This is a genomic window from Gracilibacillus orientalis, from assembly GCF_900114645.1.
Taxonomy (GTDB): domain Bacteria; phylum Bacillota; class Bacilli; order Bacillales; family Amphibacillaceae; genus Gracilibacillus; species Gracilibacillus orientalis.
Genome location: NZ_FOTR01000002.1, coordinates 173,014 through 230,684 on the forward strand (window position 1 = coordinate 173,014; position 57,671 = coordinate 230,684).

The 57,671-nt window shown below is 37.6% G+C and carries 58 protein-coding genes and 1 tRNA gene (2 of these 59 only partly in view); 13 read left to right on the plus strand and 46 right to left on the minus strand.

The genetic code is table 11. From position 1 onward, the window contains the following. The 3 genes from BM121_RS04295 to BM121_RS04305 form a co-directional block, all read right to left on the minus strand. Window positions 1-739 carry the 5' portion of a sugar phosphate isomerase/epimerase family protein gene (locus BM121_RS04295; protein ID WP_091481631.1) on the minus strand. 230 nt of this gene lie to the left of the window's left edge, so the window shows 739 of its 969 coding nt (coding positions 1-739); it begins with the start codon at window positions 737-739; its stop codon lies beyond the left edge, outside the window. Between the two features lie 80 nt (window positions 740-819). After that, window positions 820-1,845: a Gfo/Idh/MocA family protein gene (locus tag BM121_RS04300; RefSeq protein WP_091481634.1), complete on the minus strand. Its 1,026-nt coding sequence runs from the start codon at window positions 1,843-1,845 to the stop codon at window positions 820-822. A 72-nt stretch (window positions 1,846-1,917) separates the two neighbouring features. Next, window positions 1,918-2,631, minus strand: coding sequence for a ThuA domain-containing protein (locus BM121_RS04305; protein ID WP_425432206.1), 714 nt, complete (start codon window positions 2,629-2,631; stop codon window positions 1,918-1,920). A 286-nt stretch (window positions 2,632-2,917) separates the two neighbouring features. On the opposite strand from BM121_RS04305, the gene BM121_RS04310 reads away from it, so the two are divergent. Next, the gene (locus BM121_RS04310; RefSeq protein WP_091481640.1) at window positions 2,918-3,682 is read left to right on the plus strand and encodes a helix-turn-helix domain-containing protein; all 765 of its coding nucleotides are present in this window, start codon (window positions 2,918-2,920) and stop codon (window positions 3,680-3,682) included. A 5-nt stretch (window positions 3,683-3,687) separates the two neighbouring features. On the opposite strand, the gene BM121_RS04315 is transcribed toward BM121_RS04310, so the two are convergent. From BM121_RS04315 to BM121_RS04335, 5 genes are all read right to left on the minus strand, one after another. Further along, window positions 3,688-4,365: a response regulator gene (locus BM121_RS04315; protein ID WP_091481643.1), complete on the minus strand. Its 678-nt coding sequence runs from the start codon at window positions 4,363-4,365 to the stop codon at window positions 3,688-3,690. 191 nt (window positions 4,366-4,556) lie between these two features. Further along, on the minus strand, window positions 4,557-5,564 hold the full coding sequence (locus tag BM121_RS04320) for a glycosyltransferase (protein WP_091481645.1): 1,008 nt from the start codon (window positions 5,562-5,564) through the stop codon (window positions 4,557-4,559). 124 nt (window positions 5,565-5,688) lie between these two features. Then, a complete protein-coding gene (locus BM121_RS04325; protein ID WP_091481648.1) occupies window positions 5,689-6,027 on the minus strand; it encodes a helix-turn-helix domain-containing protein in 339 nt (112 codons plus the stop codon). A 48-nt stretch (window positions 6,028-6,075) separates the two neighbouring features. Continuing rightward, entirely contained in the window at window positions 6,076-7,194 is a 1,119-nt protein-coding gene (locus BM121_RS04330) for a glycosyltransferase (RefSeq protein WP_091481651.1), read from the minus strand. Window positions 7,195-7,467: 273 nt separating this feature from the next. Then, complete coding sequence (locus BM121_RS04335) at window positions 7,468-7,911, minus strand: DUF5392 family protein (protein WP_091481653.1); 444 nt, start codon at window positions 7,909-7,911, stop codon at window positions 7,468-7,470. 216 nt (window positions 7,912-8,127) lie between these two features. Here BM121_RS04335 and BM121_RS04340 point away from each other — a divergent pair, with 216 nt between their 5' ends. Continuing rightward, window positions 8,128-8,847 carry a metallophosphoesterase family protein gene (locus BM121_RS04340; RefSeq protein ID WP_091481656.1) on the plus strand — a complete coding sequence of 240 codons (720 nt, stop codon included), beginning with the start codon at window positions 8,128-8,130 and terminating at the stop codon, window positions 8,845-8,847. 109 nt (window positions 8,848-8,956) lie between these two features. Here the strand turns inward: BM121_RS04340 and BM121_RS04345 are convergent, their stop codons facing one another. The 6 genes from BM121_RS04345 to BM121_RS04370 form a co-directional block, all read right to left on the minus strand. Next, window positions 8,957-11,032: a heavy metal translocating P-type ATPase gene (locus BM121_RS04345; RefSeq protein WP_091481659.1), complete on the minus strand. Its 2,076-nt coding sequence runs from the start codon at window positions 11,030-11,032 to the stop codon at window positions 8,957-8,959. Continuing rightward, window positions 11,004-11,354 carry an ArsR/SmtB family transcription factor gene (locus BM121_RS04350; protein ID WP_091481661.1) on the minus strand — a complete coding sequence of 117 codons (351 nt, stop codon included), beginning with the start codon at window positions 11,352-11,354 and terminating at the stop codon, window positions 11,004-11,006. The genes BM121_RS04345 and BM121_RS04350 overlap by 29 nt, the downstream gene beginning before the upstream one ends. Window positions 11,355-11,632: 278 nt before the next feature. Then, a complete protein-coding gene (locus tag BM121_RS04355; protein WP_091481664.1) occupies window positions 11,633-12,226 on the minus strand; it encodes a histidine phosphatase family protein in 594 nt (197 codons plus the stop codon). Between the two features lie 13 nt (window positions 12,227-12,239). Next, window positions 12,240-12,896 carry an HD domain-containing protein gene (locus BM121_RS04360; RefSeq protein WP_091481667.1) on the minus strand — a complete coding sequence of 219 codons (657 nt, stop codon included), beginning with the start codon at window positions 12,894-12,896 and terminating at the stop codon, window positions 12,240-12,242. A gap of 53 nt (window positions 12,897-12,949) precedes the next feature. Next, window positions 12,950-13,423 carry a tRNA (uridine(34)/cytosine(34)/5-carboxymethylaminomethyluridine(34)-2'-O)-methyltransferase TrmL gene (gene trmL / locus BM121_RS04365; RefSeq protein WP_091481669.1) on the minus strand — a complete coding sequence of 158 codons (474 nt, stop codon included), beginning with the start codon at window positions 13,421-13,423 and terminating at the stop codon, window positions 12,950-12,952. 51 nt (window positions 13,424-13,474) lie between these two features. Then, complete coding sequence (locus tag BM121_RS04370; RefSeq protein ID WP_091481672.1) at window positions 13,475-14,326, minus strand: amidase domain-containing protein; 852 nt, start codon at window positions 14,324-14,326, stop codon at window positions 13,475-13,477. 112 nt (window positions 14,327-14,438) lie between these two features. Here BM121_RS04370 and BM121_RS04375 point away from each other — a divergent pair, with 112 nt between their 5' ends. The 4 genes from BM121_RS04375 to BM121_RS21970 all read left to right on the plus strand — a co-directional run bounded on the left by BM121_RS04375 (window position 14,439) and on the right by BM121_RS21970 (window position 15,820). Next, window positions 14,439-14,639 carry a helix-turn-helix transcriptional regulator gene (locus BM121_RS04375; protein WP_091481674.1) on the plus strand — a complete coding sequence of 67 codons (201 nt, stop codon included), beginning with the start codon at window positions 14,439-14,441 and terminating at the stop codon, window positions 14,637-14,639. Then, window positions 14,636-15,094, plus strand: a complete 459-nt coding sequence (locus BM121_RS04380) for a hypothetical protein (RefSeq protein WP_091481677.1) — start codon at window positions 14,636-14,638, stop codon at window positions 15,092-15,094. Before BM121_RS04375 ends, BM121_RS04380 begins: the two co-directional genes overlap by 4 nt. 152 nt (window positions 15,095-15,246) lie before the next feature. Then, entirely contained in the window at window positions 15,247-15,531 is a 285-nt protein-coding gene (locus tag BM121_RS04385; protein ID WP_091481678.1) for a hypothetical protein, read from the plus strand. A 145-nt stretch (window positions 15,532-15,676) separates the two neighbouring features. Beyond that, a complete protein-coding gene (locus BM121_RS21970; protein ID WP_175495321.1) occupies window positions 15,677-15,820 on the plus strand; it encodes a hypothetical protein in 144 nt (47 codons plus the stop codon). A 21-nt stretch (window positions 15,821-15,841) separates the two neighbouring features. Here the strand turns inward: BM121_RS21970 and BM121_RS04390 are convergent, their stop codons facing one another. The 4 genes from BM121_RS04390 to BM121_RS04405 all read right to left on the minus strand — a co-directional run bounded on the left by BM121_RS04390 (window position 15,842) and on the right by BM121_RS04405 (window position 19,797). Then, window positions 15,842-16,354: a methylated-DNA--[protein]-cysteine S-methyltransferase gene (locus tag BM121_RS04390; protein WP_091481681.1), complete on the minus strand. Its 513-nt coding sequence runs from the start codon at window positions 16,352-16,354 to the stop codon at window positions 15,842-15,844. A 44-nt stretch (window positions 16,355-16,398) separates the two neighbouring features. Next, window positions 16,399-17,538, minus strand: coding sequence for a tRNA epoxyqueuosine(34) reductase QueG (gene queG / locus BM121_RS04395; protein ID WP_091481684.1), 1,140 nt, complete (start codon window positions 17,536-17,538; stop codon window positions 16,399-16,401). Window positions 17,539-17,554: 16 nt separating this feature from the next. Then, window positions 17,555-19,255, minus strand: coding sequence for an ABC-ATPase domain-containing protein (locus BM121_RS04400; RefSeq protein ID WP_091481686.1), 1,701 nt, complete (start codon window positions 19,253-19,255; stop codon window positions 17,555-17,557). A gap of 468 nt (window positions 19,256-19,723) precedes the next feature. Continuing rightward, window positions 19,724-19,797: transfer RNA gene (locus BM121_RS04405), tRNA-Gly, on the minus strand. A gap of 183 nt (window positions 19,798-19,980) precedes the next feature. Between BM121_RS04405 and BM121_RS21740 the strand changes: the two genes are divergently transcribed. Further along, a complete protein-coding gene (locus BM121_RS21740; RefSeq protein WP_139220247.1) occupies window positions 19,981-20,115 on the plus strand; it encodes a lmo0937 family membrane protein in 135 nt (44 codons plus the stop codon). Between the two features lie 189 nt (window positions 20,116-20,304). Here the strand turns inward: BM121_RS21740 and BM121_RS04410 are convergent, their stop codons facing one another. The 23 genes from BM121_RS04410 to BM121_RS04520 form a co-directional block, all read right to left on the minus strand. Next, window positions 20,305-20,802, minus strand: coding sequence for a kinase (locus BM121_RS04410; RefSeq protein WP_091481689.1), 498 nt, complete (start codon window positions 20,800-20,802; stop codon window positions 20,305-20,307). 224 nt (window positions 20,803-21,026) lie between these two features. Next, entirely contained in the window at window positions 21,027-21,839 is an 813-nt protein-coding gene (locus BM121_RS04415) for a DUF899 domain-containing protein (protein ID WP_091481691.1), read from the minus strand. Window positions 21,840-22,205: 366 nt separating this feature from the next. After that, window positions 22,206-23,000, minus strand: a complete 795-nt coding sequence (locus tag BM121_RS04420; RefSeq protein WP_091481694.1) for an SDR family NAD(P)-dependent oxidoreductase — start codon at window positions 22,998-23,000, stop codon at window positions 22,206-22,208. A 38-nt stretch (window positions 23,001-23,038) separates the two neighbouring features. After that, complete coding sequence (locus BM121_RS04425; RefSeq protein ID WP_091481697.1) at window positions 23,039-24,052, minus strand: AraC family transcriptional regulator; 1,014 nt, start codon at window positions 24,050-24,052, stop codon at window positions 23,039-23,041. A 338-nt stretch (window positions 24,053-24,390) separates the two neighbouring features. Then, entirely contained in the window at window positions 24,391-25,197 is an 807-nt protein-coding gene (gene zupT, locus BM121_RS04430) for a zinc transporter ZupT (protein WP_091481700.1), read from the minus strand. 578 nt (window positions 25,198-25,775) lie between these two features. Continuing rightward, entirely contained in the window at window positions 25,776-26,474 is a 699-nt protein-coding gene (locus tag BM121_RS04435; protein WP_091481702.1) for a class D sortase, read from the minus strand. Further along, window positions 26,437-28,194 carry an amidase gene (locus tag BM121_RS04440; RefSeq protein ID WP_245780732.1) on the minus strand — a complete coding sequence of 586 codons (1,758 nt, stop codon included), beginning with the start codon at window positions 28,192-28,194 and terminating at the stop codon, window positions 26,437-26,439. Before BM121_RS04440 ends, BM121_RS04435 begins: the two co-directional genes overlap by 38 nt. A gap of 439 nt (window positions 28,195-28,633) precedes the next feature. Then, window positions 28,634-30,103 (minus strand): PH domain-containing protein, encoded by a 1,470-nt coding sequence (locus BM121_RS04445; protein ID WP_245780733.1) that lies wholly within the window; start codon window positions 30,101-30,103, stop codon window positions 28,634-28,636. Next, the gene (locus BM121_RS04450) at window positions 30,096-30,578 is read right to left on the minus strand and encodes a PH domain-containing protein (protein ID WP_091481708.1); all 483 of its coding nucleotides are present in this window, start codon (window positions 30,576-30,578) and stop codon (window positions 30,096-30,098) included. The genes BM121_RS04445 and BM121_RS04450 overlap by 8 nt, the downstream gene beginning before the upstream one ends. Beyond that, window positions 30,575-31,216 carry an ABC transporter ATP-binding protein gene (locus BM121_RS04455; protein WP_091481710.1) on the minus strand — a complete coding sequence of 214 codons (642 nt, stop codon included), beginning with the start codon at window positions 31,214-31,216 and terminating at the stop codon, window positions 30,575-30,577. The genes BM121_RS04450 and BM121_RS04455 overlap by 4 nt, the downstream gene beginning before the upstream one ends. Before the next feature lie 166 nt (window positions 31,217-31,382). Beyond that, the gene (locus tag BM121_RS04460) at window positions 31,383-32,144 is read right to left on the minus strand and encodes an ATP-binding cassette domain-containing protein (RefSeq protein WP_091481713.1); all 762 of its coding nucleotides are present in this window, start codon (window positions 32,142-32,144) and stop codon (window positions 31,383-31,385) included. Beyond that, window positions 32,122-32,928, minus strand: coding sequence for an ABC transporter permease (locus BM121_RS04465; RefSeq protein ID WP_091481715.1), 807 nt, complete (start codon window positions 32,926-32,928; stop codon window positions 32,122-32,124). The genes BM121_RS04460 and BM121_RS04465 overlap by 23 nt, the downstream gene beginning before the upstream one ends. Next, entirely contained in the window at window positions 32,925-33,905 is a 981-nt protein-coding gene (locus BM121_RS04470) for an ABC transporter permease (protein ID WP_091481718.1), read from the minus strand. The genes BM121_RS04465 and BM121_RS04470 overlap by 4 nt, the downstream gene beginning before the upstream one ends. A 22-nt stretch (window positions 33,906-33,927) precedes the next feature. Further along, complete coding sequence (locus BM121_RS04475) at window positions 33,928-35,517, minus strand: ABC transporter substrate-binding protein (RefSeq protein ID WP_091481721.1); 1,590 nt, start codon at window positions 35,515-35,517, stop codon at window positions 33,928-33,930. Window positions 35,518-35,728: 211 nt separating this feature from the next. Next, the gene (gene larB, locus BM121_RS04480) at window positions 35,729-36,475 is read right to left on the minus strand and encodes a nickel pincer cofactor biosynthesis protein LarB (RefSeq protein WP_091481723.1); all 747 of its coding nucleotides are present in this window, start codon (window positions 36,473-36,475) and stop codon (window positions 35,729-35,731) included. Window positions 36,476-36,924: 449 nt separating this feature from the next. After that, window positions 36,925-38,388, minus strand: a complete 1,464-nt coding sequence (locus BM121_RS04485) for a gluconokinase (protein ID WP_091481726.1) — start codon at window positions 38,386-38,388, stop codon at window positions 36,925-36,927. 66 nt (window positions 38,389-38,454) lie between these two features. Then, window positions 38,455-39,255, minus strand: a complete 801-nt coding sequence (gene larE, locus BM121_RS04490; RefSeq protein WP_091481729.1) for an ATP-dependent sacrificial sulfur transferase LarE — start codon at window positions 39,253-39,255, stop codon at window positions 38,455-38,457. Window positions 39,256-39,293: 38 nt separating this feature from the next. Beyond that, window positions 39,294-40,064, minus strand: a complete 771-nt coding sequence (locus BM121_RS04495; protein WP_091481733.1) for a glucose 1-dehydrogenase — start codon at window positions 40,062-40,064, stop codon at window positions 39,294-39,296. Between the two features lie 22 nt (window positions 40,065-40,086). After that, a complete protein-coding gene (locus BM121_RS04500; RefSeq protein WP_091481735.1) occupies window positions 40,087-41,355 on the minus strand; it encodes a nickel pincer cofactor-dependent isomerase, group 22 in 1,269 nt (422 codons plus the stop codon). Window positions 41,356-41,487: 132 nt separating this feature from the next. Continuing rightward, complete coding sequence (locus tag BM121_RS04505; RefSeq protein WP_091481738.1) at window positions 41,488-42,411, minus strand: AEC family transporter; 924 nt, start codon at window positions 42,409-42,411, stop codon at window positions 41,488-41,490. A 325-nt stretch (window positions 42,412-42,736) separates the two neighbouring features. Beyond that, entirely contained in the window at window positions 42,737-43,813 is a 1,077-nt protein-coding gene (locus BM121_RS04510) for a Gfo/Idh/MocA family protein (protein ID WP_091481740.1), read from the minus strand. A 160-nt stretch (window positions 43,814-43,973) separates the two neighbouring features. Beyond that, window positions 43,974-44,993 (minus strand): Gfo/Idh/MocA family protein, encoded by a 1,020-nt coding sequence (locus tag BM121_RS04515; protein WP_091481743.1) that lies wholly within the window; start codon window positions 44,991-44,993, stop codon window positions 43,974-43,976. A gap of 34 nt (window positions 44,994-45,027) precedes the next feature. Next, entirely contained in the window at window positions 45,028-46,188 is a 1,161-nt protein-coding gene (locus BM121_RS04520) for a Gfo/Idh/MocA family protein (RefSeq protein WP_091481746.1), read from the minus strand. 1,004 nt (window positions 46,189-47,192) lie between these two features. Here BM121_RS04520 and BM121_RS04525 point away from each other — a divergent pair. Continuing rightward, window positions 47,193-48,371: an ROK family transcriptional regulator gene (locus BM121_RS04525; protein ID WP_091481748.1), complete on the plus strand. Its 1,179-nt coding sequence runs from the start codon at window positions 47,193-47,195 to the stop codon at window positions 48,369-48,371. A gap of 324 nt (window positions 48,372-48,695) precedes the next feature. On the opposite strand, the gene BM121_RS04530 is transcribed toward BM121_RS04525, so the two are convergent. After that, window positions 48,696-49,556 (minus strand): alpha/beta fold hydrolase, encoded by an 861-nt coding sequence (locus tag BM121_RS04530; RefSeq protein WP_091481751.1) that lies wholly within the window; start codon window positions 49,554-49,556, stop codon window positions 48,696-48,698. A 227-nt stretch (window positions 49,557-49,783) separates the two neighbouring features. Between BM121_RS04530 and BM121_RS04535 the strand changes: the two genes are divergently transcribed. From BM121_RS04535 to BM121_RS04545, 3 genes are all read left to right on the plus strand, one after another. Beyond that, entirely contained in the window at window positions 49,784-50,368 is a 585-nt protein-coding gene (locus BM121_RS04535) for a CGNR zinc finger domain-containing protein (RefSeq protein WP_091481754.1), read from the plus strand. Between the two features lie 549 nt (window positions 50,369-50,917). Beyond that, window positions 50,918-51,517 carry a TetR/AcrR family transcriptional regulator gene (locus BM121_RS04540; protein ID WP_091481756.1) on the plus strand — a complete coding sequence of 200 codons (600 nt, stop codon included), beginning with the start codon at window positions 50,918-50,920 and terminating at the stop codon, window positions 51,515-51,517. A 52-nt stretch (window positions 51,518-51,569) separates the two neighbouring features. Continuing rightward, window positions 51,570-51,857: a DUF3817 domain-containing protein gene (locus tag BM121_RS04545; RefSeq protein WP_091481759.1), complete on the plus strand. Its 288-nt coding sequence runs from the start codon at window positions 51,570-51,572 to the stop codon at window positions 51,855-51,857. Between the two features lie 21 nt (window positions 51,858-51,878). On the opposite strand, the gene BM121_RS04550 is transcribed toward BM121_RS04545, so the two are convergent. Beyond that, entirely contained in the window at window positions 51,879-52,451 is a 573-nt protein-coding gene (locus BM121_RS04550; RefSeq protein WP_091481761.1) for a TetR/AcrR family transcriptional regulator, read from the minus strand. Between the two features lie 198 nt (window positions 52,452-52,649). Here BM121_RS04550 and BM121_RS04555 point away from each other — a divergent pair, with 198 nt between their 5' ends. Beyond that, window positions 52,650-53,411, plus strand: coding sequence for an SDR family oxidoreductase (locus BM121_RS04555; RefSeq protein WP_091481764.1), 762 nt, complete (start codon window positions 52,650-52,652; stop codon window positions 53,409-53,411). A gap of 499 nt (window positions 53,412-53,910) precedes the next feature. Here BM121_RS04555 and BM121_RS04560 read toward each other — a convergent pair whose 3' ends face one another. The 3 genes from BM121_RS04560 to BM121_RS04570 all read right to left on the minus strand — a co-directional run bounded on the left by BM121_RS04560 (window position 53,911) and on the right by BM121_RS04570 (window position 56,702). Further along, on the minus strand, window positions 53,911-54,315 hold the full coding sequence (locus BM121_RS04560; protein WP_091481767.1) for a VOC family protein: 405 nt from the start codon (window positions 54,313-54,315) through the stop codon (window positions 53,911-53,913). 268 nt (window positions 54,316-54,583) lie between these two features. Further along, a complete protein-coding gene (locus tag BM121_RS04565) occupies window positions 54,584-55,531 on the minus strand; it encodes a helix-turn-helix transcriptional regulator (RefSeq protein WP_091481770.1) in 948 nt (315 codons plus the stop codon). Window positions 55,532-56,126: 595 nt separating this feature from the next. Next, window positions 56,127-56,702, minus strand: a complete 576-nt coding sequence (locus BM121_RS04570; RefSeq protein WP_091481773.1) for a dihydrofolate reductase family protein — start codon at window positions 56,700-56,702, stop codon at window positions 56,127-56,129. 307 nt (window positions 56,703-57,009) lie between these two features. Here BM121_RS04570 and BM121_RS04575 point away from each other — a divergent pair, with 307 nt between their 5' ends. Further along, window positions 57,010-57,671, plus strand: partial view of a M14 family metallopeptidase gene (locus BM121_RS04575; RefSeq protein ID WP_091481775.1) — the 5' portion only. 529 nt of this gene lie beyond the right edge of the window; 662 of the gene's 1,191 nt are visible here — the first part of the coding sequence; the start codon lies at window positions 57,010-57,012; the stop codon falls past the right edge of the window.

The window sequence follows — 57,671 nt, forward strand, 5'->3', positions numbered from 1 at the left end:
AAGGCTGCATATCCGTAAGACCATACATATTCACATTATCTTGATCAATGTAAGTATCTTTTGCATGAAAATGATGCAGCGCGTCTTCTTTACCTAAAATTTTAATGGCTGCAACTGGGTCTATTCCTTGCCACCACAAATGGCTGGGATCAAGATTTGCTCCAATCGCTGGGCTTGTTTTCTCACGAAGCTTAAGCATGGTGTATGGTGTGTGTACTAAAAATCCGGCATGTAATTCGATTCCAATCTTAACGTTATGTTTTTCTGCAAGTTCACCGATTTCTTTCCAGTACGGCACGAGCTTTTCTTCCCATTGCCATTCTAAAACATCTGCATATTCCGATGGCCATGGTGCAACAGGCCAGTTCGGTGCTTTTGCGTCTTCCTGATCACCGGGAGTTCCCGAAAAACAGTTAACGACTGGTACTCCGGTAAGCTCTGCAAGTTCTATTGTTTTACGAAGAATTTGATCACTTTCTTCAGCAAATTGCTTATCAGGTGTTAATGGATTTCCATGACAGCTAAACGCACTAATGGTTAAGTTTCTTGTCTTTACCGCTTGCATATATTGATCACGTTTCGCTGAATCCTCTAGTAATTCATCAATTTTACAATGAGCATCACCTGGATACCCACCAGTTCCGATTTCCACTGCATCTAAACCACTTGCTTTAACGTGATCTAACATTTCTTCAAAGTTTTTATCCGAAAAAAGAACAGTAAACACGCCGAGTTTCATGAATTTCTCTCCTTCTATTTTTTTATCACGTTGAACAATCAGTGGGAATGAAAAAAATTCCTACTGATTGAACTCTCTCTTTATAACGATATATTTTTCTTTGTTTCGTTTGCTTCTAAAGCTGCAAGTATAATTTGTAGCGATTTATAGCCTTCTTCTCCATCAATCAACGGTTTTGTATCATTTCGTACACTATCGACAAAATGATCGACTACACCTGAAGAAGATTGACCGCCACTGTCATTTGTTTGGATTTGACCAAGTTCATAGTTTACTTTTGATCCATCTGTATAGGTTGCTATTAAGCCGTAAGCAGGATCATCCTCAAGACGGAGCATACCTTTCTCACCATAAATGACGGTTGAATTATCCTCACCGGCTCCATATGCCCAGCTTGCTGTTAACGTACCGATAATCCCTTTCTCACTACGTAATATGGTTACAGCTTGATCATCGACATCACTGTTTTCTTTCGCGGAAGCCTCGACCATTGCAGCTACTTCGGTAAATTCTGTACCTAATATATAACGAATCACATCTGCCTTATGTACGCCAAGGTCACCTAACGCACCAATGAATGCTTCTTCTTTACGGAAGAACCAGCTTTCTTTACCATCGATGCTCCATCCTTCTGGTCCACCGTGGCCAAACGTCGTACGGAAGCTGTACACTTTTCCTATCTCACCATTTGTAATTAACTGTTTCGCTTTCTCATGACTTGGTACAAAGCGTTGATTATGTGCAATCATTAATTTTTTACCTGCGTTATTGCTGGCTTCGATCATTTGTTGTGCTTCTTCTTCAGAGGTTGCCATTGGCTTTTCGCATAGGACATGTTTTCCTTGTTCTGCTGCAAAAACCGAAACAGGGGCATGTAAGTAGTTCGGTAAACAAACACTGACAAGATCTGCCTTAGAGTCTGTTATCGCTTGCTTATAATCAGTATAAGCTTGTGCGTTATATTCAGATGCTCTTAACTGAGCACGGTCTTCCTTAAGATCACAAACGGCAACAATCTCAACAAACGGATTAGCCTGATACTCTGGTAAATGACGATGAATCGCAATACTTCCACAGCCAATCACTGCAACTTTTAATTTTTCCATAGTTTATTTCTCCTTTTATGATTTGATTTTATCACGGCGCTAACCGTCCGTAAGACCCCACTGATGAAAGTCTCACTTTATCTCTTCTAATGGTTGAGCATTACCGTAGCTGGAGAATTCCCTCGTTGTCGGTTTAGCCCATCTCACTGCGTTTTGAATCACTTTTTGGACATCTTTATGGTAATACGTAGGATATCCTTCATGACCTGGACGGAAATAAAATACCTTTCCGTGCCCTCTACGATATGTACAACCGGAACGGAACACTTCCCCGCCTTCAAACCAGCTGACAAGAACTAATTCGTCTGGTGCAGGTATATCAAAATGTTCACCATACATTTCTTCTTTTTCTATTTCAATATATTCTCCAATGCCTTCCACAATCGGATGTGATGGATTGACTACCCACATTCTTTCCTTTTCATCAGCTTCACGCCATTTCAAATCGCAACCTGTTCCCATTAATTTCTGGAAAATTTTTGAGAAATGACCGGAATGGAGTACAATTAAACCCATCCCTTCCAGAACACGCTGGTGCACTTTATTGACTATTTCATCCGCTACTTCATGGTGAGCTAAATGTCCCCACCACAGCATGACATCTGTCTTCGCCAATTTTTCATCAGTAATTCCGTGATCTGTTTCGTCTAGTGTTGCTGTTTCGACATGGATATCATCTGTTTGTAAAAATTCTTTTATCGCTTCATGAATCCCTTTTGGATAAATTTTTGCTACTTCTTCATCTTGTTGTTCATGTCTGTATTCGTTCCATATTAAAACGTTCATTATGCTCCTCCTTCACATTTCGTATTTGCGTAAAGAATAGGGATTAACAACCATTATTAGGATCAAGGAAAATAATCTAATCTGAATTTGTTACCCTTTTCATTTGCAATATAGGTTATCTATTATAATAAATGATGATATACAACTTGAACATAAATGATATAATCAAAACATGAACTATTTTGCTATTAATCAAATAGTTGGAATATATCCCTTAGGAGTCTTACTTATTCCAACATAAACATTTTATATAATAACAGATCTTTTAAATATGGGGGATTTTCTTATGAACATTGATTTTTGTGGTTATTCTTATCATAATTATCGTTATCACACGTCACATCAATCGCGTTATACGTCTTACTTATTTCGGCTTCAAACTGAGGGACGATCACAGGTGAAGGTAAATGATGCTACACTTGTAGCAGAAAAAGGTGATCTGCTGATTATTAAACCGGGTGAAAATTATGAGTTGTATGTCGAAGAAGGGCAACAAAGTGGCGACTTTCATTTATACTGTGAGGGTGAATGGATAGACGTACGCTTCAAGGATGCACCAACTTTTGCAAAAATCACTCTTGATGAAGCAGTATTGGATTTCTGGCATCACCTTATTATTGAGGAAAGGCGACCAAAAAAAGAAAGAAACAGCGAACTTACCTACTACTTGGTCAGTGCACTGTGTGTTTCTTTACAAAGAGCTATGGATAAAAGATCACATGAAATATACCGCCCATATGTTGTGACAAAGATGATGCGCTTTATTGAGGAAAACGCGACAAAACAAGGCTTTAAGGTAGAAGATATTGCCAATCATTGCAATCTCAGTGTTTCAAGATGTGTGCATTTATTTAAAGAACATGTGAACCAAACTTTAATTGAGTACGCCCAATCCATTCGTGTATCTGCGGCCATTAACCAAATGAAATATACCACAATGACACTCGAAAATATTGCACAAAATTGCGGATTTGGTTCTTATTCTTATTTCCATCGCGTTTTCAAAAAAAATTACGATATTTCTCCAAGAACCTATCGGGAAAAAATGTAAGACTATTAACCGGTCATATCAGACAATATTTGCAGGAGCTCTACACGGCTTTTGATCTTTAACTTTTTATAAATCAGCGACAAGTAATTTTTGACTGTACCTTCACTGATTCCTAATTGATCAGCAATCATTCGGTTTGTCCAACCTTTTTTCATCAACTGGATAATTTGTAATTCTCGGTTATTTAAATCTTTATGTTGATTAAATTGTTCTTTAATAAAATGCAATGAGCTTTCCCGTTCAATCTTAAGTAAGTATGCTAAACGTTGTGAAAAATGCTGAACTAGTTTTTGAGGAGCAACGAATTTCCCGTCATTAATAAAGCGTAATGTATCTTTGAATTCAGCCAGGCCTGAACTCTTTAATATGTATCCATCAGCTGAAACAGATAGTACCGTTTCAATTGATTCTTCGTCATCAAAAGCAGATAATAAAACCACCTTAATGTTTGGATGCATTTCCTTTAATTGCTTCGCACATTCTAAGCCATTCATAACTGGCATATGAATATCTAATAAAATTAAATAGGGACGAACTTCCTTCTCTTTAATAAAATTGATGACTTCTTGCCCATTTGTCAATGTTCCAATCACTTGAAATTCTTCCATGTCTTCAACAAAGTTCGTGATCATATCACGAAAAAGCGTTTGTGACTCTGCCACAACTACCGTGTGCTTTGTCATACTATGTTCCTCCTCTTAACTTACTATTTTATTTATAATCTTATTACTATTGTTCCTATGATATTTTTATTATAACGTATTTTTTATTCGTTTTAAAGAACAATTTGGTTTAAATTTACTATTTTTTTATTTTTAATCGTCTATTGTTTGATAAACTTTTGGCTAATGCCGTCGAATCGCTAATTATCCATTTACATTTTTTTAATCGATTTTAATGCTTGTACGATATGAGACGATCCGCTTGGTAATTCATTTTTAATATGAACAATCGGCTTATGCATCATTTCTGCCTCAAAATATAGAGAAGATTGCTGCTTACATTCCACATAGATATCCGCATTTGCCAAATATCGAAACACATTTGCTACATCTCCAATAAACACAACATAATCTTCTAATTGCTGGCTTTTAAGCTCTTTACGTATAATCGCTTCATTCTGATTCTTGCCATAGAAATACCACCTAAAAGGGGTGTTCTGTTTAACTAAGTATCTGCACATATGAATAAATCCTTCAATGTTCTCCCTGTTTTGAAGATTTGTCGATAAAAGAGAAACGTGTGGTTGATGATATCTTATTATTTCACTTAACTGCAAAACGCGGTCGAGTGATTCATTATAATAAGGATCCGGATAGTACGTCATCCGAGAGTTATTTATCTTTAATTCGCGATACATCGACTTTGATGCCGTGTATACGAAATCCCCTTGACATAATTGATCAATAATAGGTGCTACTGCCTGTTTAAACTGTCTGACAGGAAAATAGTAGACTTTCTTTTTAGCTTGTACTTTATCTCTTAAATAAAAAGTCACGATACCAGTAGACAAACTAATAGCCTCATCATAATGGATATGACTTTCCGTTACTTCCCTATTGATATATTTCCAATACAACCGAACTAATGATGGGAAATTGTAGTATGCTTTTCTAATATGCCATGGTACTGGTCGAGGCCGTAACGTAAAAAGCCAATTTTTAGGATTGCAGGGATCTTTTTTGGCAGAAGAAATTCTGTGATTGATTGGTGCCAATATATTTATATCCTTATTAAGATGTTGTAGAAATAGTGGATGATGGGCCAGTAATTTTACATATATTTCAGTATCTGATGCTAGATGGCGATGAAGAAGATATAATTGATGTTCCATTGATAATCCAGGATCGAAAGGATCTATAACAATCAACATTTTTTTCATGCACATTCCTTCTTTCCATCTATTTATCACTACTATTTCTAGTAGATTACTAGCAGAGCCAATGAAGGACATCGAATTTGTGGTTCATTCGTATATCTACTTCACATTCGACATACTTTGTTTTTTACTTCTGTTCATCCTTTTGATTTTTCCATTTAATGAACTCAAAGACGATTCGATATTTATCAAAATCTAGTTTAGTTATCCCTAAGGATTTTAGATTATTTATAAAATCCATCCATTCATTATCTGTCGTAAAATTTTGACCTTCGACTCCTAATAGTGTCACCACCTCAACACCTAATACTTCTGCTAATTTTTCAACAATTTGGATCGATGGGTTGTCGTTTAAATTGCGTTCGATATTACTTAAATAAGATTTTGACACATCAGCTCTTTCTGCTAATTCAGATAAAGTTAAACCCTTCTTCTTTCTGATTCGATATATATTTGTCCCTATCATTTAAAATACCTCAAATCCTATCGATATACTTTTTTTATCCTATTAGACTTATATGCCATCATCTCTTAGTTGCAAGTACTTTTGTTGTGTTTGTTGAGCTACTTGCTTTACATCATAGCCTTTTTTTATCAATATTTCAGGCTCAATAGGATTTCTAGATTGATGATTATAAACATCATACATTGTTTCTAACCACTTAGATTTATTAGCTAAAGAAATGAACTGAACTAGTCCTGCTCCCAAGTCCACTTCCTTCGATATACAGTCAGAGGCAATGATAGGTAACCCAGCACCTTGGGCTTCTACTAAGGTTAGTGGTAAGCCTTCTTGTAAGGAAGGAAATACAAACAAGTCAAAAACCTGTAACCATTTCTTCATATCTTCTTTCGCTTCTAATAAAATCACATGATTTTGGATGTGATAGTGCATTATTTTTGCTTCAATTTCTGCCTTTAATGGTCCATCCCCAACTAATATCAACTTCGATTGCGGAATTCTTCTGCGAAATCCAACAAATAATTCTATTAAATAGTCATAATTTTTTTGTGGTGTAAATCTCCCAAAATGACCAATGACAAACTCCTTATCGATGATGTTGAGTTCCCTTCGTCCCTGTTCTCTCAATGAATGTGAATAGCAAAACCGATCTAATTCAATTCCTTTAAACATGATTTCTGCTTGCTTGCCCCTGCTTTTAAATAACCATTCTGCCGCTTCAGATGAACAAGCAAAATAATCTGTAGCATAGACAGGAATCAATGAACCGGCCATCTCTTTAAACCACTTTACCTTTCCTGTTGCTTCACTTTTTGTTTTATGACTATGCGCTACTCTAACAGGTATCCCTGTTCTTTTTGCTGCTTTTAAAGGAAAAACACTCATTTGATCTATATGCGAATGCATTACAATGTAAAACCGATGCCCTTTAAAAAAACGGCGTAATGCTTTTTGGTAACCTATAATTCCCACTTCATTTATTGATGAAATACGATATATATAGCCACCTAATTGAAGTATTTCCTCATCATACTCTCCTTCTTCACTTGTTAAAAAATCAAACTGTACTTTATTTCGATCCAAATTACGGTAGACGTTCATAATCATAATTCCTACCTCACTTTGATTCATACCATCGACAACATGTAGAATTCTTAATGCACTTTCCACTTTTATTCCTCCTCCATCCTCACGATTTTCTTTATAAAGAACATTTTATGTATATTGTTCTATTTACAACAAATAAAAGTGGTGAATTTTCAATTTTCACCTACAAAAATCTTTCGTGAACACTTTTAATCACTACATCAAATTCTTTATAAAGAACATAATATATATTCTCATGCTTCAGAAGGGTTGTCAACTCTCATTTGCCAGCAAAAAAATAGAAGGATGAGCAGAGGCTCACCCTTCTTCTTATGAATTTCCTTTTCTTATCATTACTTAGTCTTCGATCATTTCTCTTCTATCGTTTTCTTCAGTCAAGAAGTTAATGAATGTTTGTAATCCCATTTTCGGTTGTGATTTTATTAGAGAAATATAATTTTTCTTCTTATGCTCATTCATAACTTCACTTTTTTCAATTCTGGTTACGATATGTTCCATCTCTAATTGTTTGATTTTCTTCTTAATTTGCTTCGATTCCTTATATAACGCCATACCAACTGCTGCCATTAAGGCATATACAACTACAACAGCTAACATACCATTTGAGAATCCACCAAAAAATAAGAAAAAGATGAAGTTAAAAATCGAAATAAGCAATAATGGAATAGCAAACATCATGTATCTAGAATTCTTTTTAATTAAAGGATTTATTTTATGAAATAACTTTTCTAATTCGATCTTCATAAATGTGGGGATGTCATTAGTAAAAAACGAAACCATATTGATAACCTCCTTAATAGAGTTATTCCCAATATTATAAACCTTCAGTGAGGGGATTAACATCGTGATAAAAAGAAAAACCTACACCTTGATCACTATGGCATAGGAGTAACTGAAATTATCTCTATATTAATATTATATGATTCACACCTGTAAAACGTCAAAATCTTTGCTTTATCAAAAGATTTTATTTTATCATGAATTTGAGGTGATAAAATGAGATTCGCTTTTATTTCAGACATTCACGGAAATGCCGTTGCTTTGGAAGAAGTACTGGATGATATCGAGAAAAAACAGGTTGATCGTATTGCTGTCCTCGGTGATATCGCTTACCGTGGACCTGAACCATCCAAATCGATAAACTTAATTCGTGCATTAAACACAGATGTAATCAAAGGGAATGCCGATCAATGGGTTGTTAGAGGTGTTCGAGAAGGTGAAGTTCCCCAGCAAGCCTTGGAAACTATGCAACAAGAACAACAATGGATAAGAAACAATCTAAATGAAGAGCAACTTTCCTATTTAGGATCACTGCCAACGGAATTAACTTTGGAAGTGGAAGGAGTCCGCCTTCATGCTTTCCATGCAACTCCCGACAGTTTATTTGATGTCGTCTTACCGAATGAATCGGACAATGATTTGCTAGCAAAATTAACGACAAAAGAAGAGACAGATCTTTATTTATATGGGCATATTCACAAAGCTTTCGAACGGACTGTTGAAGGTAAAACCATTATCAATTTAGGGAGTGTTGGTTTACCTTTTGATGGAATTGCAAAAGCATCCTATTGTCTTGTTGATATTATTGATGGGCAAGTACAAACTAGTCATGTACGCGTTCCGTATGACCTTGAGAAAGTCTGCCAGCAATACCAGGAGTTTGACTATCCTAATATAGAAAAGATGCAAAATATTATTCGCTCCGGTCGTAACTAAGTGGAAATAAATCACTAGACGGGATATTGGTGCCTGTTCACGAGATTTAAGATTTTATCTCGTGAACAGGTATTTTATTTTACCAACAGCAATACATATTTCGTGAAATTTAATTTTCGTTTTTGCGGATTAATCGTAAGGCATTCAAAACAACTAGTAAAGTCGCTCCCATATCTGCAAATATGGCTAACCACAATGTTAACCATCCAGGGATCACAAGTAACAGGGCAACCACTTTTAATAATAATGCTAAGCCTATGTTTTCTTTTATAATACGTAATGTCCGCTTGCTTAAACGAATCGAGTCAGGAATTTTTGACAGATCATCCCCCATTAACGCAATGTCCGCTGTTTCCAAGGCAACATCCGTCCCTGCTCCACCCATGGCAATTCCAATATTTGCTTCAGCTAATGCCGGTGCATCATTAATTCCATCACCAACCATTGCAACACGGTGAGACTGTTTTAATTGTTTGATGAAAGCTAGTTTTTCTTCAGGAAAAAGCTCTGCTTTTACATCTGATACACCTGTTTCTTGTCCAATTTTCTCTGCCACATTGGCTACATCACCTGTTAGCATAACTGTTTTTCTCACACCTAATTGATGAAGTTTTTTCATTTGTTCTTTGATTCCAGGTCGAGGCTGATCAGCAACAGTCAGATACCCCATTACTTCGTCCTCTGTCCCCACATATAAAACGGTATTTTCGGATACAGACGGAAGCTCGATACCATCAAAAAGTCTGGCATTTCCAATTTTATAACGTACATCCTGAATTGTAGCCGTAATACCTTTTCCAGTAACCGATTGAAATTGTGTTGCTTCTGGTAATGATACGTTCTGTGTTTTTTTATGAATCGCACGCGCTATTGGATGTTCGGAATATGCTTCCAACGCCCCTGCTATTTGCAACAGTTCTTCTTTTGTACCACGAATCACTTTTACATCTGTCACAACAGGTTTACCTAAAGTTATTGTTCCTGTCTTATCAAAAGCGACAGCATCAATATTAGCCAGTTGTTCTAAATGAATACCACCTTTGACTAACACTCCATTTCGCGCTGCATTGCCAATCGATGTCACAATCGCCACTGGTGTCGAAATCACCAATGCGCATGGACAACCAACAACTAATACAGCTAAGCCATTATAAATCCATGTCTGCCAATCTGCTCCAAATACTGGTGGAATAACGATCACAAGTAATGCCAACACCATGATAGCTGGAGTATAATATTTAGCAAAACGGTCAACAAATTGTTGTGTCGGTGCTTTTTCTGCTTGAGCTTCCTCAACTAAATGAATGATTTTAGCAATCGTTGTATCCTCGCTTGATTTGGTTACATCTACAACTAATGCTCCTTCTTCATTAATCGAACCTGCAAAAACAGTTGATCCATCTCCTTTTTCAACTGGAACAGATTCACCCGTAATTGCCGCCTCGTTAATGTAGGACATTCCCTCTTTTACAATACCGTCCATGGCGATTTTTTCACCAGGCTTGACGATCATCGTATCACCAATTCGCACATCTTCTACATCAATTTCTATCAATTGATTATCTCGTTTAATCGTCGCTCGATTAGGCGCAATTTCCATTAATGATTGTATCGATTTTCGGGCTTTATCCATTGAATAGCTTTCTAACGCCTCACTTAATGCAAAAAGAAAGACAACAACAGCAGCCTCTGCCCATTCACCAATAATAGCTGCACCTATCACTGCGATTGTCATTAATGTTTTCATATCGAAGTGTAATTTAATCAGGTTTTTACATCCATTTTTGATAAGATCATATCCGCCAATTGCAATGGCAAGTAAAAAGGTTCCGATTGTTAAAGCGTGATCTTCTCCTATTTGAAAATAAAAGACATACCCAATCATCATAAATAACAAGGAAAGCATCGTTAACTGATTTTCTCTTTTCTGATAAAAAGGAATAATTGGAGCTTTCTTTTTTTCAGGATACACCTTGATATGGTCAAATGCTCCAGCCTTTTCTAATTGTTCAATAGTTGCCTCACCATGAACGGTTAATTTAGCTGCAGAGAAATTCAAGTCAACATCATCTACACTGTCAATTTTCCTAATATTTTTCTCGAATTTGGCAGCACAATTCGTACATGATAAACCTTGTAGTCGAAAGACTTGTTTTTCACCCAATTTGCACACCTTCTTCCGCATGTGCTTTGGCAATTGTGACAAGTTGGCGCACATGATCATCTTTTAAAGAATAAAAGACAAGCTTTCCTTCCTTACGATATTTTGCTAATCCCATATTGCGGAGCATGCGTAAGTGATGAGATGCAGTTGCTGTGGAAAACCCAATAATATTAGCCACATCACAAACACATAATTCTTTTTCCAATGTTAAGGCATATGTGATTTTTAAGCGCGTTGCATCAGACAATGCTTTAAAAATCAACTCGACACCTGTAAGCTTTTCTATTTCAGGCTGTATACGTGCTACAACCGCTTCATCATAACAATATGTTTCACATTTCATCAGAATACACCTCATTCAAATATTCGTTTGATTATTTGAATATAGTATATTATAAAAAAAATCAAATGTCACTGTAAATATGTAGATTTTTTATTTAATTATAAATCTAGTTAACCAGTTTTTTATTAAGGAGGCTGTCGGAGCGAGCATTCTTTTGTTTGCTTCTCGCGTCGATTAGAATGCTTCTATTCGACGCGAGCTCTCCTTTTTCTGGCCTCTCCCGTCGGTTAGATTGCTTCTATTCGACGCGAGTACTTATTTCTAGGCGTTCGGAGTATTTAAACGGTACCTTTTTCACTAAAAGCTGACAGATGGCCTGTCTGATTATAGCTTTTAATTTGCCAGGATTCCTCTATCCATTCGATGCGATTGATACAACCATTAACGAGCTTAGTCTTTCCCGAACCAATTTCCCCGTCTGAAAAATGAGCTAAAATCGCATTGATCACAGCACCGTGGGCAACAAGTAACACTTTCTTTCCTTTATGTATGTGATGAATCTTACGTATCCCTTCCACAAGACGGTGAGTTAGTGCTTCTATACTTTCCTGATTGGGATAGATCCCATCTGGGAATCCCTGCAAACGTTCAATTACTGTCATTCCTTCTACATCACCAAATCCTCTTTCCCGAAAATCACCCATTTCTGTTAAAGGCAAATCCAGATATTTATTGATGATTGTTGCTGTTTCTTTCGCTCTCTGTAATGGACTGGTTATCATCAAATCCCATACGGAATCTTGTAAATAACGTCCACATTCATTAGCTTGTGAGCGCCCATAATTATTTAATGGGATATCTGTTTGCCCTTGAACTTTTCCTAGTGCGTTCCAATCTGTTTCCCCATGTCTTACAAAACAAATCGATGTCAAGCTAACCCCTCCTTTATTTAGGCTTTATATCTTCCCCAACTTCTAGATAAAATGCTTCCAAAAATTGCTCCATGAACTGATGTCGTTCTTGAGCAACTTGATAGCCTGCTTGCGTATTCATTAAATCTTTTAATTTTAATAATTTTTCATAGAAATGATGAATAGCACTGGATTTTCCTTTACGGTACTCGTTGATACTCATTTCTTCTCGTACTTCCAATGCTGGATCATACATAGACTGACCTTTTTTACCGGCATAAACAAAGCACCGTGCTATGCCTACCGCACCAATCGCATCTAACCTATCAGCATCCTGTACAACTTGTCCTTCTAATGTATCGAGCGGCTTTCCGTTACCACCTTTGAATGACATATTCTTTATAATAGAGAGAATATGCTCCCTATCATGTTTTTCTACATCATGTTGCCCAAGCCATTCTTGAATAGCTCTCAAACCTTCCTCTTCATTTTCTACGACCTTATCATCTGCTAAATCATGCAATAGCGCTGCTAAAGTCACCACAAATAGATTAGCGTTTTCTTCTTCGGCCAGTTTTTTCGCTGTAGTTGTTACACGTTCTATATGATACCAATCATGGCCCGAGTCCTCATCCCATAATTTCTCACGCACCATATCTTCTGTTTTTTTAATTATTGTATCTTTATGCATTTCATCACCTCTTACTCTTAGTAAATCAAAAAACCACAACAATTAAGCTGTGGTTAATCTAGGCCTGGAAAGCCTTGTTGTTTCAAGACATCATAGATGATAATCGCTGCGGTATTGGACAAATTCAAGGAGCGAACTTTATCTGTCATATGAATGCGAAGGCAGTGATCTTCTTTACCTTCTAATAGTTCTTTCGGAATGCCGTTGGTTTCACGACCAAAAACGAAAAATAAATCTTTTTCACTGTCACTAAAGTCAAAATCCGAGTAATATTTCGTGCCAAAATTTTCGATATAATAAAACTCAGCCTCTGGGAACGTTTCATATAAGTTATCCAACGAATCATAATAATTAATCGAAACATCATGCCAATAGTCTAATCCAGCACGACGTAACATTTTATCATCGGTAGAAAAACCGAGTGGTCGGATTAAATGTAAATGAACATTTGATGCCAGACAAGTTCTCGCTATATTTCCCGTATTTGCAGGGATCTCTGGTTGATATAATACGACATGGACTGCCAATGTATTTCACCTCAAATATTGCTTATTAACCTTTGTTATTATACCACAATCTTAATCCTTTGCACGATCTTCTTCTCCGATTCGGAAAAAACGATAATTACAGTCTGGTGTCCAAGCTGCTGAGTCTTCGTATGCCCAATATCGATGACGACTATTATTCGTATGCGCATTTACTAATGGCATGTTCTGACTGTCTTTTGCCACTACAATAGTATTATGATCCCATCTACCATCTCCTTGAAAATCATAACAAATCACATCACCTGGTAAAAGGTTTTCTGGATCACTTATTTCTGTTCCCTTTAACCCTGATGTTGCCCCACTTAAATACCACCTGAGAGCATTTGCTACTGACCAGCTGTAACTCCAATTATTATTCTGATACCACCAGCCCTTGGATCGATTGGAAGCACCGTGCATCGGAGCGCCTCCCGCTCTTAAGCATTGCGAAATATAGTTGGTACAGTCATTATCTTCAAAAACACGATAGGCTGGATTAGCATCATTCCACCAACGTTCTGCATATTGAACTGCCGCTCTCCTGTCATAGGCAAAACGAACTGGATTTTGATCTACTTCTATCTTCTCTGGTTTTAGCACCGTCTGAAATAAAATCTCTTTATCCGCTATTAATTTATCACTTTCTATAGTAGCAATGCGCTGCTCTACTAATTCTTCATGATAAAAATTATCTTGATCTTTTATAAATAGTTTCATATATAATTGATACGTTAATTCTGATCGATCGCCATTTGTTGTAGTATCCTGCTTTTTTCCTATTATATCTATATGATTAATACTTTTGCCATTTTTCCTGTGAAGCCTCTGTTTTTTGTGAAGAGAATGCTCATTCTGTTTCCAGTTATCTTTCCAATGACTTTTGATTAACTCCCATTCTGACAACAAAATCCCCTCCCTTTTTCCATGTATATTCATGAGAGTTGTAATTAGTCTAGAAATGATGTAATGTATAAATTACATTTGTAACATATACATTACATAAAAGGAGTCATTTATGAAGAATCGAGTAAAAATTACACGCGTTATGTTAAATATGACTCAAGGGGAACTAGCTAGACAGGTTGGAGTAACGCGGCAAACGATTGGCTTAGTTGAAAAAGGTGAGTATAACCCGACCCTTCAGTTATGTGTCGCCATTGCAGAAGCATTAAACAAAACACTGGATGATTTATTTTGGGAGGTAGGAAAAGAATGAAAACATGGATATCTTTTTTATTGCCAGATGATGAATACAAAGAAAGAAGTATACTCTATTTTTATGCAGAAGGAGCCATTCTTCTCGTTATTTTTCTTTTGTTAACCATTATATTCTCTAACTTTATCGCGGTTGATTATCAATTAATTATCCTGATTGCTTTAGGAATATTTGGATTATATGTAGTGATTCGTTATTCGCTATCAGGAATGGAATACACAGAAGTGAATAGTGAGCAAGCTTTTAAAAAAGAATTAAAATTACTTACAACTAAAACAACAAGTTTTACGATCATTTTTCTATTACTTTATATACTTTTAGTCGAATATCCTACAAGGTTTCAGGATTTATATGATTTGGTTGGTTTATTGTGCTCTGTAGCACTGGTATGGTTTATGATTGGTTTTATCTCACTAAAATCTTCCTATCAAAAGAACAAAAAATTAACTGATTAAATTTACAATGTTGTTTCGTTATATCATAAAAATTTCAAATCTATTACTATGTTTTAATGAGATTAACATTAGATTAAATGAGGTTTTTTTACGATTAATTAGTTTACTGCTTGGGAATAAGATTTGTGAACACACAAAAGGAGGAATTAGACATGAAGAAAAAAATATTATCATTGATTGGAATTTCTGTACTGACAGTAGGTGGCTTGACAGCTTGTGGTGAGGAGGAAGAAAGTCCAGATCCAGCAGAAGAGGCACCAATGGAAGACCAAGCTCCAGCTGAGGGAGAGACGCCAACACCAGAAGAAGAGCCAGCTACTGGGGATGAAGCTCCGGCTGAAGATGCACCTGCAGAAGAAGGTGCAACCGAGGACGGTAGTCAAGACGATACCCAAGCAGACACGGAAATGGAAAGTGACGTTGAGCTAGAAGAATAGTTATAAAAGAGGTAAGCGAATAGTTCGCTTACCTCTTTTTATATTAAGCGCATGTAAATAATATAAATTTTAGTTAATAAATGGTATTTTTAGTTGTAATTATCCATATTGATTTTTAGAATGGAAATTGAAGGAGGGATAATTAATGAAAAAGAAATGGCTTTCTCTTTTTGCTGTTGCTTTCTTAGCTTTTGGCGGACTATCTGCTTGTGCTGGAGACGATGAAAGTGACACAGAAGACCAAACAGAAGAAACTACTACTGACACAACTGAAGAAGACGCAGAATAACACATAAACAGGGCAGAAGCATCATGCTTCCGCCCTCTCTAATGTCAATAGATATTCTTTTTTATCTAAACCACCACCATAACCTATCAGATTACCATTTTTTCCGATAACCCGATGGCAAGGTATAACGATGGAAATTGGATTTTTATTATTAGCACCTCCAACAGCTCGTACTGCTTTTGGCGAATCGATGTGCTGAGCAATATCTAGATAGGAACAGGTTTCGCCATACTCAATTTTTGCTAACGCTTGCCATACCTTTCGTTGAAAAGGCGTACCATGAAATTTATATGGAATCGAAAAAGTCTTTCGTTCGCCATTAAAGTACTGATCTAATTGGGTAATTGTCTCTTTCAATGGTTCCTTTGAGTCTATTAACTTAGAAGGTAGAGAATGTTTTTCAGCCCACGAGGTAATCTCTTTTTCATTCTCCTGAATGGTACCAAATTTTATTAAGATTAGATGCTGATCATTACTTACAAGTAATAGAGTACCAAGCGGTGAGTCATACGAATAATAGGTCAGTGCATTCATTATTGAACCTCCAAATGTGTTTTATAAGCCGTAATAAAACGAAATTATTTTGATATTGATTCAAATTGTAATCCTTTTTCCATTTCTGCGATAACTTCTGAGTCTTTTTCTTGCTCCATTGCTTGTTCGATGGCACGAAACCCTCTCACTTCTCCAATTTTGCCAATTGCCCATGCAGCTGTTCCACGGATTACTGGACGTGGATCATCCTTCATCAATTCGATTAACTTATCAATCGCAGCAACTTCCTTATAATGGGCCAAAGCAAGAATGGCATTACGTTGGAGTGGTTTTTTACCACGCCATGAACCCGCCATTTTCCCGAAATTTTCTTTAAACTCACGGTTAGAGACGGATAATAAATCAACAAGTCGTGGTTTTACCAGCTCAGGATCAGGCTCAAATTCTTCATGATTATGAAAATCTACTCCTTTATTATACGGGCAGACAACCTGGCATGTTTCATAGCCATAGATATAGTTTCCCAGTTTTTCACGGTGATCATCTGGCATAAAATCTTTTGTCTGCGTAAGAAAAGCGAGACATTTTTGTGCATTTAATCGTCCTGGTTCAACAAGCGCACCTGTTGGACAGGCATCAATACATTTCGTGCATGTCCCACACCCTTCATCAAGTGGTTGGTCAGCTGAAAAAGGAATATTGGTAATCATTTCACCTAAATACATATAAGATCCGAGTTCTGGAGAAATGATTAATGTATTGCTACCACTAAAGCCAATACCGGCGCGTTCCGCAACAGCTCGGTCAGATAATTCTCCTGTATCAACCATCGAACTGAATTGAACTTCTGGTTCTTTTTCTTGTAAAAAGGAAGCCAGCTTATCTAATTTTTCTTTTAAAACGATATGATAATCTGTTCCCCATGATGCACGGGCAAATAGACCGCGACGATCTCCTTTAACACTTTTTGGCTCATCTTTGATTTTTGTCGGATAGGCAAGTGCAATGGCAATAATTGATTCTGAACCTGGCATTAAACGTTCCGGTTCCGTTCTTTCTTCATTGGTTCCTTTTTCAAAACCAGAGGCATAGCCTAATGCTTGCTGTTCCTCTAGCCTTGATTTAAATTCCGAGAAAGGTTTTGCACTAGCAAAGCCAATTTTGTCGATACCAATTTCTTTACTATAAGCAATTAATTCTTCTTTTAGCTTTTGATATGCCATTACACGTACCTCCTTTTTATTGAACTTTTGTTGTTCTCATCCGGTTCAAGCATGCTGCGATTTCAAATCTTCTTGGTCGGGCCAAGTCACCAGGATGTTGATTTGGAAAAGGGGAAAATGCTTGTAAACCTTCATTATCCATTACTTTTTCGATATCGTCGAGCAAGTCTGCCAATGGTTTTGCTTGTTTTAAAATCTCTTTCGCTTCCATGTAGCGTAACAGCTCTGCAATGGCCCGTGTTTGTGAGGCATCGACTAACTGTTCCACACCTTGGAGCTGAATCGTTGATGTGCCCATCAAAATGGTATAAAGACTTTTTGCTTGTACTTTTTTCTTTTTACCCTTTTGTAAGTTTAGACTTTGAGGTAAAAAGATGCGTTGATTCATATCATTAGTCAGTTTTTCCATTACCGACTGACGTGATACAGGGTGATTTTTCATAATTTCACGTGCCTGGTCTGTGACATTAAATGGTTTATATTGATCCATCATGATTACTTCATCTGCTACATCAAAGTAATCACCAGACCCGCCCATTACTAAAATCGTTGATACATTTAAGTCATCACGTAATTGTTTAATTTTGTCGATAAAAGGTGTAATCGGTTCTTTATCCTGGTGAACAAGTGCTTGCATACGCGCATCACGAATCATAAAGTTAGTCGCACTTGTATCTTCATCAATTAACAATGTCGTCGTCCCCGCCTCAATTGCTTCCACTACATTCGTTGCTTGCGAAGTACTACCGCTGGCATTCTCTGTCGTAAATTTTGTTGTTGCCTGCCCATGTGGCAGATCATTGATAAAAGCAGAGATATTAACCGATGTCACCTGTCTTCCATCTTCCGCTCTTATTTTGACAGCGTCTGGATCAGTTAGCACGTATTCACGTCCATCACCGCGAATATGATGATAAACTCCACGCTCCAAAGCCTGCAGTAACGTACTTTTTCCATGATAGCCGCCACCAACAATTAAGCTTATTCCTTGCTTAATAGCCATACCTGTTAAAGGTTCCTCACGGTGAGGCAGATTGATTTTTACACGATTTTCTTTCGTACTTTCAAAAGGTACTGCTTTTTTTAATGGTCGATTGCTCACACCACTTTCCCGGGGAAGAATCGCACCATCAGCAATAAAAGCAATCCAGTTATTTTCCTTCATTTTCTCTCTAATGGCGATATGTTGATCTGCTAGTTGGACTTTCTGTTCTATTTCTTCATCCTTTATCGAAAAAATAGAATGTTTCAGAATGGAGGGTAGAATCGTAAAAAATAACTTTTCTGCCTCTTTGCCATTAATACGGCGTCCATTTGCCGGCAAACCAACGGATAAACAGATAATTGTTTTATCATTTTTTATTTGAACCGCTGTCCGTTCTAGAATTTCCTGACCGGGTTGATCAATATGAATTAATCCGCTTTTACCAGATCCCTGCAATTGTTTGGCTACCGCTTGAATTGCTTTTGCTACAGAACGGGCGATATGATCAGCTACATATATGTTTCTTTCTTTTGATTGTTTCCATTCATCTTTAATTGGACGATATGCATCTGGAATCACAATACGTATTTTTGAAGGAGACGCAAATGGATCTCCTTGTACATAGTCCACAGATATTTCATAACGATGGAAGGAATAACGACCTTGAATCGATTTATAGGCTTTATACCCTTTTCCATCTATACTCTTTAAGAGTTGTTGTAACTTCTTCATGGTATTACTCCTCTTATATAGTTATTCATACTCTACAATACAAGTTATAAATGGTAATTCGCAAGTGTTTGATTCAGACTCTTAATCACTTATGGTATAGAGATTATTCAATGCTGGGAAAGGCTATTTACTATCCTCCACTACAGGCCAAATCATTTCTTCGGCATTTCACTATAAGTGCGTGCTCAAAAAGGTACCAAATTAGAAGCAAGAAGATCGAGGCGGCGAAGTTTTGAGTAGCGGAACGTATGCTTTTAGATACGTGAGCACAAAGGAAAGCTCCATAGAATCTACATCGCACGCAGGAAAAGTGCTTTTCTTTTCCAAGGAACGGAAAAAAGCTAACAAAGAGATTCGCCGCTTATCATTTGGTGCCTTTTTGAACATCCTCTATAACAGAAGTTTTATTAAGCATTAAAAAAACGTAATGCTTCATTAAAAACGAAACACTACGTTCAACTCTATGTATGGAGCGGGTGAAGGGAATCGAACCCTCGACATCAGCTTGGAAGGCTGGGGTTTTACCACTAAACTACACCCGCATGTATCTGTTAATACTACTGTTTATTAACAGTTTATTAAAAATAATTAACAATCTCTTAACGAAACTATGTTGATTATTATAACAAGCTACTTCTATTATTGCAACATTTTATCGGAAAAAGTTTAAAATTGTCGTTAATGGGTAATTTATACGTAACAATTGAGAAGAAGGAGTGGACTACATGCTTTGGACAATTATAGGCATACTATTATTAGTTTGGATTATTGGCTTCTTATTTGAAATTGCAGGTGGCATCATCCACATTTTACTAGTGATTGCACTTGTAGTCTTTATTGCAAAGATGATACGAAGTTAGACAAACAGAGAGCGCCGATTAGAACGATGGAAATTTTGTATTCAGGTAAGATAAGCAAAACAGTTGATATTAAAGGGACCACATATTTTATACATCTAAAATGTGTGGTCTAATTTTCTTTCCTTTTCACCTAACGCACCAGTTAGCACAATAAAAAATTAAAGAGGTCTTAAAACAAATTAGGGGTAATTACTCTTCCAGTTGATTTAAAATCAGTTTCAATACATCGTTCTGTGACATATCATTAATCAGTATTGTTTCTCCATCCACGCCAAGATAATCGCTTGGATTCCACCAGGAGCATAAAGCATCTTCTCCGAACTCCAGCTTTTTCGAACTTGAGTTGTGACGTATGACTGTTTCCTCAAAGGATAAATCAAAATAATAAGTATATGTCTTTTTGTTATAGAACTGGATTAAGTTATTCAACATTTCACCATAACGATGTTTATACAGGATTCCTTCCACAATAATAAATTCACATTTATCTTTACCGTATTCAGCAATTTGTCGAATCAAATCAATTGAAAGGTTTCCATCCCTATCGTGAACCTTCAGCATTTCACGACGAACGGTATCCTGAGAAACCAAGAGCGTTCCACGCCCCAAACGATTTTGGAGACTTTTCGCAGTCGTTGTTTTTCCACTTCCAGAGTTTCCTCGTATGATAATTAGCTTTGATTCCATATTATCCCCCTACGCCTTGCCGTCTAGCATCTCTAACATTAAAACTGTTTCTCTAACATCATTAAGCCAATTATCCGTTCCACCCATCCCTCGTACAGTTCACTAAAAACAGAAACATCTTGCTTTAACTGGCTCTTATACACAAAACGGACGCACTTTTTATTCTTTCATGCGCCCATTAAACATATGTTAACTGATAATTATATATTGATGAACTACATTGATTACAAATCGCTCTTTTTTGAATGGCAACAAGAATCCGATTCAAATGAGTGTTCATATTCATCGTGACGGCGGAGCCATGTCTTGCCGTTGCCGTCACTACGTCCAGGTGGCTGTTCCCAGTCCTCCTGCCTGCCGAGAGCTGTTAAATCGAGGTAGTTGAAGTTACCAAGTATTAGGTCAGTTCCACGGGCATAGGTCGTATACGTGTGAAAAATTCTTTCACCATCGCGAAGAAAGGTGCTCACGCCAGGCACTTCCATTGACTGTCCGGAATCAACGGGTACGCCCTTCTGAAGAAGCTCGTCCTTGGTCAAGTAGTTGTATTCGATCGGAGTAACGGATTCGTCCAGTGTAGCGTGAAAGTCATAGTTAAAGTCGCTATCATAGGAGGAGTACCAAGGAATGTTCCAACCCATGCGTTCCTTGTACCGTTGAAGCTTAGGAAGTGGAGCACGGGATATCAAGGCCAATGACGTGTTGCGTGCATGCAGATGGGCAAGATGACCGATATTGTCCGCAGCCAGCGAACAAGCTGGACAACCGGCTTCCCAATCAGGATCGAACATAAAATGATGCACGATAAGTTGAAGACGCCCTTCAAACAAATCAAGCAAATTGGTCTTACCATGCGGGCCATCTAAGACATAGTCCTTATTAATCTCTACCATTGGGAGTCGACGGCGCTCGGCATTCAGCGCATCCCGTTCCTTAGTGAAATCCTTCTCTTTGGCCAGCAGTTCCTGACGAGCCACAAGCCATTCATCCTGTGACACAACATTTGGTAGTTGCAGATGATTTTGCGATTTTTTCATATATTCTTCTCCCTTCTTTTGTTCTCTTAACCTTATCACACACGATAGCTATGGACTTCTTCTCGATTGCTATAAATATTTCCTTTATTTTTTATCATCACTTTTATTCAATTAACTGGCCGGATAAGCTAACAAATACCTCTTCAACTCTTCTGCCTCATCTTTATTAATCTTATAAACATTCTATAGCACAATATCTTCTTTCCTAATTTTAACATAATATTCCAGCACATCATTTTAATTTTAAACCTTGAAAAAAGACGATCATTTGACGATCGTCTTTTTGAGCTCTAGCGCCCGTTTCTTTAACAAGAACAAACTCCTAAGCAGATATAATTTCACATTTCTAACTATATATGAAGAGCGTTAAAAAATAGTCGGTACCAGCCCTCCATCCATACGGATTGGAGCCCCTTTAAATGCGGATGCATAAGGACTACTGACAAAAGTAGTTAGCCTGCCTATTTCAGTAGGTCTGATAAATCGTTGTATTTCAGATTGAGGCAGATTTGCAGTCATAAATTCCTTCTCTTTCTCTGAAAAGGTCATATCTTTATCAGCGTACAAACCCTCAATGATTTGATGCACATTTTCAGATAGTGTCGGTCCTGGCATGATCGTATTGACTGTAACTTCTTTTCCTATTGTTAATTTAGATAAGCTTTTTGACAATGATAATAACATTGATTTTGTCATACAATACTGAGGCATTTGTCCTGAAGGCATAATTGCTTCCTCACTCGCAATAAAGATAATTCGTCCAAAATCATTGTTCAACATTTTAGGTAAATAAAATTTGGATAATCCATTTGCTGCAAGGACATTTGTACGGAAATATTTTTCCCATACTTCATCGTCAACGTCCTCATATTGCATAATTTCATAAATACCCATATTGTTAACTAATATATCAATATGAGGATATTTTTCGAATAAATCCTCTCGTTGTTGAATATCCACAATATCGCATCTAGCATTTTGAGGAGAGGTAGTCGGAAAATCTGTTTTAATTTCATTTACAATTCGTTCTACCTCTTCATAATCTCGCCCATTAATAAGGACATCAACACCTTCTTTGGCAAGTTCTATAGCAATTGCTTTACCTATACCTTTCGTTGAACCCGTAACTAAAGCCGTTTTATTGGTTAATCCCATTTCCATAATACATGTCTCCTTATCATTTATAGTTAAAAACAAGGTCAGTTTATTGAGTTTGTACCAAAATGCTCAGCACGCCAATTTGAAGGAGTATCATCCTCCCAAAGACGAAAGGCTCGATAGAACGAGTTTTGGTCTTCATAACCAATCAGGAAGGCCACTTCGCTAATATCGAGCGAGGGATCTGCTAAGTACTCTCGTGCCTGCTCTTGTCGGACTTGTGTCAACAGATGATTGAAGCTTGTTCCTTCGTCATGAAGACGGCGCTGCAAGGTACGATTGCTTATCCCCAATTCGCCAGCAACAGTCTGAATGTTGAAACACCCCCCTGCAAGGCTACGTTTCATGATCCATTTGACCATCTCGGTAATTGAGATACTACGTTGATGACCATTTAATGATTGGTCCAATACGGGAGTCAGGATCTCAAGCAATTCTGCGTTATACGAAACAAAGGGGCGGTGAAGGTCACTTCTATGGAGCGTTAATTTGTCACTACTTCCACCGATTTGGACACGGCATCCGAAGTAAGCTTCAAGTGACTGAACGTCGTCCATTAAATGCGAGAATTCAACGGATTTTGCCGTCAATGGCTGACCAGCTCCTCGGCGTCCTAACTCCAAAAGAAATGCAAGCGTAATACCATTCAACATCGCAGGACCCGGTTGATCTGTGTACAACCATTCCAGTTCAATAGTATAATCATCGCCTGTCTCTGTGATAAGTAAGTTTTCAGGGGGACACAGTCGTTTATACCGAGCCATGCGTGTTAGTGCGTCGCGGTAGTCACGAGCGTGGTAAGCTGCTAGAACAGTTGGTGGAAAATGAACTGTTTCAAAGCCGGTCGTTAACTTAATAATTCCTTTGGCAGTGTCACCTATTGTATCGGAATAAGCCTGCCAGATTGAAAAATATTGGGGGACGGTGACAACTGGTTCATTAATAATAGTGAGTGGAAGCCCCGCTTTTCGAACCACTTCATCGGGGGTAATCCCTAATTGACGTAATCCTGTCCAAAATCCTGCAGGAAATTTAATACGAGTATAAGCCGACATTTTTAAAGCCTCTCCCTTAGATATCTATACATTCATCAGTTTTGATTGTGTTTGCCTTGTTGGCAGGACAGTTATTATATTACCAATCCAATATCGTTTTGTAACTAGCAAAAGACGACATTTCACTAACTGTTTACGTCAAATCCCTTTGTTGATATGAATGATTCTTTTTCTTGCACATATTAATGTTCTTATTCGCAATTCCATATTATACATTTAAAAACCATATTTTTAACCATCATTTATCCAAATAATTATGTAATTAAAAAAGGATAATTAGACCACATAATGGACTAACTATCCTACAAATGATCATCTTAATTAAACAATCCCCGTTTTTATATGAACAATAATAAACTTAATGCCATTACTGCCATACCTGTAATAAGACCATATATAGATGTATGAGCTTCATCGTATTTCTTAGCTGCTGGTAGTAATTCATCTAAAGAGATAAAAACCATAATACCAGCCACAGCCGCAAAAATCATACCAAACAACACTTCTGATAGAAAAGGCATTAAAAATAAAAAGGCAGCTATTGCTCCAATTGGTTCAGCTAATCCTGACAGAAAGGACAATTTAAATGCCTTCTTTTTGTCCCCTGTAGAAAAATAAATCGGAACAGAAACGGCGATTCCCTCTGGGATATTGTGAATGGCTATTGCGACGGCAATGGCCACCCCTAAACTAGGATCTTGTAAAGCAGCCGTAAAAGTAGCAATCCCTTCAGGAAAGTTATGAATACCAATGGCTAAAGCAGTGAACGTACCCATTTTCAATAAACTTTCATCACCATTTGGATTTTTGTTCATATCCTCTACTTTCTTCAGTTCATGTGGATTCCCCTGCTTCGGAATAAATTTATCAATTAATGCTATTAAGATCATACCCGCGAAAAATCCAATTACCGTTAGCCAACTACCTGATGTTTCCCCCAATTCACCTACCAATGAGTCTTGTGCTTTCACAAAAATTTCTACCATGGAGACATAGATCATCACACCAGCTGAAAATCCAAGTGCCCATGACAAAAATTTTGTATTTGTATTAGAAGTAAAAAATGCCAATATACTACCAACACCTGTTGCCAAACCTGCAAGTAATGTCAAACTAAACGCCCATACCACTCCTTCTAATTCCATCAGCTGTACACCTCTCCCAAGTAAACTATTATTAAGTGAGACTATGATCAGTGAGGGTTTTGATCCCCACTGATCATTAGCGAAACTTATCAGGGTGTTAGCGTCTGTTATCCCCCACTTAGCTTCCTTGTATTACTTGAAGCTTGAAGTGGGAGGCTTACAGACGATTAGCACCGTGATTAAGTGAGTCTTCCATCCTTATGGTTTTTCTTTATTCTTCATTATAATTAGCGTGAGTTCATCCACTTATAACTGCTTTTGGTTCTTCCTAGTCATGAAGTGGGAAGCTTACGGATGTTTGTTCACCGTAAACTGTGATTCAGAACTCCATTATATATATGCACAATCACCCAAAAAGTTTCCCTCGTGAAAAATAATACACCTAATGCAACAAATCGTCAATATTTTTATTTTGCAATTTAGAATGGGATCAAAATAATAGGGAAAGATCCCATTATTTTAGTTACTGCTGTTTTATATAATCAAATTATATTGGGAATCAAAATTCTATTAAAATACAGCCAAAAAAACTACCTGATTTCTTATGGATGAGAAATCAGGTAGTTTTTATCCTATCATCATATTTCCGATTTTATCATTTCAGCTACCAGTACATATCTTTCAGGAGCTGACCCAATAAAATTAAAGGGATAACAAGTAGTCACTGTCAAAGTGGCAGTCGGTGCCGGTACAATCACAGTACGATCGTCCTCATCAACAATACGCACCTGATTTACCTTGTAAGTAAATCTACCAGCTGTAGTTTTCACAATCAATAAATCATTTTCACCCACTATTCCAAGATCCCTAAATACGGTATCCCGGTGCCCTGATAGCACTGTATTATCCTGTTCTCCAGGTAACACACTCCCTGCATAATGACCAACTCCTTTTACCAGTTCATCTTCATCGGTACCATGATAGATGGGAAGAGAAGCATCAAGTTTTGGAATGATTAACTCTCCGATATGTGCTCCTTGTTCAGGTTGTTCGGAATAAAGCGGCTCTTTCTGCTGTTCAATTATTTCCTCCTCATTTGAAATAATTGGAGTTTTATTTTCCATTTGAATTGATGCTTTTGTCTTGTCTCCGTCACCTAAGTCTTCCGCTATATTACCAGGTTTATAGAGAAGGTATCCTTGCAGGAAATGATAGGCATTAGCACCAGTAACAAGCAGTCCAGACAACATCAGGACAGTAGATAAGACAAGAAGCCACTTTTTACTGTTGAACTGCTGTTTATTGGGTTTTTTTCGTATGGTTTCTGAATCGAACATATACAACCAATCCTGCTAAAGTAATCAACATACCGATAAGCATATAAACGGAATAGTTTTTTGCTGTATTCGGTAGCTCACCACCGTCTTCCGTCTCCGTTATCGGTGCTACAACTAATTCAGGGGATTCACGGTGATCGGTAGCTTGCTCATAATCATAAGCCATTCCAATCAAATCAGCTTCACTCCATGTCTTACCGAACATGGCTATAGCAAACGGCGAACCATTATCATAATAACCTGCAGGAATCGTGATTAGTGGCAATCCGCTAATATTGATTTCCGAAACAGTAGTCGCTCCGATGTCTTCTTCACCAAGTGAAGGAGTCACTTTCGACATTTGCGGATATACAAAACCATCAAGGTCATGTTCTTCCATTACACTTTCGATGATACGAAGATATTCACTTTTCACTTCTTCAAAATTCGTTAAATCAGGTTCAACATCCGGATCTTCCAGACCTTTTTCTATATCCATTCGGTCTCTAAGCCAACTAAGCGGTCCATCTTCTGTCCAAGGAATTTCCCCTACCTCTTCAAAAACACTATCAACAGATAAACTATCATCACTTGGATCTAAGTTTTCCAAATAATTATCCAGGTCATAGAAGAATGCTTCATAACCGATATTGCCTTCTTCTTCTACAAACTCAGCAAATTCAGATCCTTCAAATGGATCGGTTACAACTTCTGCTCCTTGACTTTCCAATTCCTCGATAGCTTGGTCATATAGTTCTTGTGTTTCTTCCGTTAGTTCTTCATCAGTACGCCAGCTAGGACCATAAAGTCCAAGACGTTTTCCTTCCAAAGCCGTATCATCAAGTGTATTGGTATAGCTGTCAGGAACATGACCTTTGGCAGCTTCGGTTTTCGGGTCCTCTTCCGAATAGCCTGCAATGACGTCAAGCATACGGGCAGCATCTTCAACTGTGCGGGCATGGGGACCTAATACATCACGTGTACTGCCAGCAAGTGGTGTAACTCCAGTGGTCGGCACCAATCCGAACGATGGTTTAATTCCTACCAAAGCCTGTGCAGCTGCTGGGTTTTGGATTGATCCCCCTGTTTCTTCCGCGATACCTAAGACAGCAAAGTTACCTGAGACTGAAGTAGCTGTACCACTGCTACTTCCGCCCGGTGCAACATTTCGATCTAACGCATTATACGTAGAACCTGCCCAACTTGTATTGGCATGGGTACCTGACGCACTGAAGGCTGGAATATTGGTTCTACCAATGATAATTGCACCCGCTTCTATCAATCTCTTTACAATTGTTGCATCTTCGGAAGGAATTAATTCTATTCCCCCAGCTTCTTTACTGAGTGGTGCCCATCCGAATGTTGTCGGGAAACCAGCCATGTTAACGGCCTCTTTCATGACAATTGGTACACCTGCTAACGGACCGAGTTCTTCTCCTTCTTCACGGAGACGATCAATTTCCCTCGCTTCTTCTAAAGCGTCAGGATTAAGTACAGTAAACGCATTATAACTTTCTTCGTATTTCTCTATACGGTTTAAGTATGATTGTACAACTTCTTCACTTGTATATTCACCTTCAGAATATCCAGCCATCAGCTTTTCTACTGTGATTTCTTCAAAAGGAAATTCTCCTGCTGCGGAAACAGGTTGTGTAAAAGTAAATCCTGTAATTCCAATAAGAAAAATTAGTGTGACAATAACGATATGATTTAAAAGGATACTAGATTTTGATTTAAACAATGGAATAACCCCTTTCTTATACAAGATTTAATTTAATTTCTTTCGGATTTAAAATCAGCTTGTTTTTAACATCCCTCCTCATTGAAAATGATATATATTAGTATAATTGAGGAAAAATGTTGTTCAATATATCTGTAAGGGAATCTTACGCAAATGGATATAATTCGTTATTATTACCTAGCAGAGTTAAAAAAGGTATCACTACTAAATATGAATTACAAACACCTGCTATTCCTGCACAGTAGTTATTAAATTGCGTTCTATCACAAGCAAAAAGATCCAAAAAACTAAAAAATAATCTATAACCTGAATATTGATCGTTCTAATTTGTTAGATAATATAACAAATTATTGGGTATTTTTATGTGTGATTGTAATATAATAAAAAAAGGATAACTAGTACAAATGATGTACTAATTATCCTACACAATATTATATAATTAGAGTGGCTTTTCCCGGTAAGAATACCAATCTGCTATTTGATTTACATCCTCTACTCTTAATTCTCTTACAATGAAGTGGCGACCAACAAACTTATTTAAGATTGCTGTATCTAATGTTGCCAATCCTTGTTTTCGATGTAAAATGTGCTGTTTCTTTTGCAAGGATTGTAATCTTTTGTGCTGCACTAAGGCAGTATCCCTACTAATAATACGAGTCTGTACCAGCAATTGTTGATTCTGAATAAGATATCCCGTTGTTTTGAATTGAAAATAGCCATATATGCAAGCAATTAATGTCACTATTAATGGTATCCAAGCAAATTCAAAAAACATGATAGCAATTACAATCGTTGCGATCAATGGTACTAGAGCTACTCGAATCATATAATAAGGGATTGCTTTCTTCGGTAATTTGATCAATTCTTTAGGCTGATAGCGATATTCTGGTAATAACTCCTTTAAAAAGGTAACGATGTGTTTTTTTCGCATTAAAGGAAAGATTAATGTGTGCATGTCTTGATTCTGGCCGATTTCGCCACTGGCAATTTCGACATAGACTGAAGCTAGCCCTAATGGCTGGCGAATAATTGTTTCCTTAATACCCACCGCTTGAATCCTTTTTAGGGGAATGGTTGATTGTTTCTTTTCTAATAATCCTCTCGTAATAAACAATTCTTTGTCATATCTAGTAATGGTAAAATTCCAATATTGGATTAAGGTTTGTAAAATACCAATCAGCCACAATAAAATCAATACGACAACAGCAAATACGATTAACACTTGAGTCGCTTGAGAAAACAACCATTCTGTTGCCTGATTATAAAATCTGTCTGGAATAAACGTTTCTAACTCTGAAAAGACTAAACCAAATAAACCAAGAATAATCCCGAAGCTGCCTGATGTTGATCCAGCAGCAAGTAATGCTTTCGGGGTAACTTTTTTCTGAGGATAATCTTTTTCTTGTACTTCCTCATTTATTTCCTGCTTGAGTCCTTCAGTACCTTCGTTCTCGTCTACTACTGTCACTGGTTTCTTGTATTTAAGTTGATCGTGAAGCATTTTACCATCTGCCTTCGTTACCGCAGATAAAGTCGCATCAATCCGGTGATCACTACCGGCAGTCTCAATCTGTACTTTTGTTAAACCCATCATGCGATGAATTATATTTTGCGACAGATCAATCGATTGAATCCGATGCTTCGAAATCGTTCGCTTTTTCCTTATTAAAATACCTTGTTCAATCCGAATTTGATCTTCTTCTAATTGATAGGTATAGCGGAACCAGGATAAAACACTAAATATAATGATTAAACCGATTAAAATGGAGGCACCAAGAATGACATAAAACCACGCATCATTTCCTACTGCTAAAAGGACAAGTGGCAAAAAACCAAATACGGAATGACGGATGGCCTGAATGATATTAAAAATCATACCTGCCGGGTGTAGTCGTTTTGGTTCAGACATCATCTTGTTCCACCCTCGCTAACTCAGATATTTGGTCACGTAAATCCGCTGCTTCTTCTTCTAATAAGGCAGGTATTTCATGTGTTGTAGCAGCAGTTGAAATCTGCAATGTCGCTAATCCATACTTCTTTAAAATCGGACCTTGTTGTGTATCGACATGCTGTACCCTTATCATTGGTACTACAGTTCTAGTCACGATTATAATACCATGTTGTATGTATATTTCCTGATCATAGATTTGGTAGCGCCATCTTTTCCATCTTAATTGTGGTATAAAAAGGATAGTAATTGCCCATTCCAGAACGGTAAAAACTGCTAGTACAATACCTACCCAATACTGCAAAAAGTCAAAAAAATAGGTTCCCACAAAGGCTGCAATCGTTAGTAATAAAGGTATAATTGCAATAAGCTGTGCCGTTAATTTCCATGCTTTAATTGCATCCGTGGCAATTCTTTCATTTGGTTGATCTCTCATGTCCTCACCCCTTCATCATTATTACGTGAAAGACCCTCGAATGGTTTCACAAATTGTGTAAAATCTAATATTTTTTCACATAGATTCTCTAACAATGGATGATCATGACTAATAATCAGTAATCCTATCTTATTTTTTTGGACATATTCCATTATCAGTTGCCATATTTCTGCTTGTGCAATTGGATCTAACATCGTTGTAATTTCGTCTGCAATGATATAGGAAGGATTTGTTAATAAACATCGTGCAATGCATATTCTTTGTAATTGGCCTCCTGAAAGCTGATGTGGATAACGCTGCAACCATTCAAAAGGTATATTCAATTGATTCAGCAAGTGTTTATTTATGTCTCCCGCTTCCTCTAATACTTTCTGTAAACGCCATTTAGGATTGACCGATTGTTCCGGGTGCTGCCAAATTAATTGAACAGGATGTGGTTTATTTTTTAATGATTTGCAATTGATTTCTCCTGATTGTGCAGGTAGATAACCTGTTATTACTTTGGCAAATGTCGTCTTGCCCAACCCGCTTGCACCACTCAGTCCAATAATTTCTCCTTCATCAAGTGTCAAAGAAATATCATCGAAAAGGGTTGTTTGATTCGGTAAAGTATAAGATAAATTTGCTACCTCTAGCATTAACAAGCTCCTCATGAAAAAAAATAAAAAATCACTTTCTTCATAATAAATACAAACTGCGAACTAATGAAATTTGCCTTGGTGCAGTTTCCTCCCAATCTGATTAATGATGAGTGCTTGGAAATGCTCCGGCAGAGAGCGATTCACAAAAGAATTATTTCGCAATTTATGTTTTTTCTGCATATTTTATAAATAGATTTTGTGGTAGAGACTGCCATAATGCTTTCGTTAATGGATGTACTAATTTCTCGCCATCACCAGAAAAATGATGGACATCGGTTACTTCTATGATCTCCCCTTGATCTAAAACTGCTACCTGGTCTGCAAGCTGAAGTGCTACATCAAAATCATGGGTAATCAAGAGGATTGCTTTCCCTGCTTGTTGAACCTCTTTTAATAAAGCAATCATCTCATACTTAGCCTCTTCGTCAAGACCTGGAGTTGGTTCATCGGCAATCACCACATTAGCAGGACTCCCGAGCGCAATTGTTGCTAAAACTCTACGTGCTTGTCCCCCGGATAATTGAAAAGGATAGCGTGTTGCAATATCGGCATTCAAACCTAATTGCGCTAATAAGTCTAACATCACTTGATGAGGATTCTCTGCTTGAATCAGACCTTCTATCTGTTTACCAACTTTCATTAACGGATCCAAAGCTTCTACTGATTGTGGTATTAAAACGATATTTCTGCCACGATCATGCTCATTAACCTGTCGATCGCTATATAACACATCACCATTTTGACGAAGGTTATCAGGCAACAATTGCAATATCGATTGTGCTAATAAACTTTTTCCTGAACCACTTGCACCAACAAGTGCTAAGACTTGTCCTCTATATAACGAAAAATGAATATCTTCTAAGAGATAATGTTCTGCGTTCTGATGAAATACAGAAAGTTGGTTAACCGTTAAAATAGTGTCCATAGGAACGATCCCTTTCTAAATAGTGTTTGAATGCTTTAGCAAAACATTGAAATAGAATGATCATCATTAACAGTGTCAAACCTGGAAAGAAGGCTAGCCACCACATACCTGAAGATAAATATTGCATCGATTCTGATAAGATAATACCAATAGCCGGTTGCTCTGCTGATAAACCGAATCCTAAGAAAGTAATCGATGCTTCATGTAAAATCGCATGCGGAAAGATTAAGGTAAAGCCTACCATTAATTGCGGAAAAAGATGTGGAAGAAAATGATGTCTTGCTCGCCACCAGAATCCTTTTCCCAATTGTTTGGAAATTTGCACATATGGCATTGTCTGTAATTGTAATAGCTCTGCTCTTAGTACCCTTGTTATTGCGGGCCAATGGGTCAACATTAAGCCAATAACTACACCTTTGAATCCACCACCTAAAACAAACGAAATTAATATTAAGGTAACAAGATGTGGTAAACTCAAAAATAAATCGATCAGCCATGCTACCAATTTATCAAACAATGGATTGAACGTTGCCAAAAGACTCAGTAAAAGGCCTAAGCATGTCGAAAGCAGTGCGGTTACAATACCAAGGGTAATACTAAGTTGTATACCTTTTAACGTTCGTAGTAACATATCACGTCCCAACCAGTCAGTTCCGAACAAATGAGATAAACTCGGTGCCTGATTTTTACCGATTAAATCAAGACGTATCGTATCATTTATCACGAATGATAGCAGATAGAAAACAAGAAATAGGAAAAGTGGGATTAGCATGTTTTTCTTCATGACCTGCTCCCCCCTTTTCGTAAGCGCGGGTCTATCACGAGATATAAGATATCTGCTAACCAATTACCAACGAAAACAAATAGTGCGCTAATCAATACAATTGCTAAAAACAGTGGCATATCACCTTGCAACCCTGCATCCACCACTGCTTGTCCTAATCCAGGATAACTGAAAACTTGTTCTGCGATAATTGCACCACCAAACAACTCACCAAACGAGGCGAAATGCACCGAAATCGCAGGTAACAGCATATTTCGAAGACCATGTCTCATAAATAAACGGATACCTGCATAACCATTCGCTCTCGCCTGCAGGATATAAGGTGTTTGCAGCACATCTAACATTTTTTCTCTTGTATGTAAACAAACATTGGCAACACCGATAATACTAAGTGTTAAAGCAGGTAATATGGCATGATAGAGACGATCGCCAAAGGTTACTTCTGATGCAGTTATGCCTATCGGTGCACTTAGGCCTGTCGGAAAGATACCCAGCCAGACCGAAAATACCATTAAAAGTAATAATCCTAACCAAAATCCTGGTGTAGAAAGTAATAGATAGCAATATCCGTTAACAAATCGGTCAATCCATGTTCCTTTTTTCATAGCAGCAATAGACCCTAACACAACCCCTAAAGTTCCTGACATGAACCAAGCAAGAGCAATTAATAGAATGGAAGAGAAAAATCTATCAACTATCACCTCTATCACAGGCACTCGATGAATTAGCGATGTACCGAAATCACCTGACAGAATACTAGAAATCCATTGGAGATATTGTGTAATGAGAGGTTGATCCAAGCCCCAGTATGCTTCGATTAGCTCTCGTTGCTCTGGACTTACAAGTAGCATGTCTGCTCCAATATATGCTCGTACCGGGTCAACCGGAGACATGCTGACAAGTAAAAAAGTAAGGAGACTTACCGCAAACAGCAATAAAACAAGCCGTAATAATTTCTTTATGATTGCAACTGCCATTTACGTTCGTCTCCTTTCCTTTTTATTCTACTACTTGCCATTCTGTAATAAAATCAGTAATCGGCCACCCATGACCATGAGGTTGTACCTTTTGATCACCGATTTCAATAGTCTCATTAATATAGTAAATATGATTGAGGTTAACCAGCCATACCCAAGGTGCATCTCCTAACGTATTTATACCTGTCTCACCATCCCATTGGGCCAGTTTCCAGTATTCATATGCCTCATCTTCTGTACGTGCATGAATCGCTTGATCTAAATAGTGATCCACTTGTTCATTGTGATAATAATTAGCATTATAATAGTCGATTCCTTGCATGGAGGAATGATAAAGGGAATATATTTCAATTGGATCATGGCTCCCCCATCCCATCATAACAGGATTAGCATGCATTTCTCGTTCCATTTCACTCCAGCTTACACCTTCTGTAGTGACTTCCATGCCAAATTGATTGATCATATCTGCAAACACTAGAGATAAGGATTGTCTCATTTGGTCTCCTGATGGATAATACAACGTTATACTAGCCTTTTGTCCATCTTTCTCAAAGAAATCATCTTCTCCACGTTGCCAGCCTGCATCCGTTAAAATCTGTTCGGCACGCTCTTGATCAGCATCTTCAATCGTAGTGTCAGAGTTTCCCCATGGTAAACCGTCCGCACTGGAATAAGCAACTGTTCCTTCGCCATTTAGTACACCGTCTACGATTGCTTCGCGGTCCACTGCATAATTGAGCGCTTTTCGGATAGCAGGATCTGACGTTACGTCATTACCGACTTGCTCTCCCTCTTCGTTCGTAGTCGGTTCTGGGTACGGCAGCATTACCCCTCTGTTATCAACACTTTGTAAGGAGATCTGTTTCATCCCTTTAATTTCTTGATCGGCCATTGTGATCGGCACTGATAAAACATCCACTTGTCCCGCTTTTGCTGCCGCAATTGCCTGATCTTCTCCCGCAAATAAAAAGGTGAGCTGCTCAAATTCAAATTCATTACCATAGTAGTGAGGATTTTTTTCGACGATTAATTGCTCTCCCTTACGCCATTCCACTAATTGATAAGGACCGGAACCGACCGGATTCTCTGCATAATTCTCATCATAAGCATGTTCTGGAACAATTCCTAATCTTTGCAACGTATAGACAAATGTCGACTGAGGCTGTGAAAGGTGAAAAGTCACTTGATAGTCACCTTCTGTTTCGACTCTTTCCTGATTGGCTAAGTCGACAATCGATTGGGCTTGTTTTGCTTTTTCATATGTAAACTTAACATCAGTGGCTGTTAATGGTTCACCATCGGAAAATTGTACATCTTCCCGAAGTGTAAGAGTCCATGTTAAGCCATCTTCTGACACGTGATAATCGGTTGCCAGATCATATGTCATTTCCATTTCACTATCTTGTGTTAATAATGTACTTTGAAAAAGTGGTGAGCCATATCTTCCCCAACCAGTTGTTGGATCAAAACCGTCATCTGGCTCTCCGCCGATTGCTAATGTTAATTGATCTTCATTTGATTCTGCATTAGTTTCGGGTGTTGGTTTATCACTGCAACTTGCCAGGATAACAATTAATATCACTAGTAACATAAAACTGAATTTCTTCACCATCGATTACTCCTTATCTGAATTAAAATACCGGTAATTATTATAACATGCATGGTATGAGAAGTCGTAAGAAATTGAATAACCTACCTGTTCACTCATGTAATGAAAATAGTAAAACTCGTTCCATTTGTGATTGAAACGAGTTTTACCACATAAAGTGAGACTATGATCAGTAGGGGGCTTACAGACGGTTAGCACCGTGATAAATTATATTTTATGATGATTGATTCGCAATTCTGTGAATCATTACCGCATTATAAGCGCCACCAAATCCATTATCAATATTAACCACGCTGATTCCTGATGCACAAGAATTAAGCATCGTCAGCAAAGCAGATAGTCCTTGAAAATTAGCACCGTATCCAACACTTGTCGGCACTGCCATTATCGGATGAGAGACAAGCCCTCCGACGACACTCGGTAATGCTCCTTCCATCCCGGCTACAATAACAGATACTGTTGCTCCTCTTATTTCATCAATATGTGCCATTAGGCGATGAATTCCTGCTACACCTACATCATAAAATCGTCTGACTTCAACACCATAAGCTTCCGCTGTTTTGGCAGCTTCTTCTGCGACCGGCAAATCAGAAGTTCCTGCACATACCACGGCAATATAGCCTTTATAATGATTTTCTTCTGGACTGTTTTTCATAAAAAGTGTTCTGCTTGTATGATCATATTGAAAATCAGATAATCGTTCGACAATCTCTTCTGCCTTAGATTGAGTAACTCTTGTTACTAATATGTTTTCCTTTTTTTCCATCATTGCCCGGGAAATATCGATAATTTGTGACGGATCTTTCCCTTCACCAAAAATAACTTCAGGAAAGCCTTGTCGTTTTTTTCGATGATGATCGACTTTTGCAAAACCCAAATTTTCAAATGTAGCGAGCTTTTCTTTTGCCTCATCTGGTGATATTTCTCCACTGGCTACTCTTTTTAAAATATCTTCAAGCATTTCATCACATCCATAAAGTGAGACTATGATCAGTGGGGGTTTTGACCCCCACTGATCATTAGCGAAACTTATCAGGGTGTTAGCGTCTGTTATCCCCCACTTTGCTTCCTTGTGTTACTTGAAGTGGGGGGGCTTACAGACGGTTAGCACCGTGATAAAGTGAGACTATGATCAGTGGGGGTTTTGACCCCCACTGATCATTAGCGAAACTTATCAGGGTGTTAGCGTCTGTTATCCCTCACTTTGCTTCCTTGTGTTACTTGAAGTGGGGGGCTTACAGACGGTTAACACCGTGATAAAGTGAGACACATAAACGTGCTGTTCACTAGTTTATGGCCACTTTCACTGGTTTAATGGCCACTTTTTTTGATTTGATGGCCACTTCTTTCAACTTAGTGGCCACTTTTACGCATTTGATGGCCACTTTTAAACCTTTTGTGGCCACTTTTTTAAAAATACTTTTCTATATCCTTAGCAATTTGCTGATATTTTGTAAACACTTCTTTATATTGTACATGATTGTCCATATTTGGTTCGACAATTTTATCAATCGGAATATTCTCTTTAATCTTTTCGAATGATTCTACTTTGCCAGTAGCTACGAGTGCTGTCCAACTTGCTCCCCAAGCTGCACCATGGTGTGTGTCGGCTAGTTGTATTTCCTTACCAAACACATCTGCTAAAATCTGAACCCATAAAGGGGATTTTGACAATCCTCCATTTACCGAAATACTAGTTGGTTCTCCAGCAATTTCTTCGAGTGATTGTCCAATTTGATACAAATTAAACACAATTCCTTCCAAAACAGCACGGACTAGATGTGGACGTCGATGGGTTACGTTTAAACCGTAAAAATTACCACGTGCTTGTTGATTCCAAACTGGTGCACGTTCACCATTGACATATGGTATAAACAATAATCCGTCAGCACCTATCTCCAAGTCTTCTGCTCCTGCTAAAAATTGTTCGTGACTGCCTTCAAATTCCATCATATCCTTCAGCCATTGTAAAGCAATACCGCCATTGTTAGTCGGACCGCCAATGATTGAGGTATCTGAAGTAAAGGCATAACTGAAAGTTTCGCCGTTATCATTAACATGCTGACCGGATATCAATTGTCGGATTGCGCCACTAGTGCCGACAGTAACCGCTACTTCTCCTGGCTTTATCGCACCATTTCCAAGATTGGCTAATTGCCCATCTGCAGCACCTATTACTAACGGAGTACCATCTGGCCAACTTATTTCCTCAGCAATTTCCACTTTTAGGCCTTCCACTATTTCCGTTGGTCCGACAATCTTTGATAATTGCGAACGTTCAACGCCAGCAAGCCCTAGTGCTTCCTCTTCCCAATCCAGTGATTTTACATTCATTAAACCGGTAGCAGATGCCATCGAATAATCAATGACTCGCTTATCAAACCATTTAAACAACAGATATTCCTTAAGCGACATAAAATATGCTGCTTGTTGATACGGTTGATAGTTATTTTCTCTCATCCACATAAGCTTTACTAATGGTGACATCGGATGAATCGGTGTACCTGTTTTACTGTAGACACTCTTCTTAACAGTTGGGTCTAAATCAGTGACTAATTCACTGCTTCTTCCATCAGACCAAATCGACATATCTGACAGTGGGCTTCCATCTTGATCGACACAGATCAACGAGTGCATCGCACATGAAATACCGACCGTTAATACATGTTGTTGTTTTGTTGCAGCAAAAACATCGGCAAGCACCTTTCTAGCACTTGCTTCGATTTCATCAGGTTTCTGTTCAACAAATGATGGTTTGGGATAATAGGTTTCAATCAATTGTTCTGCTTCTGTTTTTACGTTTCCTTTTAAATCAAATGCTACTGCTTTCACACTTGTAGTCCCAAAATCGAGACCAATCACTACTTCCTCCATAATGTCCTCCTTCACCCAGAAGAGGAAAAGCTTTGGACAAGAAAGATCCAAAGCTTTTTCTCCATGTTATGATAGAGCTCGGTTCATACTACCGCTTTTATATCCTACCAAGTCCATTGTAACAAATTTATAGCCATAGCTCTGCAGTTTTTCAGTTACTCGTTGATGATTCGCTAATAATGTCTGCATGTCTTGCGGTTCTACTTCAATTCTTGCAATGTCTTCATGCGTACGCACTCTCACTTGACGAAGACCAATAGTTTTCAAAAAAGCTTCTGACTTATCTACTTTAGTGAGCTTTGCCTTCGTTATTGTTTCACCATAGGCAATCCTTGACGATAAACATGCAAATGATGGTTTATCCCATGTTGGCAAGTCCAGCTGCTTCGACAATTCACGAATTTCTTCTTTAAATAAATCAGCTTCTTGTAGAGGACCGCGTACCCCCTGCTCTTTCGCCGCTCTCATGCCAGGACGAAACTCGCTCATATCATCGGCAATCACACCATATACAATGTTCTGGAATCCTTTTTCCTGCATAATCGGAACAAGATGATCAAACAAGCTGTTTTTACAAAAATAGCAACGGTTTTTATCGTTCTCTGTATAACCGGGAATCGCTAATTCACTCGTTTCGATCACTTGATGTCTGGCACCGATATGCTCGGCTAACCGTTTGGCTTCTTCCAGCTCACTTGTTGGATAAGTTTCCGAGTCCGCTGTTACTGCCAGTACGTCATCAACACCTAATGTATCCACTGCTACTTTTAATAAATAGGTACTGTCTACACCACCCGAAAAAGCCACGACTACTTTCTTCATTTCCTGGAGAATAGAAACTAACTGTTGATGTTTTTGTTCGACCATGTTCTATCTCCCTCCCTTTGTGGTTTTTGTTGTCTTTATTATATCGTCATACTTCCAAAACCACCATCAACTCGCAATAATTCCCCTGTAACATATCCGCTTGCTTTATCTGATGCAAGATAAACCGTCGCACCTTGTAATTCTTCTGGCTCACCAAAACGGTTCATTGGTGTATGATTCATAATCGAATTAACACGGTCTTCACTTAGAATTTTACGGTTTTGTTCTGCTGGAAAGAATCCTGGAATGATTGCATTCACACGTATATTGTGTGGTGCAAATTCACGTGCTAAATATTGCGTTACACTGTTGATTGCTGCTTTTGAAGCGGAATAAGTGAACACTTTAGATAGTGGATTGGTAGATGAAACAGACGAAATGTTAATAATGCTACCGCCACGTTGCTGCTCTACCATTTTCTTCGCAAAAATTTGCGTGGCGAACACAATCCCTTTTAAGTTAACATCCATGATTTTATCCCATTCTTCTGTAGAAAGCTCTAAGTATGGAGTGGTACTATTCATTCCCGGTGCGTTTACGAGAATATCCCATCCTCCTGCCCATTCTTCAATTTCTTCTGCTACTTTTTCTACTGTTGGAAGATTACTCACATCTGCCTGAAAAGCTTTTGCTTCGCCACCATCGTTTTGAATTTCTTTGACAACTTCCTCAGCGGTATCCAGATTACGCCCAACAATGGCAACTTTCGCTCCATGTTCTGCCAAGCCTTTCGACATTGAACCACCTAATGTACTATTTCCCCCAAGTGCTACTGCTACTTTTCCTGTTAAATCAAATAGTTTACTCATTAATATGTTTCCCCTCTCTGTTTTATTTTAGATTTCCTTCATGATCAAATTCAAAATCATATAAGTCTGACAATTTCTCAAGACTTTCATGTTTTTCTACATCTTCAAGCATATTTTCCGAAACTTCGATCTCACCAATTTCCAATGTATTTTTAATTCGAACCACTCTAGCTTTGGTAAAGTCCAAAATATTACATGTTTTGATTGCAGCTTGAATGGCTGTTTTTTCGTTAGGCATTGCTGTTGATATATGTGTTGGACCCACAACTGTAGAAGTTAAACCATTAGCATAGGTTGCTTCACGATTCATTTTGTCTACCAGTTTTTGTGTAGTGAAATCTGCTGTACCGACACCATTGGCATTGCCTTCTGTTTCCTCCGTTAGATCTAATACCACCATTTTAGATACATTCGGTCCACCATAGGCATATGGTGTTGGATAGCGTCCAGTGATATTCGGATCCATTCCATCTCCACTGATGTTTTTACCAATTTCATCGATTACCAACACGTCGATCTGTTCAAAGAATAGCTTCGGTAACGATTTCTTGGAAAGTTTTTGCAGCTCTGGTTCACGTTCTTCAATTTCTTCCGGTAATAATACTTCTAATGTTGCGACTTTATCAAACGCATTTTCTACCGTTGCTACCGTAAAAAGAATGGGCATTTTATCAATGATAATTTTTCCCATTGCTGGTACGTGCTCTGCCATATGTTTAAAACCTAATTGATGACAAGCTTCTGCACCTTTTTGCTTCCCTAAACCAATACTAATCATTTTCATAATGCCACTTTCGACAGGACCACGAAATGCAGTATGTGGCTTCACACGATTAAGGACAACGATTCCATCTGCTTCTGAAGCAAGCTTATCAATATAGATCGGTAATCCATTTTCTAACTCATCAATTTTAATTACTTCCATTGATGAACGTATTTCTGCTCCAACTACATCTTCTTTAACACCAAGATGCTCAAGTACTGCTTTTTGTCCTGGACCTGTTGCACCGCCATGACTGCCCATACAAGGAACGATAAATGGCTTAGCACCATGCTCTTTAAGGAAATCTATCGTTACTTTCGTTGTTTCAACAAGACGGTCAAGCCCACGACTACCAACTGCAACAGCCACTTCCATTCCTGGTTTGATCTGATTCTCTATTCCTTTTTGATTTAATTGCTGATTCAACACTGAGCCTAAATCAGCAATTTGTTGATCATCGAAATATTGTTTCGCTTTCATCATTTTAGGAATCGGAATATCTTGCACTAATTCATGTAAAATCCCCATTGAATTCACTCCTTTAAAATTAGTAATGATACCGCTTAACTAATTTATTGCGTATAGTATATCATTAATTTGTTTAGTGGACAAATTAATGTTTTTACCTGTTAAACAAAAACCTGTGTTGCTTTAAACTGCCTAAAATAATAGTTGAGCAATGTAGACGGTTCCTGTCACCGTAAGCATACTCGCTATAGTTGAAAATAATACTGTTTGTGCTGCTAAATCTGGATGACTTTTGTATTCTTCTGCAATGACAGCACTATTAACGGAAGTAGGCATCGCTGAAGCAATCAATAATGCTTGCGCCATGGTACCGTCCAGTTGAAAAAGACTAATAATAATAAATGCTACAATCGGCCCGCCAATTAGACGTAAGGTAATACTAGCATAAACTGTATATAACCCTCTTTTGAATTTCATTCGAGCGACCTGTGCACCTAAAGTAATCAACGCAAACGCTATCATTGCATCAGCTATGTAATTAGCTGATACCCAAATTGGTTCAGGAATTGAAATATTCCATGCATTTAACAAGATACCTGAAAGCATGGCATATAATACCGGCATTTTAAAATAACCTAAAGCTGCCTTCCACTTTCCATCTTTAGCTGCCCTCAGAGAAAAAATGCCATAAGAAAAAAGAAAAATGTTTTGTAAGGTTAATACAATAACTTGAATGGACATAGCATACGGATCACCGCGAAACACTAAATCATTTACCGGTACACCGTAATTGCCTGAATTAAAAAACATCACACTGTTGGCAAATGTCGTCTTCTTTCCACCTTTAATTCCCATTATCTTGGAAGTAATTATCGCTGCTAAATAGAGCAAAAAAACCAGTAAAAGAAAAAATCCTAGCACATGTGCGAATAGCTGTAGACTAAAAGTTGATTCATACAATCTTACAAAAATAAAACCTGGAACGACAAAATAAATATTTAATTTGGCTAATGTCGCTATATCCAATGTAAACTTAAGATGTAAACAAAACCCAATCGCTAATAAAATAAAAATAGGGAGAATTACATCTTTAAAGATGACGAGAAACTCTGTCAAATGCTCACTCCCCTTTATCAAGGTGCTAATTGTCCGTAAAACCTACACTGGTGGAAGTTTTACTTTATAACAACGTTGTTATTTTAATTTTATCACATAATTCTTAAAAAAGGAATATTGTTTTCTTAAGAAAAATCGACGCTTACTAAGAGAATTGCCGAGCGTCTGTGTAACACGCACGGGGGGATCTATATTACAAACAGTTTTCAGTTTTTGTTCAAATATAGGAATCTGATTAAGCTGACGGTGCTAATCGTTCCACTGATGGAGTTTTCACTTTATCATAGGAAAAATGCTGCCTATTAACGAAGGCAGCATCTTTTGATCACTTGGTAACGTCTATCGCTTTTTCCTGGGCTTTCAAGCATAGTTCGGCAGCTTTAAATGCGTGTTTTTGTGTCATCGCATGCTCGGTACGATGGATACAATCTTTAATCAGTTCGCCAAAGAACGGGAAGCCTACTTTGCCATTCAAGTCATAATGTTTTTCCCCTTCTTGATTGACAAGATAAAGCTGATTGCCACCTTTATCTGTTGCTAAATCAACATATTTCCGGATCTCTATTGTTCCTTCCGTTCCAACAATAAACATCCTTCCATCTCCCCATGTACTTAAACCGTCTGGTGTAAACCAATCGACACGAAAAAATTGAGTTGCACCATTATCTCCTCGTAATGTCGCATCCCCATAATCATCCAGTTCAGGATGGTCTGGGTTATCATAATTTCCAATTTTACTGTGCATTACTTCTGCATCTTCACATCCAGCATAAAATAAAAATTGCTCGATTTGATGACTGCCAATATCACACAATATCCCGCCATATTTTTCTTTTTCAAAAAACCAATCTGGTCGACTTGGTGCATTCAGGCGATGTGGGCCAAATCCTGTTACTTGAATAACTCTGCCTATTGCACCTTGTTCAATTAATTGACCCGCAAAAACTGCACTTTCCACGTGTAGGCGTTCACTGAAATAAACCATATATTTCTGCCCTGTTTCTTCTACTACCTTTTTCGTTTCTTTTAATTGTTCGGGTGTTGTGAATGGTGTTTTGTCTGTGAAATAATCTTTCCCTGCTCTCATGACTCGATTCCCTAAAGCACTTCTTTCCGATGGGATCGCCGCTGCTGCTACAAGCTTCACTTCCTGATCGCCTAACACTTGTTCTAAAGACTCTGCCTGTTTAGCCTGCGGAAATTTTTTTAGAAAGTTGTCCACCTTTTTTTGATCCGGATCATAGACCCACTTTAAAGTAGCACCTGCTTCTAGCAATCCATTACATTGACCAAAGATATGTCCATGGTCTAACCCTGCAGCCGCAAAGACAAATTCCCCTTCTTTGACAACAGGATTCGGTTTACCCTCTGGTGCGTAATTCATACCATCTGCTTTACTCATCTTCTAACACTCCTTACATCTAATAATCTATTAACCATTGTAAGTGTTTTCAATTGATTTTCCTATTAAAACCAATTAGAAAAACCTGTTTTTTTAATCTAAATAGGAACAGATCCGTATGTAACCTCCTATTCTAGTCATTTAACTTTCTTCTATATTATTACCTTTGATCATGATACAGCTTCATTTTCATCGTTTGTTTTGCATCTGATGATTCACGTATTAGATGAATCATTTCCATCGAAACTTGCGCATCTTTAGCATGAATATACTCATTACCATCCCGTTTCACTTCCTGATAAAATTGATCAATTAATTTCGCATGACTGGCCCCATAATAAAACTTCGAACCTGGTAACTTCTGGTCTTCTATCAGTTTCACTTTCTTTCCAGTTTCATTAGCAATCGTTAATATACTGTCTTTTATCGTTAATTTTGCTGTTTCTAACATAACCTGAAATTCAACAGAAGAGTTCTGTGCATTGGAAATAGTAGCAAAGAAGAGACCTGTTGCCCCATTTTGATATTTAATATGAGCGGTTGCCGTATCCTCGACATCATAGCCGTAATCTAGTAAACGATCGACAGAACCACGAATACTATAAATTTCGCCTCCAAACCATTGCAAAAAATCTAATGTATGGATTGATTGATTAATCATGACACCACCACCGGCTGTTTCCATCGAACCACGCCATGGCTTCGCATCGTAATACGATTTAGGACGATGCCATGTGACAATTCCTTTCACCCCTTTTACTTCTCCATAGTTACCTTTGGAAATTATGGATGCTAATTCTTCAACTGTTTCATTCAGCCGGTTTTGCAGACTGACACAAATTTTCACTTCAGGGTGTTGTTCTTCCAGCTCAACAATGGCGTGGCTATCTGTTAAATCATGTGCAAGTGGTTTCTCTAACATAACATGGACGCCGTTTTCCACTGCTGCTTTTGTTGCTGGATAATGTAAATAATGCGGTAAGCAGATATGAACGCAGTCAAGAACCACTTCATCTAACATCACTTGATAATCCTTGTAAAACGGCACTTCTTTAAAACTACTTTGCAGTGATGTGTCGATATCACAAACTGCTACTAATTCAGCATGTGAATTTTCATTAATCGCAGCTTTATGAATCTTTGAAATATCACCAAGTCCTATTATACCAACACGTAGCACAATAACGCCCCCTTTTCATTAAGAAGAAAATTAGTTATGTTTGAATGTTTTGTCTGATTTCTTGTTCTCTTCGTTTGTTCAATTCTTCTACATACAGATTTTCATCAATTGGCAGGGATATTTCTTTATTTAACCAACTTGATAAGTGCATAGCGTTTGCCAGTTCCACACCATTAATCCCATCACTGCCTGATGCAATCAATGGTGTACCGTCTAAAATATTGGCAGCAAAGTTTTCTAATACTGCTCGGTGCTGCCCACCCCAAACACTATCAAACTCTAAAACTTCTTCTTGATAGATGGCTCCAGATCCTTCACCCTTTAATAATTTTGATACTTCTTGCATCGACATCGTGTCGCTCATTTCTTTTTCTGGTTTATTTAAGCGTTTAATCGTTACTTTTTTACTGTCATCGACAACAATTTTCCCTTTGTCACCGTAAATTTCCAAACGGTCAGTTCCCAATACATCATGGGTACAGGTAATGAATACCCCTGTTGCGCCATTACCATAATCCAATATCGTTGTTACATCATCTTCTACGGGGATATTTCGCTGATAGCCGTATTGTGCTTTCGTGTAGACTTTTTTCGGCATGCCGCAGATCCATTGCAGTAAATCAATCTGGTGTGGTGCCTGGTTTACTAACACACCGCCACCTTCCCCATCCCAAGTCGCTCTCCAGGAACCTGCATCATAATAACCTTGGGGGCGCCACCAGGACGTAATAATCCAGTTTGTTCTTCTAATATTACCAATTTCTTGATGATCAATGATTTCTTTTACTTTTTGATAAAGTAGATTGGTACGCTGATTAAACATAATTGCATAGGTTAGATCAGGTTTGTTGTTGGCGAATTCATTGATCTCCTTTACTTGTTTGGTATACACACCTGCAGGTTTTTCAAGTAAAGCATGAACATCGCGATCAAGTGCTTCGATCCCCATTTCCGGATGTAAGTAGTGCGGTACACATGTTACAATCGCATCAACGTCTCCACTTGCTAACATGTCAATATAATCTTGATAAAAAGGTACATCAGGGAATTCTTGGTCTGCCCATTTTTTCTTTTCGGGATCGATATCACATATTGCTCCGATCTCTATATTGCTTATACGACCTTCTTTGATCATATTTCCGTAAGCCCCACCTTGCTGACCTAAACCAATAATCCCTAGCCTCACTTTTGCCATTGCTCATCACTCCTTATATATATTTCAAGGTATTTTGCCATTTTTGTTGCTATTCTCACGTTGTCATATTCACTCAATAAATAAAACGCTTCCATATAAGTGAATTACATTCGCTGTGTAATGTAATCGTCCCATTTTATTGTATGGCAAGCGCTAGTATAATTAAATAGCTAATATTGTTCTATTTTGAATTGTTTTTGACTGAGAATGTACTTAAGGACCTGAATATCCCCAATAAAAATAAGATGAGTTCAAATTTACGATCATTGCTAATGAAACAAATTGTCTATCTGATAAGAAAAACCAGGATAATGTACTCTAACCAAGTTAGAAATGATGCAATGTTTTTATCTGCTACGGCAACCGCTTCGGCTGACCGTTTCACTTTCCGGGGGCATGCTCTTCAGCTAACTTTGAAAAGAAAAACGCTTTTCAAAGTGGATCTTCAGATCACGCTAATTCCCCAGGAGTCGAAACGGTCGGCCTGCGCTATTGTTATGTTCTAGAACTTATTATATAGCATCATTTTTGCGTTTACTGCATCATGTAGAACCCTATTTTCTATCGCTATAACAAGCCAACATATTAGCTGTCACCATAGGTGTAGAGCCTATCTTAAAGCGTAGGAAAAATGCGAAGACTCACAGCGCGAGAATGCATGAGCTGAAGATCCATTTTTTTAAATAAAATTCATTTTATTTAAAAAAATTAGCTGAAGCCATGCCCGCGGAAAGCGAAGCATTTTTCCGGAGCTGTGCCCAGCACTCATACATTTCAAAACACTCTTTATTTATGTCGCTTCTATAAGACAAAACGCTGTTATACCAAGGATTTTATACTTTCTTTAATTATAAAGGAAAGAATCCAAGATTTTTTGCAAGAACTAAAGTAATATTTATCCGATTGATTTTAAGTAAGTGCTTTCATTTTTGGTATTATTTGTTATAATATAAATAACATTAGTTTGTTTTCCAAACAAATAAAGAAAATATGGGGGTTAGCAGATGATTACGGGTGATGGAGCCTATATCAAAAAAATTAATCGCAGTTATATATTAACGGAAATATTTGAACATCATAAAATTTCTCGTGCAGACCTTTCGAAAATCACAGGTTTAAACAAAGCAACTGTGTCTGTTCAAGTAAATGATTTATTAGACGAAACATTAATTTATGAAACACAAGAAGAACATAATACGGTAGGCAGACGGCCAATCCTATTATCCATTAATGAAAAAGTAGCTTATTTCTTAGGAATCGATCTCGATCGTGAATATATCCTATTTAATATTACGGACTTAAAGGGGAATACCGTGAATTATGAAAAGGTCGACTTACAGACGGATGTCTATGAAGAAGTTGTTAAGGTAATTGCAGAACACATTAAGAAATATCAACTAGAATATGCTGATGCTCGATATGGATTAGTACATAGCATGATCGCCATTCATGGTACTGTCTCGACTGATCATACTATTCATTTCATTCCACGTTATCAATGGCGTGATAAAGACCTTCTAGGTGATCTAAAAAAATTAGGAATAGATAATATCTCTGTTGAAAACAATGCAAATCTCTCGGCCTATGCGGAAAAAATATTTAATTACTATAAAAGTGATAATCTGTTAAATATTAATCTCTCTTCTGGCATCGGGGCAGGCATTATGATTAACGGGGAATTGCATAAAGGTTTCCATGGACATGCTGGTGAAATGGGACATATGATTATCTACCCGAAAGGCAAACCATGTCGTTGCGGCAATGAAGGCTGCTGGGAACGTTACGCATCTGAACCAATCTTTTTTGAAAATGCTAATAAACGATTGGATGCAAAGATCGAAAACCATTCAGATATTAAAAGGCTATTAAACAAAGGGAACCAAGAAGTTATGGAAGAATTGAATAACTGGATTGCTGATTTAACGATTGGGTTAAATAATGTAATTAATCTTTATAATCCTGAAATGATCGTTTTAAACAGTCCGATTCTAAAATCTTATCCTCAAGCACTTGAAGAAATGAAGAAACATTTGCTCTCTTCTGTCTCTCAATACCGCGATATCGTCATTTCGGGACTAGGTGCAAAAGCTGGAGTTGTTGGGGCATGTGCGATGGGAATTCAAGATTTTCTTGAACTTCCACGGTTAACACTTTCCAAGACAAACAATTCCATTATCATATAAGAAATGCTTAGTGTGGGTAATCACTTGCCTAAAGTGCTTGTGCCATTACTGCCTCTAAATCCGGCATATAATCTGTTCCAGGAACAATAATTTCTCCATCCAAGAAAGTTGCTTTTAATAAAACTTTGAGCACCTCCGATATATAGCAAAAGACAAGACAAAACCCCACCTTCTTATAAGGTGATCGGTTTTGTCTAGTTCAACAGTGACACCCTATTCTGTGTATGCTTGACTTATGCTATTATATAAACTTTTGATTTAGTAATGCATGTCTTTCTTGTTTTAGTATTACACACTCCACTTAAAGATGAGCAAGTCACCATATTACTTTAAACGATCTTTTAAAAATTGTTTTATCAGATAAGCACTAGTTTCTAACTCTTCTTCTAAAGGAAAATGCCCGGTATTTAATAAATGAACCTCGCAATCATTAAGATCATTTTGGAAAGCTAACGCACCTTTAGGTCCAAAGAACATGTCATTTTTCCCCCATGCAACCAGTGTTGGAGGTTGATAAGTTCTAAAGAACTCTTGCCAATTTGGATACAGTTTAAGATTGTTTCTATAGTCATAATACAAAGCAAGTTGTATTTCGTTATTGCCGGGACGATCCAAAACTAATTGATCCATATTCCATGCATCGGGGCTAATTCGATCAGGATTACGAGTCCCATCTGTATATTGATACTTTGTAAAGTCCACAGATAAAAGGGGTCTTAAATTATTCTTATTTTCCTCAGTAGGATTTTCCCAATAAGTACGTATAGGATCCCAAGCAGACATTAATCCTTCCTCATAAGCATTTCCATTCTGAGTTATAATGGCTTGAATTCGTTCAGGATGTTTGGTTGCCAATCTGAATCCTACTGGGGCACCATAATCATGAACATAGATACTAAATTTCTCTAATTTTAATTTCTCTACAAATTCATTTATCACAAGAGCTAAGCTATCAAAAGTATATTCAAATTCATCCATTCGGGGTTGATCGCTATTCCCAAAACCTGGATAATCAGGCGCGATAATGTGATATTCATCCATCAATTTAGTTATTAAATTTCGATACATATGAGAAGAAGAAGGAAAACCATGAAGCAATAAAATTGTAGGCTTTCTTCTATTACCAGCTTCTCGATAAAAGATATTAATGTTATTAATATTTACTGTTTTGTATTGTACTAACATATTTTCACCTCATATTATTTTTGGAAATCCGTGTAGCAGTCCAACAAAAAATTGAATAGTCCAATTTATATTCCTTAGCACGTTCTCTTTTTAAGTTCCTTCACGCTCACCCCCTATATAACCTTTATTAACTATTTTTACTAGTTATAACAATTATGTTACATCACTTACCCTAACTTGTAAATATGTTTTTTAAAGGTTATAATAATTCTTGAGGTGAAATATTCATGGATAAATTACTATTCGTATTAGGTGGAACTGCATGGATTAATCTAGTAAATACGACATATTACTCCAATAAACAAAAGATTGATATCCTTGTCGATCCATCAAGTACCTTCCGATGGCTAGAGGAAAATAACCTATTACGGGAATCTGACTCTCTGGCTTTAGAAAGCGAGGAATTGCTTGATTCGTTAATAGTCGAGCTCCATTCACTTCGTCACCTTAGCAAAATAATTTTGTCTGATCTAGAACAACTAGGAAAACTCTCTCTTCACACTACGGATCAATTTAAAAGGCTTGTTAAACAGGTGAATGTGAGCCTTACTATTGTTCCAAAGCATGACAAATTAAACTTGGCCTCCGAAGGAATAACAGCTAGAGATCATGTGCTGTACAATATTGTCTACTCAATTATTCACACATTGGATAGTATCTCTATCAACCGTATTAGGAAGTGCGAGCATCAGGAATGCAGTCTCTATTTTGTCGATAAATCAAAATCAGGAAAAAGACGCTGGTGTAGCATGGAGTTGTGCGGAAATCGCAAAAAGGCGGCCGAATTTTATGCAAGGAAAAAGAAAAAGTAGTAATAACAGATCAGGATGCATTTGTTTGTGAGCTTGAACACACGCACCACTTCTATGAAGAGGCAGGCCTCTCGGAGACGCCTGCCTCTTCTTTTATTTTTTTATTTTACGGAATTTTGTCCCATCCTCCTCGAAGAAAAATTCATTCCTTTGTACGCTGATGATGACTTATTGTACAAATCCTAGAGAAGGACACTGTATTTGTTGCTAATTTGTACTTCATTTCCATATTTACAACCGATATTCCCCACTGATACTTTATCTTTTTAGGTCTGACACTGTCCAACCTATACTCTCTTTTAAATAAGTAACAATCCCTGACATATTTCTATTTGTCACTTATAATTTTCAATCATAATCCGATATAATAAATATCATTTATATTTAATTACACAGAGAAACACTAATATTAGATTATTTCAGAGTCTTACTTGCTGTGTGCTACTACTAAGATAAATAAAGTTATTTAAATAGAGAATGATAAAGGATGTTTGTACCCTATTACCTGTTTCACCGCATTCCTAAAATCATAAAAAAGGAGTAACAAAAGTGCCGAATGAAACTTTTTTTAATTTACCAAAGGAAAAAAAACAAAAATTACTAGACGCGCTTCATCGAGAATTTACTAAAGCTCCATTAGCTACAGCTTCGATAGCTAAGATTATTGAATACGCAGAGATCCCTCGGGGTAGCTTCTATCAATATTTTATTGATAAAGATGATGCCTATTTCTATATATTTAATCAACAAACAAGTTTAGCCATGGAAAAGTTTATTTTTATTATTCAAAAGAATAAAGGTAATCTTTTTGATACCTGCGTTGAATTTTACCGACTTATCGTGGAAGAACAGGAGCAATTTACATTTTTTCAAAACGCACTATTAAATATGAATTATAAAATTGAAGAGTCTTTATCAGGTATTTTTGCTAGCAAAGAAAAGCTTGATCATTTTCATCAGGTACAAAAGCAATTAGATTTAGATGCTTTAAAAGTAGATGACGAAGAAGACTTATTTCAATTAATGAAAATGATATCTGCAATTACATTCCATAATATTATCGAAAAATTTTCGAAAGATATTCCATTAGATGATGCTATTAATAATTATCAAACCCAGTTACAATTCATTAAACATGGTGTGTTGTAGCAAGATATTTGCTATACTAGTTAAAACTGGCTATAGGAGGATTTAAAGGACATTGAAGGATATTAAACGTTTTCGAATAATCGGTATTATAGAAGGAGCTTCCTTGATCATCTTACTCTTTCTTGCTATGCCTTTAAAATATTGGGCAGGTTTACCAGAAGTAGTCACTGTTGTTGGAAGTATTCATGGTGCTTTGTTTATTGGATACATACTCTTCACCTTATACACCACTTACAAAGTACGCTGGTCTTTTATCTGGTTATTTAGTGCGGTTGCGGTCGCCTTTATTCCATTCGGTAATTTCGTGTTAGACTGGCGTATCCAGGCAAAGTATAGTTAAAGCGAGGATTTGACTTTCGCTTTAACTATATCTTGTTAATTGTAGAATCGTTAATAACTGATTGGACATATATGCAGCACTGTATTTAAAATTTTGGTTAATCCATTCAATTATTAATCCCCAGATTGCATATGCTTGATAGCTAGCAAGTAAATTCAAGTCGATCCCTTCTGGCTCTTGATATTGTTGCACAACTTCCTTCATTAAATCTGTTAATTGCCTACATATTTGATTCTGTAATCCGACAAGTGCATTTGATTTAGCTATAATCGTATAAAAATCAGCGTGATTTTCCACATGGTCAAATATTTTTATGGCAGAGACATTTAAATTATCAACCGATATATTTTCACCTTTTTGATATGGGTTACGATAAGAATCAATTAAATCGACAATAATATCATCTACCATTTCTTCTAATAATTCTTCTTTATATTGATAATGTTTATAAAAAGTACCACGGTTTACGTCAGCTGTCTGAACAATTTCCATCACTGTAATTTGTTGCAGATTTTTCTGTTGTAATAACGACATCAATGCATTCTTTAGTGCTATTTTCGACTTACGAACCCGTCTATCATGGTAATTATCCATCAACAATTTCCCTCCTTTTGTTTATTTATTCTCAAATAGTCTACAAATAATTGAAAAGTGTACAGTAATGAACAAATCCACTTCGATTGATGATTGTTTTCAGTGTATTTTCTATATTATATTGTAAACAGATGTTGATTAACAAACATCTGTTTATTTACAGGTGAGCGTTGACAATAATATGGAGGAGGAATGATGATGAAATTAAAAGACAAAGTTGCTGTTATTACTGGAGCTGCATCAGGTATGGGAAAAGCAATTGCTGAACGGTTTTCCAGTGAAGGTGCAGCAGTTGTACTAGCAGATTTAAATGTTGATGGTGTGAATAGTCTAGCTAAAAAACTAGGAAAGAATGGCGGTAAAGCGCAAGCGGTAGAAGTTAATATCGCAAACGCAAATGACATTGATCTAATGATTGATACTGCTGTCAATGAATTTGGTACATTAGATATTTTAGTAAATAATGCTGGAATAATGGATGGTTTCGAACCGGTTGGCGAAGTAAATGATGATCGTTGGGAGTTAATTTTTGATGTAAATACAAAAGCGGTTATGCGTGCAATGCGTAAAGCTGTTCCAGTTTTCTTAGAAAAAGGACAAGGAATCATCATTAATACGGCATCTTCTGGTGGTTTAAACGGGGCACATGCCGGTGCAACCTATACTGCTTCTAAACATGCTGTCATTGGTTTAACCAAAAATACTGCTCATATGTATGCACAAAAAGGAATCCGTTGTAACGCAATAGCTCCTGGAGCAGTACAGACAAACATCCAAGGGTCTATGAAAAACGTTAGTGAGTTCGGTCTAGAACGAGCTAAATTGTCCCAAAGTCTGATTCCTAACGTCGGAACTCCAGAAGATATTGCAAATGTTGCCCTATTTTTAGCATCTGAAGAATCAAAATTCGTAAACGGAACAACCATTACTGCTGATGGTGGCTGGACCTCTGCCTTTTAACGATTATAAATATGTTTTATCACGGTGTTAATCGTCCGTAAAACTTGTCACTGATGGTAGTCTCACTTTATATCGTCATTTCCACATTTGTAGCTTTTGAATAAAGTTTGGTCAAAGATTCCTGACAAAACCATATTTTATGGCAAATAAAAAGAATCCATTTTGAAAAAAAGATTGATCAAAATGGATTCTTTTTCAGCGATCTATGCTTATTTTTCATAAAAAAGTTTGATTATTTTCTACTTGTGTTGCTCAACAATCGTGCCTCTTTATGGAAGACTTGATTTCAAGGTAATTTCAGGATATTAGAGATAATGCAACGATTTCTGTTTTAACGGATTATTTTAAACCAGTCGATAATACTTCATACGCTCTTTAATGAATCATTGTCATACCGGGAAAGACCGGAGAAATGTTATCGGCGCATTCAGCCGAATTTCTATACATTTTACGAATCGTTGCCACTCCCCTAAAATTGAGGCCTCACTTCAACTGTCCGTCAATCCCTGCCATTAAACCGTTTGATTGCTTCCTCAGTAACTGGCGCGAAGAGGTTAACGAGGTTGCCATCGGGATCACGGAACAGTATAGCACGGTTCCCCCACGGCATCGTGGTTGGTTCCTTTACCCATTCTTCGATAAACGGCTTCAAACGCTCGTATTCGGCATCGACATCGTGGACTTGGAACTCTATGATGACAGAGCGATTGTCGGCCGCCACTGTTGAACCTTCACCGAACAGTGGCACAGTCTCGGAGTGGCCAATGGCCAAGGTGCACGATGGCATAACGAACTCTGCAAAAACTGGCGCAGGGCGTTGTGCTGAAACACCCATGACTTTCTCATAGAACTTAACAAGACGATCCAAGTCGTCAGTAATGATGCGTACAGAAGCAAAATTCATCAGATATCATCCTTCCTATAAATAAATGATACAATATCGTATCATTTCATTTTTTCGTGAATTTCCCTGTAATGGTCAGAGTTAATCAAAACCTGAACCGCTTGGTTCTTCAAACATCTTTGTATACCTGGATACTGATCGATTGATCCATGTAAAATGGATGGAGTTCTCTCCTTAAACGATGCGAGGCATACTTCGCACTTCCCACTAAATCCCCTTTCTGATAACTTACTTCCGATTATAAAATAACGCTACTGACAACAGTATGTCAGTAGCGTTTCAACATTTTTTGGGCTTCTTCCAGGATACGATTTTTGAATGATTCAGGTTCTAAAACAATCACACTTGCTCCCCAGCTAAGCACCCATTGCAGCAATTCGTCCAGCTGATGAACGCGTAAGACCACATGCAATCCATCTTGATGCTCTTCCATCCCCTCAATGTAATGATAATTAGATTCCTTCACCTTATCTGCGATGTCATGGTTAAATCGGAGAAGCACCCTTAAATTCCGATCATCAGGAGGGGTATACTCCCTTAAGTCGAAATGCGCTGGCAGTTCGAATTGTTCCTCCAGATTGATAAGCTGTGTCATTCGGGACAGGCGGAAATGACGAATGTCCTGGCGCATATCACACCGGGCGACAAGCATCCACGATCCCTGAATGAGCACTAATCCATAGGGAGCAGCGGTACGAACACTATGGCGATTCCCCTCGGAATCCGCAATTTTTTTTACATAATGAAAGCAGATCTTTCGCTTGTCTAATATGGCTTGACGGATCTTTTCCAGATATTCCTTTTCTTTGGAGTGCATGACCTCTCTATCAGAAATGAGCAAACGCATAGTCTTGCTTACTTGAGATGTTTCATTGCGAATATTCTTAGGGAGAATGGTCTCTATTTTTTTTCGGGCAGCTTGGGCTCCGACGCGATAACTTTCATCAAATTGCTGTTCGATAAAGTCTGTTCCAATCAGCAAGCTCACGGCTTCCTGTACCGTGAAACTAATCGGAGGCAAAAAATAGCCTTCTATCAGGGAATATCCTGTTCCAGGGGCTCCAATGACCGGTACGCCCGCTTCACTCAACGCTTGAATGTCCCGATAGATGGTCCGCACATTCATTTCAAATAGGGCTGCCAAATCTTCGGCCCGTACAATCTCTTTATGCTGCAGTTCCAGCATGATGGCTAACAAACGGTCTGTTTTGTTCATTGTTTGCCCCCCCCTTCATGTTTATTGCAAAATAATAGTACCACATCTTAATGGAGAAGATGATTTAGTGGATCTGGGGCTGGCATCTATCGGGAAATAAGGCAACGCTTCTGTCGGTGTTATTCCGTTAACTGGCCCGTTTCATGAAAAGTGACTATTCATATTCCAAAACTATACTTTTAAATCAAATTATTCAGTTAATTTTAACACATAAAATAATGTTTGAAATGCTATGCACATAAAAAAACAGTAAGTACTTGTTATACAAATCATATCTTAACTTTCCACTGAGGTGTGCGTAAATCCTTAAGATATAGCCTTCCTTCATGGGTTCATTTAAACAACGACTTAATGAATCGTACACGATGACCCAAACTAGATGGTTTTAAATGTCCATTGTTCCCCTATTACTTAAAAATAAGAAAAAGAGGTTGCTGTGGTTTAAAATAAAGTTTGTCGATCACCCGACAAACTGAATTACACTGACTCGTAAAAAAAAAGCAGTGACGGACTAGGAACTCGAAAGACCTAGACTGCCGCTGCTTTTATTGTGCTAACGTAATCCGGTTAGCGTAATATACTTTAGGTGACAAGGTCATCTAACCTTCTGGTAAACGAGGCCTATGGCTCCAGAATCAAATGTCTTGTTTTCGATAAGTTTAAGATTGATCTTCTCCTTGAGACCTTGGAATAACGGCAACCCGCTCCCGATCAGGACGGGAGAAACCGTAATTTTATACTCATCAATTAAATCAAGCTGCATAAGGTAGTGTGCGAATCTAGGACTGCCTAGGATGACCATATCCTTGCCTGGCTGCTGTTTGAGGTTCTTGATCTCTTCCTCGACATCTTCTTTCACCAGTCTGGAATTGTTCCATTCGACTTTCTCCAGCGTCGTGGAAAAAACGATTTTGGCTGTCTTTTCAATCCACTCGGCATGATTCCGTTCATGCTGCGAAGCTGATGGGTTCGAAGGTATAGATGTCCAGTAACTGTGCATCATCTGATAAGTCCCACGTCCCCAAATGACAGTGTCGGCAGTACTCAGAATTTCATTCGCGTGGTTCTCCAAATCAGCATCGTAGGAAACCCAGCCAATGTCCATTTCACCTTTCGGCCCTTCTACAAAACCGTCAAGTGATGCGTGTAAAGCTAGAACTAGTTTTCTCATTTTCAGTTCTCCTTTGTTCATATCGATAGAATTATTAACGTTATTGTAGAGTCAAGTTTAGCACACATAACAATCAATAATTTCTTCTGAATTGCTAAATTGAAACAAGCCAGCTTGCCAACATATTTATATCAATCTTTATTATGAATTATTGAACATAATTTGAAAGGATCAATCTTTATTATAAACTTTCAAACTTTATTTCAAAGCCACAACATTCTCATGAGGAATGGCGATTTGCTTTTATTCATTAATCACGACTTTTGTTCATATGATGGAATAGCAGCTAAGAACGGAGGTTATGTACATGATAATTCAAATCAAGCAAGGGGATTCTTTCTGGTATTATAGTCAATTATTCGGAATTCCCCTCCCTTTAATTATTGCTTCTAACCGGCAACTCAACCCAAATCAATTAATGATTGGGCAAGAAGTAAATATCCCTGGTTATCAATCTCTGTCCTATACAATAAAAGCTAACGATACCTTGTGGGCAATAGCTCAGGCTAATCAAATATCGTTAGATCTTTTATTACGGATGAATTCATCAGTTCAACCAACACAACTTCAAGTTGGTCAAACGATCATTCTTCCTCAACGTGTTACGAATCCGGTCATTAGTGACGTTAATAACTATACGTATGAAAAAATGATTGCTGATCTCCAACTATTAATAGACATCTACCCATTTATTCAACAACAATCGATTGGAAATTCTGTTTTAGAGAAAAATATTATAGAATTACAAATTGGTACCGGCCAGCGCCAAAAGCATATTAATGGTGCTTTTCATGCACAAGAATGGATTACTACTCCGGTTATTATGTTGTTTCTCAATGAATATGCTTTAGCACTGACCAATAATCTCCCCATCCGCAATTTGGATATGCTAACCTACTTTGAAAATAATACACTTTCTCTTGTGCCGATGGTTAATCCGGATGGAGTTAATCTTGTCATCAATGGTGC

Coding starts and splice junctions, on each gene's coding strand:
- BM121_RS04300 (WP_091481634.1), bottom strand. CDS start 1,845: ATGGAAAAATTAAAAGTTGCAGTGATTGGCTGTGGAAGTATTGCGATT.
- BM121_RS04305 (WP_425432206.1), bottom strand. CDS start 2,631: ATGAACGTTTTAATATGGAACGAATACAGACATGAACAACAAGATGAA.
- BM121_RS04310 (WP_091481640.1), top strand. CDS start 2,918: ATGAACATTGATTTTTGTGGTTATTCTTATCATAATTATCGTTATCAC.
- BM121_RS04315 (WP_091481643.1), bottom strand. CDS start 4,365: ATGACAAAGCACACGGTAGTTGTGGCAGAGTCACAAACGCTTTTTCGT.
- BM121_RS04320 (WP_091481645.1), bottom strand. CDS start 5,564: ATGAAAAAAATGTTGATTGTTATAGATCCTTTCGATCCTGGATTATCA.
- BM121_RS04325 (WP_091481648.1), bottom strand. CDS start 6,027: ATGATAGGGACAAATATATATCGAATCAGAAAGAAGAAGGGTTTAACT.
- BM121_RS04335 (WP_091481653.1), bottom strand. CDS start 7,911: ATGGTTTCGTTTTTTACTAATGACATCCCCACATTTATGAAGATCGAA.
- BM121_RS04340 (WP_091481656.1), top strand. CDS start 8,128: ATGAGATTCGCTTTTATTTCAGACATTCACGGAAATGCCGTTGCTTTG.
- BM121_RS04345 (WP_091481659.1), bottom strand. CDS start 11,032: ATGCGGAAGAAGGTGTGCAAATTGGGTGAAAAACAAGTCTTTCGACTA.
- BM121_RS04350 (WP_091481661.1), bottom strand. CDS start 11,354: ATGAAATGTGAAACATATTGTTATGATGAAGCGGTTGTAGCACGTATA.
- BM121_RS04360 (WP_091481667.1), bottom strand. CDS start 12,896: ATGCATAAAGATACAATAATTAAAAAAACAGAAGATATGGTGCGTGAG.
- BM121_RS04375 (WP_091481674.1), top strand. CDS start 14,439: ATGAAGAATCGAGTAAAAATTACACGCGTTATGTTAAATATGACTCAA.
- BM121_RS04380 (WP_091481677.1), top strand. CDS start 14,636: ATGAAAACATGGATATCTTTTTTATTGCCAGATGATGAATACAAAGAA.
- BM121_RS04385 (WP_091481678.1), top strand. CDS start 15,247: ATGAAGAAAAAAATATTATCATTGATTGGAATTTCTGTACTGACAGTA.
- BM121_RS21970 (WP_175495321.1), top strand. CDS start 15,677: ATGAAAAAGAAATGGCTTTCTCTTTTTGCTGTTGCTTTCTTAGCTTTT.
- BM121_RS04390 (WP_091481681.1), bottom strand. CDS start 16,354: ATGAATGCACTGACCTATTATTCGTATGACTCACCGCTTGGTACTCTA.
- queG (WP_091481684.1), bottom strand. CDS start 17,538: ATGGCATATCAAAAGCTAAAAGAAGAATTAATTGCTTATAGTAAAGAA.
- BM121_RS04400 (WP_091481686.1), bottom strand. CDS start 19,255: ATGAAGAAGTTACAACAACTCTTAAAGAGTATAGATGGAAAAGGGTAT.
- BM121_RS21740 (WP_139220247.1), top strand. CDS start 19,981: ATGCTTTGGACAATTATAGGCATACTATTATTAGTTTGGATTATTGGC.
- BM121_RS04410 (WP_091481689.1), bottom strand. CDS start 20,802: ATGGAATCAAAGCTAATTATCATACGAGGAAACTCTGGAAGTGGAAAA.
- BM121_RS04415 (WP_091481691.1), bottom strand. CDS start 21,839: ATGAAAAAATCGCAAAATCATCTGCAACTACCAAATGTTGTGTCACAG.
- BM121_RS04420 (WP_091481694.1), bottom strand. CDS start 23,000: ATGGAAATGGGATTAACCAATAAAACGGCTTTAGTTACGGGTTCAACG.
- BM121_RS04425 (WP_091481697.1), bottom strand. CDS start 24,052: ATGTCGGCTTATACTCGTATTAAATTTCCTGCAGGATTTTGGACAGGA.
- zupT (WP_091481700.1), bottom strand. CDS start 25,197: ATGGAATTAGAAGGAGTGGTATGGGCGTTTAGTTTGACATTACTTGCA.
- BM121_RS04435 (WP_091481702.1), bottom strand. CDS start 26,474: ATGTTCGATTCAGAAACCATACGAAAAAAACCCAATAAACAGCAGTTC.
- BM121_RS04445 (WP_245780733.1), bottom strand. CDS start 30,103: ATGTCTGAACCAAAACGACTACACCCGGCAGGTATGATTTTTAATATC.
- BM121_RS04450 (WP_091481708.1), bottom strand. CDS start 30,578: ATGAGAGATCAACCAAATGAAAGAATTGCCACGGATGCAATTAAAGCA.
- BM121_RS04455 (WP_091481710.1), bottom strand. CDS start 31,216: ATGCTAGAGGTAGCAAATTTATCTTATACTTTACCGAATCAAACAACC.
- BM121_RS04460 (WP_091481713.1), bottom strand. CDS start 32,144: ATGGACACTATTTTAACGGTTAACCAACTTTCTGTATTTCATCAGAAC.
- BM121_RS04465 (WP_091481715.1), bottom strand. CDS start 32,928: ATGAAGAAAAACATGCTAATCCCACTTTTCCTATTTCTTGTTTTCTAT.
- BM121_RS04470 (WP_091481718.1), bottom strand. CDS start 33,905: ATGGCAGTTGCAATCATAAAGAAATTATTACGGCTTGTTTTATTGCTG.
- BM121_RS04475 (WP_091481721.1), bottom strand. CDS start 35,517: ATGGTGAAGAAATTCAGTTTTATGTTACTAGTGATATTAATTGTTATC.
- larB (WP_091481723.1), bottom strand. CDS start 36,475: ATGCTTGAAGATATTTTAAAAAGAGTAGCCAGTGGAGAAATATCACCA.
- BM121_RS04485 (WP_091481726.1), bottom strand. CDS start 38,388: ATGGAGGAAGTAGTGATTGGTCTCGATTTTGGGACTACAAGTGTGAAA.
- larE (WP_091481729.1), bottom strand. CDS start 39,255: ATGGTCGAACAAAAACATCAACAGTTAGTTTCTATTCTCCAGGAAATG.
- BM121_RS04495 (WP_091481733.1), bottom strand. CDS start 40,064: ATGAGTAAACTATTTGATTTAACAGGAAAAGTAGCAGTAGCACTTGGG.
- BM121_RS04500 (WP_091481735.1), bottom strand. CDS start 41,355: ATGGGGATTTTACATGAATTAGTGCAAGATATTCCGATTCCTAAAATG.
- BM121_RS04510 (WP_091481740.1), bottom strand. CDS start 43,813: ATGAGTAAAGCAGATGGTATGAATTACGCACCAGAGGGTAAACCGAAT.
- BM121_RS04520 (WP_091481746.1), bottom strand. CDS start 46,188: ATGGCAAAAGTGAGGCTAGGGATTATTGGTTTAGGTCAGCAAGGTGGG.
- BM121_RS04525 (WP_091481748.1), top strand. CDS start 47,193: ATGATTACGGGTGATGGAGCCTATATCAAAAAAATTAATCGCAGTTAT.
- BM121_RS04530 (WP_091481751.1), bottom strand. CDS start 49,556: ATGTTAGTACAATACAAAACAGTAAATATTAATAACATTAATATCTTT.
- BM121_RS04535 (WP_091481754.1), top strand. CDS start 49,784: ATGGATAAATTACTATTCGTATTAGGTGGAACTGCATGGATTAATCTA.
- BM121_RS04550 (WP_091481761.1), bottom strand. CDS start 52,451: ATGGATAATTACCATGATAGACGGGTTCGTAAGTCGAAAATAGCACTA.
- BM121_RS04555 (WP_091481764.1), top strand. CDS start 52,650: ATGAAATTAAAAGACAAAGTTGCTGTTATTACTGGAGCTGCATCAGGT.
- BM121_RS04560 (WP_091481767.1), bottom strand. CDS start 54,315: ATGAATTTTGCTTCTGTACGCATCATTACTGACGACTTGGATCGTCTT.
- BM121_RS04565 (WP_091481770.1), bottom strand. CDS start 55,531: ATGAACAAAACAGACCGTTTGTTAGCCATCATGCTGGAACTGCAGCAT.
- BM121_RS04570 (WP_091481773.1), bottom strand. CDS start 56,702: ATGAGAAAACTAGTTCTAGCTTTACACGCATCACTTGACGGTTTTGTA.